Origin of the sequence: Sinomonas halotolerans, assembly GCF_039615075.1 — a bacterium.
Classification (GTDB): domain Bacteria; phylum Actinomycetota; class Actinomycetes; order Actinomycetales; family Micrococcaceae; genus Sinomonas; species Sinomonas halotolerans.
The window spans coordinates 176029-231061 of the sequence record NZ_JBDFRB010000004.1 but is presented as its reverse complement, the minus strand read 5'-3'; the positions used below and the strand labels follow the sequence as shown (position 1 = coordinate 231061).

60 protein-coding genes (2 of these 60 running past the window's edge) are annotated in these 55033 nt (G+C 68.4%); 21 read left to right on the top strand and 39 right to left on the bottom strand.

What is annotated here, in order from left to right; genetic code table 11:
- The 14 genes from ABCQ75_RS06765 to ABCQ75_RS06700 form a co-directional block, all read left to right on the top strand.
- On the top strand, window positions 1-863 hold the 3' portion of the coding sequence (locus ABCQ75_RS06765; protein ID WP_345884133.1) for a CpaE/TadZ family protein. It extends 331 nt beyond the left edge of the window; only the last 863 of its 1194 coding nucleotides appear in the window; its start codon lies off the left edge, out of view; its stop codon occupies window positions 861-863.
- Window positions 860-2494: a TadA family conjugal transfer-associated ATPase gene (locus ABCQ75_RS06760; protein ID WP_345884131.1), complete on the top strand. Its 1635-nt coding sequence runs from the start codon at window positions 860-862 to the stop codon at window positions 2492-2494. Before ABCQ75_RS06765 ends, ABCQ75_RS06760 begins: the two co-directional genes overlap by 4 nt.
- Before the next feature lies 1 nt (window position 2495).
- A complete protein-coding gene (locus ABCQ75_RS06755) occupies window positions 2496-3440 on the top strand; it encodes a type II secretion system F family protein (RefSeq protein WP_345884129.1) in 945 nt (314 codons plus the stop codon).
- A gap of 10 nt (window positions 3441-3450) precedes the next feature.
- On the top strand, window positions 3451-4332 hold the full coding sequence (locus tag ABCQ75_RS06750) for a type II secretion system F family protein (RefSeq protein WP_345884128.1): 882 nt from the start codon (window positions 3451-3453) through the stop codon (window positions 4330-4332).
- Window positions 4333-4716: 384 nt separating this feature from the next.
- Window positions 4717-4917 (top strand): Flp family type IVb pilin, encoded by a 201-nt coding sequence (locus ABCQ75_RS06745; protein ID WP_345884126.1) that lies wholly within the window; start codon window positions 4717-4719, stop codon window positions 4915-4917.
- Window positions 4918-5353: 436 nt separating this feature from the next.
- Window positions 5354-5557, top strand: coding sequence for a Flp family type IVb pilin (locus ABCQ75_RS06740; protein ID WP_345884125.1), 204 nt, complete (start codon window positions 5354-5356; stop codon window positions 5555-5557).
- A 138-nt stretch (window positions 5558-5695) separates the two neighbouring features.
- Window positions 5696-6064: a TadE/TadG family type IV pilus assembly protein gene (locus ABCQ75_RS06735; protein WP_345884123.1), complete on the top strand. Its 369-nt coding sequence runs from the start codon at window positions 5696-5698 to the stop codon at window positions 6062-6064.
- Window positions 6052-7098 carry a pilus assembly protein TadG-related protein gene (locus tag ABCQ75_RS06730; RefSeq protein ID WP_345884122.1) on the top strand — a complete coding sequence of 349 codons (1047 nt, stop codon included), beginning with the start codon at window positions 6052-6054 and terminating at the stop codon, window positions 7096-7098. The genes ABCQ75_RS06735 and ABCQ75_RS06730 overlap by 13 nt, the downstream gene beginning before the upstream one ends.
- 50 nt (window positions 7099-7148) lie before the next feature.
- On the top strand, window positions 7149-7877 hold the full coding sequence (cpaB, locus tag ABCQ75_RS06725; protein WP_345884120.1) for a Flp pilus assembly protein CpaB: 729 nt from the start codon (window positions 7149-7151) through the stop codon (window positions 7875-7877).
- Window positions 7877-9085, top strand: coding sequence for a CpaE/TadZ family protein (locus ABCQ75_RS06720; protein ID WP_345884118.1), 1209 nt, complete (start codon window positions 7877-7879; stop codon window positions 9083-9085). The genes cpaB and ABCQ75_RS06720 overlap by 1 nt, the downstream gene beginning before the upstream one ends.
- A complete protein-coding gene (locus ABCQ75_RS06715) occupies window positions 9082-10602 on the top strand; it encodes a TadA family conjugal transfer-associated ATPase (RefSeq protein ID WP_345884117.1) in 1521 nt (506 codons plus the stop codon). Before ABCQ75_RS06720 ends, ABCQ75_RS06715 begins: the two co-directional genes overlap by 4 nt.
- On the top strand, window positions 10602-11522 hold the full coding sequence (locus ABCQ75_RS06710) for a type II secretion system F family protein (RefSeq protein ID WP_345884115.1): 921 nt from the start codon (window positions 10602-10604) through the stop codon (window positions 11520-11522). The genes ABCQ75_RS06715 and ABCQ75_RS06710 overlap by 1 nt, the downstream gene beginning before the upstream one ends.
- A gap of 8 nt (window positions 11523-11530) precedes the next feature.
- The gene (locus ABCQ75_RS06705) at window positions 11531-12409 is read left to right on the top strand and encodes a type II secretion system F family protein (protein WP_345884114.1); all 879 of its coding nucleotides are present in this window, start codon (window positions 11531-11533) and stop codon (window positions 12407-12409) included.
- Window positions 12410-12437: 28 nt separating this feature from the next.
- Window positions 12438-12845: an Hpt domain-containing protein gene (locus tag ABCQ75_RS06700; protein ID WP_345884112.1), complete on the top strand. Its 408-nt coding sequence runs from the start codon at window positions 12438-12440 to the stop codon at window positions 12843-12845.
- Window positions 12846-12868: 23 nt separating this feature from the next.
- Here ABCQ75_RS06700 and ABCQ75_RS06695 read toward each other — a convergent pair whose 3' ends face one another.
- On the bottom strand, window positions 12869-13699 hold the full coding sequence (locus ABCQ75_RS06695; RefSeq protein ID WP_345884111.1) for a response regulator transcription factor: 831 nt from the start codon (window positions 13697-13699) through the stop codon (window positions 12869-12871).
- A gap of 135 nt (window positions 13700-13834) precedes the next feature.
- On the opposite strand from ABCQ75_RS06695, the gene ABCQ75_RS06690 reads away from it, so the two are divergent.
- A complete protein-coding gene (locus ABCQ75_RS06690; protein ID WP_345884109.1) occupies window positions 13835-15508 on the top strand; it encodes a sensor histidine kinase in 1674 nt (557 codons plus the stop codon).
- Here the strand turns inward: ABCQ75_RS06690 and ABCQ75_RS06685 are convergent.
- From ABCQ75_RS06685 to ABCQ75_RS06645, 9 genes are all read right to left on the bottom strand, one after another.
- Window positions 15505-16443, bottom strand: a complete 939-nt coding sequence (locus tag ABCQ75_RS06685) for a tRNA pseudouridine synthase A (protein ID WP_427916057.1) — start codon at window positions 16441-16443, stop codon at window positions 15505-15507. The genes ABCQ75_RS06690 and ABCQ75_RS06685 overlap by 4 nt on opposite strands.
- 33 nt (window positions 16444-16476) lie before the next feature.
- Entirely contained in the window at window positions 16477-17085 is a 609-nt protein-coding gene (gene rplQ / locus ABCQ75_RS06680) for a 50S ribosomal protein L17 (protein ID WP_345884107.1), read from the bottom strand.
- Window positions 17086-17142: 57 nt separating this feature from the next.
- Window positions 17143-18156 (bottom strand): DNA-directed RNA polymerase subunit alpha, encoded by a 1014-nt coding sequence (locus ABCQ75_RS06675; protein ID WP_345884105.1) that lies wholly within the window; start codon window positions 18154-18156, stop codon window positions 17143-17145.
- Between the two features lie 180 nt (window positions 18157-18336).
- Entirely contained in the window at window positions 18337-18741 is a 405-nt protein-coding gene (gene rpsK, locus ABCQ75_RS06670; protein ID WP_077491065.1) for a 30S ribosomal protein S11, read from the bottom strand.
- Window positions 18742-18783: 42 nt separating this feature from the next.
- Window positions 18784-19161 (bottom strand): 30S ribosomal protein S13, encoded by a 378-nt coding sequence (gene rpsM, locus ABCQ75_RS06665; protein WP_077491066.1) that lies wholly within the window; start codon window positions 19159-19161, stop codon window positions 18784-18786.
- 213 nt (window positions 19162-19374) lie between these two features.
- Window positions 19375-19488 (bottom strand): 50S ribosomal protein L36, encoded by a 114-nt coding sequence (rpmJ, locus tag ABCQ75_RS06660; RefSeq protein WP_011775570.1) that lies wholly within the window; start codon window positions 19486-19488, stop codon window positions 19375-19377.
- Window positions 19489-19557: 69 nt separating this feature from the next.
- Complete coding sequence (gene infA / locus ABCQ75_RS06655) at window positions 19558-19779, bottom strand: translation initiation factor IF-1 (RefSeq protein WP_011775571.1); 222 nt, start codon at window positions 19777-19779, stop codon at window positions 19558-19560.
- 340 nt (window positions 19780-20119) lie between these two features.
- Window positions 20120-20992 (bottom strand): type IV toxin-antitoxin system AbiEi family antitoxin domain-containing protein, encoded by an 873-nt coding sequence (locus ABCQ75_RS06650; protein WP_345884242.1) that lies wholly within the window; start codon window positions 20990-20992, stop codon window positions 20120-20122.
- A 313-nt stretch (window positions 20993-21305) separates the two neighbouring features.
- The gene (locus ABCQ75_RS06645; RefSeq protein WP_345884099.1) at window positions 21306-22490 is read right to left on the bottom strand and encodes a P1 family peptidase; all 1185 of its coding nucleotides are present in this window, start codon (window positions 22488-22490) and stop codon (window positions 21306-21308) included.
- Between the two features lie 265 nt (window positions 22491-22755).
- Here ABCQ75_RS06645 and ABCQ75_RS06640 point away from each other — a divergent pair, with 265 nt between their 5' ends.
- From ABCQ75_RS06640 to ABCQ75_RS06620, 5 genes are all read left to right on the top strand, one after another.
- Window positions 22756-23718 carry a carbohydrate ABC transporter permease gene (locus ABCQ75_RS06640; protein WP_345884097.1) on the top strand — a complete coding sequence of 321 codons (963 nt, stop codon included), beginning with the start codon at window positions 22756-22758 and terminating at the stop codon, window positions 23716-23718.
- Window positions 23715-24614: a carbohydrate ABC transporter permease gene (locus ABCQ75_RS06635; protein ID WP_345884095.1), complete on the top strand. Its 900-nt coding sequence runs from the start codon at window positions 23715-23717 to the stop codon at window positions 24612-24614. The genes ABCQ75_RS06640 and ABCQ75_RS06635 overlap by 4 nt, the downstream gene beginning before the upstream one ends.
- Window positions 24615-24782: 168 nt before the next feature.
- Complete coding sequence (locus ABCQ75_RS06630) at window positions 24783-26123, top strand: ABC transporter substrate-binding protein (RefSeq protein WP_345884094.1); 1341 nt, start codon at window positions 24783-24785, stop codon at window positions 26121-26123.
- A gap of 377 nt (window positions 26124-26500) precedes the next feature.
- Window positions 26501-27076 carry a DUF6318 family protein gene (locus ABCQ75_RS06625; protein WP_345884092.1) on the top strand — a complete coding sequence of 192 codons (576 nt, stop codon included), beginning with the start codon at window positions 26501-26503 and terminating at the stop codon, window positions 27074-27076.
- 278 nt (window positions 27077-27354) lie between these two features.
- The gene (locus ABCQ75_RS06620) at window positions 27355-27945 is read left to right on the top strand and encodes a PKD domain-containing protein (RefSeq protein ID WP_345884091.1); all 591 of its coding nucleotides are present in this window, start codon (window positions 27355-27357) and stop codon (window positions 27943-27945) included.
- Window positions 27946-27954: 9 nt separating this feature from the next.
- Here ABCQ75_RS06620 and map read toward each other — a convergent pair whose 3' ends face one another.
- From map to rpsJ, 23 genes are all read right to left on the bottom strand, one after another.
- Window positions 27955-28782 (bottom strand): type I methionyl aminopeptidase, encoded by an 828-nt coding sequence (gene map, locus ABCQ75_RS06615; RefSeq protein WP_345884089.1) that lies wholly within the window; start codon window positions 28780-28782, stop codon window positions 27955-27957.
- A gap of 97 nt (window positions 28783-28879) precedes the next feature.
- Window positions 28880-29461 (bottom strand): adenylate kinase, encoded by a 582-nt coding sequence (locus ABCQ75_RS06610; protein WP_345884087.1) that lies wholly within the window; start codon window positions 29459-29461, stop codon window positions 28880-28882.
- Window positions 29458-30774 carry a preprotein translocase subunit SecY gene (gene secY / locus ABCQ75_RS06605; protein WP_345884085.1) on the bottom strand — a complete coding sequence of 439 codons (1317 nt, stop codon included), beginning with the start codon at window positions 30772-30774 and terminating at the stop codon, window positions 29458-29460. The genes ABCQ75_RS06610 and secY overlap by 4 nt, the downstream gene beginning before the upstream one ends.
- A 231-nt stretch (window positions 30775-31005) precedes the next feature.
- Entirely contained in the window at window positions 31006-31482 is a 477-nt protein-coding gene (gene rplO, locus ABCQ75_RS06600; RefSeq protein WP_345884084.1) for a 50S ribosomal protein L15, read from the bottom strand.
- The gene (rpmD, locus tag ABCQ75_RS06595) at window positions 31482-31688 is read right to left on the bottom strand and encodes a 50S ribosomal protein L30 (RefSeq protein WP_345884083.1); all 207 of its coding nucleotides are present in this window, start codon (window positions 31686-31688) and stop codon (window positions 31482-31484) included. Before rpmD ends, rplO begins: the two co-directional genes overlap by 1 nt.
- 3 nt (window positions 31689-31691) lie before the next feature.
- Entirely contained in the window at window positions 31692-32357 is a 666-nt protein-coding gene (rpsE, locus tag ABCQ75_RS06590; protein WP_345884081.1) for a 30S ribosomal protein S5, read from the bottom strand.
- Window positions 32358-32392: 35 nt separating this feature from the next.
- Window positions 32393-32776: a 50S ribosomal protein L18 gene (rplR, locus tag ABCQ75_RS06585; RefSeq protein ID WP_345884078.1), complete on the bottom strand. Its 384-nt coding sequence runs from the start codon at window positions 32774-32776 to the stop codon at window positions 32393-32395.
- 2 nt (window positions 32777-32778) lie between these two features.
- On the bottom strand, window positions 32779-33315 hold the full coding sequence (rplF, locus tag ABCQ75_RS06580) for a 50S ribosomal protein L6 (RefSeq protein ID WP_345884076.1): 537 nt from the start codon (window positions 33313-33315) through the stop codon (window positions 32779-32781).
- Between the two features lie 19 nt (window positions 33316-33334).
- Window positions 33335-33733: a 30S ribosomal protein S8 gene (rpsH, locus tag ABCQ75_RS06575; protein ID WP_345884074.1), complete on the bottom strand. Its 399-nt coding sequence runs from the start codon at window positions 33731-33733 to the stop codon at window positions 33335-33337.
- A 75-nt stretch (window positions 33734-33808) separates the two neighbouring features.
- Window positions 33809-34387, bottom strand: coding sequence for a 50S ribosomal protein L5 (rplE, locus tag ABCQ75_RS06570; protein ID WP_345884072.1), 579 nt, complete (start codon window positions 34385-34387; stop codon window positions 33809-33811).
- Window positions 34387-34737, bottom strand: a complete 351-nt coding sequence (gene rplX, locus ABCQ75_RS06565) for a 50S ribosomal protein L24 (RefSeq protein WP_345884070.1) — start codon at window positions 34735-34737, stop codon at window positions 34387-34389. Before rplX ends, rplE begins: the two co-directional genes overlap by 1 nt.
- Before the next feature lie 3 nt (window positions 34738-34740).
- On the bottom strand, window positions 34741-35109 hold the full coding sequence (gene rplN / locus ABCQ75_RS06560) for a 50S ribosomal protein L14 (protein ID WP_003803789.1): 369 nt from the start codon (window positions 35107-35109) through the stop codon (window positions 34741-34743).
- Between the two features lie 610 nt (window positions 35110-35719).
- Window positions 35720-36001 (bottom strand): 30S ribosomal protein S17, encoded by a 282-nt coding sequence (gene rpsQ, locus ABCQ75_RS06555; protein ID WP_345884241.1) that lies wholly within the window; start codon window positions 35999-36001, stop codon window positions 35720-35722.
- A gap of 26 nt (window positions 36002-36027) precedes the next feature.
- Entirely contained in the window at window positions 36028-36351 is a 324-nt protein-coding gene (gene rpmC / locus ABCQ75_RS06550) for a 50S ribosomal protein L29 (protein ID WP_345884240.1), read from the bottom strand.
- A gap of 2 nt (window positions 36352-36353) precedes the next feature.
- Window positions 36354-36770, bottom strand: coding sequence for a 50S ribosomal protein L16 (rplP, locus tag ABCQ75_RS06545; protein ID WP_345884068.1), 417 nt, complete (start codon window positions 36768-36770; stop codon window positions 36354-36356).
- The gene (gene rpsC / locus ABCQ75_RS06540) at window positions 36771-37595 is read right to left on the bottom strand and encodes a 30S ribosomal protein S3 (protein WP_345884067.1); all 825 of its coding nucleotides are present in this window, start codon (window positions 37593-37595) and stop codon (window positions 36771-36773) included.
- Window positions 37596-37961, bottom strand: a complete 366-nt coding sequence (rplV, locus tag ABCQ75_RS06535; RefSeq protein WP_345884065.1) for a 50S ribosomal protein L22 — start codon at window positions 37959-37961, stop codon at window positions 37596-37598.
- A 56-nt stretch (window positions 37962-38017) separates the two neighbouring features.
- Window positions 38018-38299, bottom strand: coding sequence for a 30S ribosomal protein S19 (gene rpsS, locus ABCQ75_RS06530; protein WP_345884064.1), 282 nt, complete (start codon window positions 38297-38299; stop codon window positions 38018-38020).
- 12 nt (window positions 38300-38311) lie between these two features.
- A complete protein-coding gene (gene rplB / locus ABCQ75_RS06525; protein ID WP_345884062.1) occupies window positions 38312-39151 on the bottom strand; it encodes a 50S ribosomal protein L2 in 840 nt (279 codons plus the stop codon).
- A gap of 30 nt (window positions 39152-39181) precedes the next feature.
- On the bottom strand, window positions 39182-39484 hold the full coding sequence (gene rplW / locus ABCQ75_RS06520; protein ID WP_345884059.1) for a 50S ribosomal protein L23: 303 nt from the start codon (window positions 39482-39484) through the stop codon (window positions 39182-39184).
- Window positions 39481-40101: a 50S ribosomal protein L4 gene (rplD, locus tag ABCQ75_RS06515; protein WP_345884057.1), complete on the bottom strand. Its 621-nt coding sequence runs from the start codon at window positions 40099-40101 to the stop codon at window positions 39481-39483. Before rplD ends, rplW begins: the two co-directional genes overlap by 4 nt.
- Before the next feature lie 4 nt (window positions 40102-40105).
- Window positions 40106-40756, bottom strand: coding sequence for a 50S ribosomal protein L3 (gene rplC / locus ABCQ75_RS06510; RefSeq protein WP_345884055.1), 651 nt, complete (start codon window positions 40754-40756; stop codon window positions 40106-40108).
- A gap of 20 nt (window positions 40757-40776) precedes the next feature.
- Complete coding sequence (rpsJ, locus tag ABCQ75_RS06505) at window positions 40777-41085, bottom strand: 30S ribosomal protein S10 (RefSeq protein ID WP_043119398.1); 309 nt, start codon at window positions 41083-41085, stop codon at window positions 40777-40779.
- Window positions 41086-41513: 428 nt separating this feature from the next.
- On the opposite strand from rpsJ, the gene ABCQ75_RS06500 reads away from it, so the two are divergent.
- A complete protein-coding gene (locus tag ABCQ75_RS06500; RefSeq protein WP_345884051.1) occupies window positions 41514-43139 on the top strand; it encodes a GH1 family beta-glucosidase in 1626 nt (541 codons plus the stop codon).
- Between the two features lie 81 nt (window positions 43140-43220).
- Here the strand turns inward: ABCQ75_RS06500 and tuf are convergent, their stop codons facing one another.
- The 6 genes from tuf to rpoB all read right to left on the bottom strand — a co-directional run.
- A complete protein-coding gene (tuf, locus tag ABCQ75_RS06495) occupies window positions 43221-44411 on the bottom strand; it encodes an elongation factor Tu (protein ID WP_345884049.1) in 1191 nt (396 codons plus the stop codon).
- Between the two features lie 209 nt (window positions 44412-44620).
- A complete protein-coding gene (gene fusA, locus ABCQ75_RS06490; protein WP_345884046.1) occupies window positions 44621-46735 on the bottom strand; it encodes an elongation factor G in 2115 nt (704 codons plus the stop codon).
- A gap of 75 nt (window positions 46736-46810) precedes the next feature.
- Window positions 46811-47281: a 30S ribosomal protein S7 gene (gene rpsG, locus ABCQ75_RS06485; RefSeq protein WP_077490634.1), complete on the bottom strand. Its 471-nt coding sequence runs from the start codon at window positions 47279-47281 to the stop codon at window positions 46811-46813.
- Window positions 47281-47655, bottom strand: coding sequence for a 30S ribosomal protein S12 (gene rpsL, locus ABCQ75_RS06480; protein WP_345884043.1), 375 nt, complete (start codon window positions 47653-47655; stop codon window positions 47281-47283). The genes rpsG and rpsL overlap by 1 nt, the downstream gene beginning before the upstream one ends.
- A gap of 506 nt (window positions 47656-48161) precedes the next feature.
- Entirely contained in the window at window positions 48162-52061 is a 3900-nt protein-coding gene (locus tag ABCQ75_RS06475) for a DNA-directed RNA polymerase subunit beta' (protein ID WP_345884042.1), read from the bottom strand.
- Window positions 52062-52116: 55 nt separating this feature from the next.
- Window positions 52117-55033: the 3' portion of a DNA-directed RNA polymerase subunit beta gene (gene rpoB, locus ABCQ75_RS06470; protein ID WP_345884040.1), read on the bottom strand. 584 nt of this gene lie beyond the right edge of the window; only the last 2917 of its 3501 coding nucleotides appear in the window; the start codon falls outside the window, past its right edge; the stop codon is at window positions 52117-52119.

The window sequence follows — 55033 nt, the reverse complement described above, 5'->3', positions numbered from 1 at the left end:
CGGACGGCCTGCGCGAACGCCTCGAGGAGGCGCTCTCGGCGGCCGCCACGCGGCTCGCGGCCTCGCCCGTCCCGGAGTCGCCGCTCGAGACGGGGCGCGGCCGCGTCATCGCGGTCATGTCCCCCAAGGGCGGCGTGGGCAAGACGACCATCAGCACCAACCTCGCGGTCGGACTGGGCAGGATGGCCCCGCTCTCGGTGGTGATCGTGGACCTGGACCTCCAGTTCGGGGACGTGGCCACGGGCCTCACGCTCAAACCTGACAGGACCATCGTGGACGCTGTGAGCGGACCGATGGACCCCCTCTCGCTCAAGACGTACCTCGTGCACCACGCGAGCGGAGCGTACGCCCTGTGCGCGCCGACGAACCCGGCCGACGCGGACCGCGTCTCGGCAGCGAAGGTCTCCGACCTCATCAAGCACCTCGCGTCGGAATTCCAGTACATCGTGATCGACACGTCGCCTGGACTCGGCGAGCACGTCCTCGCGGTCCTCGACCATGCGACGGACGCCGTGTGGGTGTGCGGCATGGACATCCCGAGCGTGCGGGGGCTCAAGACCGGGGTGGAGATCCTGAGCGAGCTCCAGCTCCTGCCCGAGCACCGGCACGTGGTGCTGAACATGGCGGACAAGAGGTCCGGGATCACGGTCAAGGACGTCGAGGCGACCCTCGGCATCCCCGTGGACCTGGTCCTCCCCCGCTCCAAGAACCTTCCGCTCGCCACCAACCGCGGGGTCCCGGCGCTTGCCGACGGCCTGCGCGACCAGGCTGCCCGGGGGCTCTCCACGCTCGTGGAGCGCTTCAAGCCCCATTGGGAGCAGCGCGACCACAAGCAGCTCCACCGAAGGGCGGTGTTCCAGTGAGCCTCTTCGAAAGACTCCAGGCGACCCGGGCAGCGGAGGGCGTCACGGCCCCAGCTGCGTCGGCGAACGACGACGGCACGCACCTGCGGCGGCCAGCCCACTCGGCGTCGGGCACGTCCGGTCGGGATCCGTGGGGGGATCCCGACCGGGCGGACGCACCGGCCAGCGGGCACCCCGAGGGAACGGCCGGCCCGGCACCTGCCGCGGCGGCCGACGGGCCAGCTGGCGAGACTGGCGACGCGCCGGGCACTCCCTCGACCCTCTCCGTCCGTGTCGAGGCGAAGGCGGCCGCGGACGCCGAGGCGCGCAGTGCGGAACCGGCGATCGGGCTCCTCGGCCCCGTCAAGGCCACTCAAGCCCTGCGGGAGCTCAAGGAGAAGGTCACGGCCGAGCTCTACGAGAACGTGGGGAGTCGGATCGCGGACTCGACCCTGAGCGAGGAGGAGCTGCACGCCTACGTGCGCAGCGAACTGCGCACTGTCGTGAGCGAGCAGCAGGTGCCGCTGACCTCGAGCGAGAGGGACCGCCTCATCAACGGGGTCATGGACGATGTCTTGGGCCTGGGGCCCATCCAGCGGTACATCGACGACCCGAGCGTGACCGAGGTCATGGTCAATAGGGCCGACCAGGTGTACGTGGAGCGCAACGGCCAGCTGTTCGTCACCGAGACGGTGTTCGACTCCGAGGAGCAGCTCCGGCACGTGATCGAGCGAATTGTCTCCCGTGTGGGCCGGCGCATCGACGAGTCCTCACCGCTCGTGGACGCGCGCCTGGCGGACGGCTCGCGTGTCAACGCGATCATCCCGCCGCTGGCCGTCAACGGTGCGGCGCTGACGATCCGGAAGTTCTCCAAGGAGGCACTGAGCGTCGCGAAGCTCATCGAGCTCGGCTCGCTCACCCCGGACATGGCGGAGCTCCTTCAAGCGTGCGTGCAGGCGCGGTTGAACGTCATCGTCTCTGGCGGAACCGGAACGGGCAAGACCACGCTGCTCAACGTCCTGTCCTCGTTCATCCCCGCCTCCGAGCGGATCGTGACGATCGAGGACGCCGTGGAGCTCCAACTCCAACAGGAGCACGTGGTCCGGCTCGAGAGCCGCCCGCCCAACCTCGAGGGCGCGGGTGCCATCACCATCCGCGATCTCGTGAGGAACTCCCTCCGCATGCGGCCGGACCGCATCGTGGTCGGCGAGGTGCGCGGCGGGGAGACGCTGGACATGCTCCAGGCCATGAACACGGGCCACGACGGCTCACTGTCCACGGTCCACGCGAACACGCCCCGGGACGCCATAGCGCGCCTCGAGACCCTCGTGCTCATGGCCGGCATGGACCTGCCGCTGCGGGCCATCCGCGAGCAGGTCTCGTCCGCCGTCAACCTCATCGTGCACCTCACGCGCCTTCGGGACGGCACACGCCGGGTGACCCACGTGACCGAGGTCCAGGGCATGGAGGGCGAGGTGGTGACGCTCCAGGATGCGTTCGTGTTCGACTACAGCGCGGGAGTGGACGCCAGCGGCCGCTTCCTCGGCCGTCCCATCCCGACGGGCGTGCGGCCGCGGTTCACGGAGCGCTTCTCGGAACTGGGCATCCCGCTGAACCCCGCGCTGTTCGGCGCACATCTGGGGAGGGTGTGACATGGGCATCCAACTCCCTCTCCTCCTGGGCCTCCTCGCGGTCTACGCCGGCGCCGGCGTCCTCGTGGCGCTCGCCATCACGGGCCGGCGCACCGTGAGCAGCGACCGCAAGCGGCCGGCAGCCACCAAGGACGCGCCGTCGGCCTTGGGGAAGTTCGCCGACACGGCCGCGGGGGCTCTCACCAAGACCCTCAAGGGAAGAGACATCCGCCTGCTGTCCGCCAGCAGGTTCGAGCAGGCCGGTGTGCGGCTGCGGGCCGGGGACTTCCTCCTCCTGTGCGCCGCGGGGGCAGTCGCCGCCGGCTTCCTGGGCTTCGTGGTCGGCGGGATCGGCGCCGCGGTGCTGTTCGCCGTCCTCGTGGTGGTGGGCCTCCTCCTGTGGCTCAACCTCAAGGCCTCCCGTCGCCAGGCGAAGTTCGCCGAGCAGCTCCCGGACATGCTGCAGATGCTCTCGGGAAGCCTCCGCGCCGGGCACAGCCTCCTTCGTGCGGTGGATGCTGCCGCCGAGGAATGCGAGGCACCCATGTCCACGGAGCTGCGCCGCGTGGTCAACGAGACGAGGATCGGCCGGGACCTGACCGAGTCCTTCCTCGAATCCGCCTCTCGCATGAAGAGCCAAGACCTCACTTGGACCACCCAGGCCATCGAGGTCCAGCGCGAGGTGGGCGGCAACCTCGCCGAGGTCCTCGACAACGTGAACAACACCATCCGGTCCCGCGCGCAGCTGTCGCGGCAGGTGCGCGCGCTCGCGGCGGAAGGCAAGCTCTCCGCCATCATCCTCGTTGCGCTGCCGATCGGCCTGCTCGTCATCATCTCGGTCATCAACCCCACGTATGCGAGGACGTTCTACACGACCCTCCCGGGGTGGCTCATGCTCGGGGTCGTGTTCGTCCTGCTGGGAATCGGCTCGCTGTGGCTCAGCCGGCTCATCAAGCCGAAGTACTGAAGGAGTCATCATGCAACCCCTTCCCCTCGCGGCGGTCCTCATGGTGATGGCGCCGCTCACGTACCTGGTCTGGAGCTTCGTGGGGAGCGGCTGGGCCGCCCGCCGAGCCATCCAGCGCAATCTGGGCCTCAGCAAGGCTGGCACCCGGGAATCCGGAGCCACGCTCCAGGAGAGCCTGCACGGCCTGGCCCGCAAGGCCATGCCCACCGGCTATGCCGCGTGGCTGGACAGGAAGATCGCAGGCGCAGGTCGCCCCAAGGCCTGGCCGCTCGAGAAGGTCGTGGTGCTCAAGCCGCTCCTCGCCCTCGGCGGGATGGGTCTCGGGCTGATCGCCATGGCCGTCGGGCCCGCACCGGCCATGGTCCTGCTGACCGCTGGCTTCATGGCGCTCGGGTACTTCCTGCCGGACCTCCTGCTCATCAACACCGCGCAGAAGCGGCGAGAGGGCATCCAGCGGGCGCTGCCCAACATGCTGGACCAGATGCTCATCTCGGTCGAGGCTGGTGTGGGCTTCGAGTCCGCCATGTCCCGCGCTGCCCAGAGCGGCGTCGGCCCGCTCGCGGACGAGTTCACCCGGACGCTCCAGGACATCCAAGTAGGCCGCTCCCGCCGCGAGGCTTACCTCGACCTCGCCAAGCGCGCGGACGTCGCAGACCTGAACTCCTTCATGCGGGCCGTGGTCCAGGCGGACCAGTACGGCATCGCGATTGCGAACGTCATGCGCACCCAAGCCTCCGAGATGCGCCTCAAGCGCCGGCAGCGGGCCGAGGAGCACGCCATGAAGATCCCCGTCAAGGTGCTCTTCCCGCTCGTGCTGTTCATCTTCCCCTCGCTGTTCATCATCGTGCTGGGACCGGCCGCGCTGAGCATCGCGAAGGCGCTCTTCGGCTGACTCGGTGCGAAGGCGGATCCGCCTCCGCCGTTCCAGGCGCCACCACTCGCACCGCGCCGCTCAACTCGCACCAACTGCACTCGCACCCCTTGGACGGAGCCCCCTTCCCGGTACCCAGAACCGGCAAGGGGGCTCCTTGGCGTGCAGCCAGCCCGTGGAAGCGGCCCGAAAGAGTTTGCGCAGGAGTCAGCGGGGCGCAGGAAACGGCGCAGCGGAATGCAAGGAAAGCGCAAGGAAAGCGGCTCTCCGGCCATGTGTGCGAGGGTTGTGCGAGCTTAGCCGCAGATCGCTCTGGCGCCGGCGGCAGGGTCCGTAATGTCAATGGTGGAGCTGGCAGTCGGCCAGCCGACAACCACCAGAATCCCCCTCGCACAGGAGTCAGAAATGCTTTCCCTCATCGCAACCCTCCACGTCGCCGGCCTCAAGCTCAAGGAGCGCGTCCTCTCGGGCGAGAAGGGCGCCACGGCGGTCGAGTACGGCATCATGGTCGCCCTCATCGCCGTCGTGATCATCGTCGCCGTCACCGCGCTCGGCGGTCAGCTCAACACGCTCTTCACGAACGTCAAGACGAAGATCACCCTCTGACTGGAACGTCAGGCCACCTCGGGCCGGCGGCATCGTACGATGCCGCCGGCCCAAGCGTATCCGGCCATCACGGTGCAGCCAGCTGGCCCGGGGGCGCGTTGGGCCTCCAGGCCTTGCCGCCATCTGCCCGGGCGAGCGGCGCATGGATCTTCTGCGTGCTGCCGGCTGGGCCACCAGTGCCAACGGCCACTTCGCCGCATAGACGGTTCCCACCCGAAGGTCGAGCGTCACCGGGACGCCAGGAGACCCGACGAGCAGACCCCGCGGAGTGCAAGGAAAAGCGCAGGGAAAGCGGCTCTCCGGCCGCGGGTGCGAGGGTTGTGCGAGCTTAGCCCCAGATCACTCTGGCGGGGCCGCGAGCGTCCGTAATGTCGATGGTGGAGCTGGCAGTCGGCCAGCCGACAACCACCAGAATCCCCTCGCACAGGAGCCAGAAATGCTGTCCCTTATCGCAACCCTCCACACCGCCGGCCTCAAGCTCAAGGAGCGCGCCCTCTCGGGCGAGAAGGGCGCCACCGCCGTCGAGTACGGCATCATGGTCGCCCTCATCGCGGTCGTGATCATCGTCGCCGTGACCGCGCTCGGCGGCCAGCTCGACACCCTCTTCACGAACGTCAAGACCAAGGTCGCCGGCATGTGAGACCGCCCGCGGCTGCCTCCGAGCCGGCGGCCCTGCCGGCCCGGAGGCAGCCCCGGACTGACCGGCCCGTATCCGCGGGCCAACCCTCAGCACCACCCCCCACCGCCTTCCCATCCCATTCCCCCCGAGGAGGACCGATTGCGCACTGACCGCGAGCGCGGCGCTGCCGCCGTGGAGATGGCCATCATCCTCCCCGTCCTTGTCGCCCTCGTCATGGGAATCGTCGAGTTCGGCAGGGCCTTCAATGCCCAGCAGACGCTCACCTTCGCCGCCCGCGAAGGCGTCCGGGCCATGGCCCTCGAGAATGACGCCACGACCGCCCGCACGGCGGTCCGCAGCGCCGGGACCCCCCTGGGCACCATCCCGGACTCCTCCATCACCATCTCTCCCACCTCGTGCACGACCGGCACTCGGGTCACCGTCACGGTCGCCTACCAGCTCTCGACCACGGGCTTCTTCGGCCCGATCAACCTCTCCGGGAAGGGAGTCATGCTGTGCGGCGGCTGATCCAACGCCAGGCGCACGACGCCGGCAAGCACCACGAGCGCGGCGCCATCGCCGTCGTGACGGCGATCCTCATGACCGTGCTCATCGGCTTCGCTGCCCTTGCTGTCGACGGAGGCATCCTCTTCGCCGAGCGCGCGCAGCTCCAGAGCGGCGCGGACGCCGCCGCCATGGCCGTGGCACAGAAGTGCGCCCGCAACACCGCTGACCCCGACTGCCAGTCCACCTCTCCGGTGGCGCAGGAGCTCGCCAACAAGAACGCGGCGGACAATACGAGCCTCCTCTCGAGCCTCACCGTGGACACGGCGGCGCGCACCGTCCGCGTCGTCACCGGCGCCCAGGAGGCCGGCGTCCGCCCAGGCGCGGTGGCCCTCTACCTCGGCCGGATCTTCGGCGCCACGGACGCGGACGTCGCTGCGAAGGCGGGCGCCGCTTGGGGCAGCCCCAGCGCAGGGCGGACCGCCTTCCCCCTCGCCTTCTCCGTGTGCCAGATCCAGGGCTTCGTGGACGGCGGCATGCAGCTGCTCCAGGACCACGGCAAGAACCTCAATCCGGACTGCACCTACGGCCCCTCCGGCGCGGTGGTGGACGGCGGCTTCGGCTGGCTCGTCCAGGACGCCGGCCAGTGCGGCGGATACATCGATGTGGCCCTGAGCGAGGGCGGCAGCGACCCGGGCAACAGCGCCCCGGGCAACTGCTCGACTACCCTCACCAAATGGGCCAATGACCTCCAGGCGGGCAAGCAGGTCGTCGTCCTCCTCCCGGTCTTCACCTCCGTGACCGGCACAGGCAACACCGCCGTCTACTCGATCAAGGGCTTTGCGGCCTTCAAGGTGGCCGGCTGGAAGTTCTCCGGAGACTCGGGAGTGCCGAACACCTTCCGCAACCGCTCGCCTGACGTCCCGCTCTCGCTCGAATGCACCGGCGAATGCCGAGGCATCATCGGAAGCTTCATCACCTACATCTCCGTCGCAGACGGCTACAGGCTCGGCCCGGTCGACGGCTTCGGCACCCGAGTCGTCCGACTCAGCCGCTAGCCCCCAGCCATCGCTCTCCGCCCACACTCCGAACCCACCGAAGGAATGCCATGAAGTCCCGTCTCGTTGCCGGAGCCGCAGCGCTCGTCGCGGCCGTGATCGGCATCGTGCTCGTCCTCTCCTATGCCAGCGGCGCCGACAGCCGGGCCATGGCGGGCATGTCGCCCAAGGACGTGGTCGTCGTCGTCAAGGCCGTGCCCGCCGGCAGCCCCGCCGAGACCGTTGCGCAGTCCGTCGAGGTGCGGTCGCTCCCGGCCGACGCGGTGGCCCCGTCCGCACTGACGAGCCTCGACGGCACGGCCGGAAAGGTCGCCTCCGTGGCCCTCGAGCCCGGCGAGCAGCTGCTCTCGGAGCGGCTGGTCTCCCCCGAGTCCCTGGCCCAGCCGGGAACGGTCCCGGTGCCCAAGGGCCTCCAGGAGGTCTCCTTCCAGCTGGACCCGCAGCGCGCTGTGGGCGGACGCCTCGCCGCCGGCGACACCGTGGGTGTGTTCCTCTCCTTCGAGAAGGGCGCCGTCCCCGAGGGCGAGAGCACCAAGCACGCCCTCCATCGGGTCCTGCTCACCTCCGTGCAACGCGCCCCGCAGGCCGAGGCCGCAGAAGGACAGGACGCCGCGAGCGCGCTGCCAGGTGGTGCGCTCATCTTCACCGTGGCGGTGACGAGCGAGCAGGCCCAGAAGATCGTCTTCAGCGCCCAGTTCGGCACCATCTGGCTCAGCAAGGAGTCCAAGGACGCCGGCCCCGGTGCCGAGAACCCCATCGTGGTCAAGGAGGTGTACTGATGAGCCTGTTCGTCCTCGTCTCCCCTGACGCCGAGTTCGCCCAGCGCATGGGCACCGCCGTCGACGGCGGGCTCCCCGGCGCCCTGCAGGTCCTCGCGGACGACCTTCCAGCCGAGCCGGAGGAGCTCTTCGCGGCCCTCGGCGGAACGATGCCCGAGGTCCTGGTCTTCGGTCCCGGGATCTCCCTCGATGCGGCCCTGCGCTTCGCAACCGTCATGGACATCCGGTTCCCCGGCGTGACCATGCTCATGGCAGCTCCTGCCGACGCCGAGCTCGCGCTCGCCGCGATGCGCGCCGGCGTACGTGACGTGGTGGCCCCGGACATCGATCCCGAGCAGCTGCGGATCGTGCTCCAGCGCGGCGCCCAGGCTTCGGAGAGCCGTGTGCGCACCGCGGCGGCCAGCGAAGCCGGCGCAGACGGCGGTGCCCCCCGCGGACGTGTGATCGGCGTGTTCTCGCCCAAGGGCGGCGTGGGCAAGACGACCCTCGCCACCAACATCGCCGTGGGCCTGGCCAAGGCTGCTCCCCTGCGCGTCGTCGTGGTGGACCTGGACCTCCAGTTCGGGGACGTCGCCTCTGGCCTCGACCTCGAGCCCGAGCACACGATCACCGACGCCGTGACTCCGGCGGCGGCCCGTGACTCCCTCGTGCTCAAGGCCTTCCTGACCATGCACCCAGGCAGCTTCTACGCCCTGTGCGCGCCCCGGAATCCCGCAGAGGCGGACAGCATCGGCGCCGAGCAGGTGAGCCACCTCATCCGGCAGCTCGCCGAGCAGTTCGACTACGTGGTCCTGGACACCGCCCCGGGACTCGGCGAGCACACGCTCGCAGGCCTCGAGGCCTGCACCGACGCGGTCTGGGTCACGGGCATGGACGTCCCCGGCGTGCGAGGCCTTCGCTCGAGCCTCCAGATCCTCGCCCACCTGGGCCTCGTCCCCGAGTCGCGGCACCTCGTCCTGAACATGGCCGACCCCAAGGTCGGCCTGTCCGTCAAGGACATCGAGGTGACGCTCGGGCTTCCCGTGGACGTGAGCGTTCCCCGGTCCCGCACCGTTGCCTACTCCACCAACCGCGGCATCCCCGTCCTCCAGGCCCCGCGCCGGGGAGACAAGGCCGCCACGGCGCTCGGCCACGTGGTCGAATGCCTCACCCCTTCCGACAAGTCCCGCGCCGCACGGCGCTCACACCGACGGGTAGTCGTCTCATGAAGCTCTCCGAACGCCTCGCCTCTGCAGGAGCCCCAGCCGCTGGCGGTTCCGCGCCGAAGCCCACGCTCGTCGCCGTGCCAGCGGCAGCGCCGGCGTCGTCCGCTGCAGCACCGAAGGCCACCGCTGCGCCGGCGCCTGCCCCTGCCATGGCCCTCACCCCCAAGGCTGCGCCGACGGCGCCTGCACAGCAGGCCGCGGGCCCGGCCGGTGTGCCCCAGGACGCGCTCGCCGGGATCAAGCAGCGGGCCGCGAATGCGCTGTTCGAGCGCATGGGCGCGCGGTTCTCCGACCCCGGCGCGACCGAGCACGAGCTTCGCGCCGCCGCGCGCGAAGAGCTCGTCCAGGTGATCGACGGGGAGCAGGTCCCCCTCAGCTCGCCGGAGCGTGCGCGGCTCCTGAAGGACATCGAGGACGACGTGCTCGGTTTCGGGCCGCTGCAGCGCCTGCTCGACGACGAGACCGTCACCGAGATCATGGTCAACCGCCATGACCAGATCTACATCGAGCAGAAGGGCAAGCTCACCCTCTCCGAGCTCCGCTTCTCCTCGGAGGCGCAGCTGCGCACTGTCATCGAGCGGATCGTCTCCAAGGTGGGGCGCCGCATCGACGAGTCCTCCCCGCTGGTCGATGCGCGCCTCGAGGACGGTTCCCGCGTCAACGCGGTCATCCCGCCCCTCGCCGTCGGCGGCTCCTCGCTCACGATCCGGAAGTTCAGCAAGTCGCCGCTGACCGTCAAGAAGCTCATCGAGTTCGGCACGCTGACCCCGGACATGGCCGAGCTCCTCGAGGCGTGCGTCAAGGCGCACCTGAACATCATCGTCTCCGGCGGCACCGGCACCGGCAAGACGACGCTGCTCAACGTCCTCTCCTCCTTCATCCCCGGCGGCGAGCGCATCGTCACGATCGAGGACGCCGTGGAGCTCCAGATCCAGCAGGACCACGTGGTCCGGCTCGAGAGCCGCCCCTCGAACACCGAGGGCAAGGGCGAGGTCACCATCCGCGACCTGCTCAAGAACTCCCTCCGTATGCGGCCTGACCGCATCGTGGTCGGCGAGGTCCGCGGCGGCGAGTCGCTGGACATGCTCCAGGCCATGAACACCGGCCACGACGGCTCGCTCTCGACCGTGCACTCGAACTCGCCGCGTGACGCGATCGCGCGCCTCGAGACCCTGGTCCTCATGGCCGGCATGGACCTGCCACTCAAGGCCATCCGCGAGCAGATCGCCTCCGCCGTGCACCTGATCGTCCAGGTCTCGCGCCTGCGCGATGGCTCGCGCCGCATCACCCATGTGACCGAGGTGCAGGGCATGGAAGGGGACGTCGTGACACTCCAGGACGCCTTCGTGTTCGACTTCGCGGCGGGCGTGGATGCCAACGGCAGGTTCCTCGGCAAGCCCATCCCCACCGGCGTGCGCCCGCGGTTCCTCGAGCGGTTCGAGGACATGGGCATCCGGGTCCGTCCCAGCGTCTTCGGCTCCATGCCGGTGGGCTCGGGAGCAGGTGCACCGTGGAGCTGATGTACGGAGCCCTCCTCATGCTCGCAGCAGGCGTGGTCTTCGCCGTGCTCGCCGTCCGTCCTGGCCAGAGCAGCCTCCCGCTGGCCCGACGCCGGCCCGGCATTCCCCAGGGCACGCTCCTCTCCAGGACTGCCGCCGAGGCGACCGCGGCCCTCCAGGGCTGGTTCGCACGCCACAGCTTCCACCTTGTATCGCCGGAGAAGCTCGAACTCGCAGGGATGCGCAGCACGCAGGCGGAACTGACGATCATGGTCGGAGCCGGCGCCCTCGTCGGGATCGCGGTGGGCCTCGTCATGGGGAACCTCCTCCTCAGCCTGCTCCTCGCCGTCCTCGCGGCCGTCGCGCCCCGAGTCATGGCCACGGTGCGCATCCAGCGGCGCCGCAAGGCGTTCGGCCTGCAGCTCGACGCCCTGCTCGACCTGCTCTCCGGCAGCCTCCGGGCCGGGCACAGCATCCTGCGCGCCATCGATGCCGCTGCAGCCGAGAGTCCTCAGCCCACCGGCCAGGAGATGCGCCGTGTCGTCCGCGACAGTGCTCTCGGCCGTGACCTGCTCGAATCCCTCGAGGAGACTGCCGAGCGCATGGACAACGAGGACTTCGTGTGGGTGGCCCAGGCCATCCAGATCAACCGCCAGGTCGGCGGCAACCTCGCCGAGGTGCTCGACCAGGTGAACGAGACCATCCGCGAGCGCGCAGAGATCAAGGGCCACATCTCAGCTCTCGCAGCGGAGGGCAAGTTCTCCGCCTACATCCTCATGGCGCTGCCCATCGGCATCGTGGTCATGCTCATGGTCGTCAACCCGGGCTACATGACGGTCATGTTCACCAACCCCATCGGCTGGGCCATGATCGCCGCGTCCGTGATCCTCATGACCATCGGCGGCCTCTGGCTGCGCAAGCTCGTCAACATCAAGTTCTAGGAGACGCCATGATCCCCCTCGCAGCCGCGCTCCTCGTCGCCCTTCCCGCTGCCGCGGTGAGCTGGTCGCTCCTGGCCAACGACCGGGGCGCCGCCCGCGCCATCAGGGCGAATCTGACCCGTGGCCACGCCGCGGACCCCGCGGCGAGCGGCGGCCCCACGACCGTCCCGCTGTTCGAGCGCCTCGGCCGGCGATTCACGCCGGAGTCCTACATCCGCCGGCTCGACCGCATGCTCTCACTCGCCGGACGCCCCGCCTCCCTGCCCCTCGGGCGGGTCCTGGCCGCGAAGCCGGCGCTCGGCCTCGCCGGCCTCGCCTTCGGCCTGCTCATGTCAGGCAACCCGGCGCCGATCCTCAAGCTCATGGCGCTGTTCCTCGTGGTCTTCGGGTACTTCATCCCGGACCTGCTCCTCTACAGCAAGGGGACCGAGCGCCAGAAGGCCATCCAGCAGGAGCTTCCGAACATCATGGACCAGCTCCTCATCTCGGTCGAGGCGGGCCTGGGCTTCGAGGCAGCCCTCTCCCGTGCGGGGAGCACGGGCACCGGGGCGATGGCCGAGGAACTCGTGCGCACCCTCCAGGACATGCAGGTGGGCCGGAGCCGGCGCGACGCCTATCTCGGCCTGGCCGAGCGCACCACCGTCCCCGAGGTGCGCAGCTTCGTGCAGGCGGTCATCCAGGCGGACGAGTACGGCATCGCGATCGGCCGCGTGCTCCGCGTCCAGGCGAAGAGCCTCCGTCTGCGTCGCCGTCAGCGTGCGGAGCAGCAGGCCATGAAGCTCCCCGTCAAGGTCCTCTTCCCCCTGCTGTTCTTCATCTTCCCCGTGCTCTTCATTGCACTTCTCGGCCCTGCAGTTATCAACACAATTGCTATATTCTCGAAGTAGGTCTCGGATGCTTATCAAGGAGCCAATCATGCGCGCGTCCGAGGACACCAACGGACACAGCCCGGGCGGGCCGCTCGTCGACCCGACGGTCCTCAGCGAGCTCGCGGAGGACGTGGGGCCCCGCGCCGCGTCCTCCTTCGCGCAGGAATACGCGGTCATGTGGCCGCGACGGCGCAGTGCCCTCGCCCAAGCGGTGGCCAACGACGACGGCGAGGCGGCCATGGACGTCATCCTCAGCGTCCGCGTCTCCTCGGCAATGGTCGGCGCCCGCCGCCTCGAGGACCTCGCCGCAGGCCTCGAGAGCCGCCTCCGGGCGCACGGGGTCGCGGCGCTGCGGCCGTTCCTGGACGACGTGGAGCGGTGCGGGAACGAGACCGCGCGGGTCCTGGCCGGGCCCGAAGGCCATTCCGGGCCCCGCGGCCCGCGCCACCACTGAAGCGACCGGCAGGCAGCGCCGCGCTACTGGTCGTGCGCGCGGGCGGGCGCGATCCGGTACCCCACCCCGCGCACGGTGACGAGCCAGCGAGGCGCCCTCGGGTCGTCCTCGAGCTTGCGGCGCAGGTTGCCGATGTGGACCTCCACTGCACGCTCGTCCGCCTCGCTGATGTACGCGTCCACGCGGAAGCGGTCGCCGCGGGCCACCCGGACGAGATCAGAGCGGGAGACCACGCTGCCGCCAGCCTTGAGCAGCGCCCGGAGCAGGTCGAACTCGCTGCGCGTGAGCTCGAGCTCGGTGCCGTCCAGGCTTGCGGTGCGGGTAGCGGTGTCGACGACGAGCCCGCCGTGCCGGAGGACATGCGCCGGCGCGGGGTTGCCGGGCCTTCCGGCGCCACTGTGACCGGGCCCCGCGGCTGCGGGGGCTCCCGCGGCTGGGGTTCCCGCGGCGCCAGATGCAGCATCTGGGACACCTCCTGCTCCGCCGCGCGGGCGGCGCAGCATGGCCGCGAGCCGTGCGCGCAGCTCGCGGGGCCGGAACGGCTTGGTGATGTAGTCGTCGGCCCCGGACTGGAGGGCCAGGAGGGTGTCGGTCTCGTCCTCACGTGCAGTGAGCATCACCACATACGCGTCACTGGTCTGGCGGATCCGCCGGAGCACCTCGAACCCGTCGAAGTCCGGCAGGCCGAGGTCAAGGGTCACCACGACGGGGTGGCGATCACGCGCGAGCTCCACACCCTCGCGCCCCGTGGAGGCTGCCGCAACGGTGAAGCCGGCCTGCTCGAGGACGTCGCAGAGCAGCTGCCTGACGTCGTCGTCATCTTCGATGACAAGGGCTGTTCCCAGATCGTCCATTCGAGCCCTCCTGTCGACAATGTCGTCATTGCCGCCTACTTTGTATTTAGTATTACTACTCCTACTTTCCCATGGGGGGGAAGGCAAACGGGGAATACAGGGTGTAGACCTGAGCCGACTTGACGAAGGGGCAGCGTGACAGTCAGCGAACAGGCCATAGTCGGACGCGCTACACGGTACTTCCAGAGCCTGCGGCCGCGGGCCCGTGTCCTCCTCTCCCAGCTCCCCCTCACTGCCGGCGTCACGGCGATCTTCCTCGCCGGACCGAGCCTCCTCGACAATCCCGCCGCGCATCCCGGCTTCCAGATCGGGCTGTGGCTGCAGCTGGCCGCGCTCATCGCCTGCGTCGCGATCCCGTGGGAGCACTTCGACGCCCATGCGCCGCTGACGATCCCGTTGCTCGACCTCGTGTCCCTCTGGTTCCTGCGCAACGGGAGCGATGACCAGATCCTCGGTCTGGGGAACCTCGCGGTGTTCCCCGTCATCTGGCTCGCCGGGTCCACCCTCAGTGCCGCCTGGGTCCTTCCGCTGACCTTCTTCAGCGGGCTCGCGATCACCCTGCCCACGCTGCTCGACGGCGTGCCGGACCCCACGCCGAGCCAGTGGGCGACCACCATGCTGCTCCCCCTGCTCCTGCTCACGGTCGCCCTCGCCATCCGCACCGCCGGAGCGGGCCTGCGCAGCCAGGAGCGACAGGTCCGCGCCCAGCAGAAGCAGCTGCAGCGGCTCCTGGACACCGCGAGGGAGACAGAGCGTCTCGTCAACGCCATCCTCGACACCGTGGACGTCGGGATCGTCGCCGTCTCGCCCCAGGGCCGGCTCAGCCGCCTCAACGTGCGATTCCGCAGGATGCTGGCCGACGCCGGGCTGAGCCTCGACAGCGCGAGCGCCGCCCCGCCCTCGCTCCCGCTCCTGGACCGGGACGGGCGGACGCGCCTCCCGGAGAGCCGCCAGCCGCTGCGGCGCGCGGCCGAGGGCGGGAGCATCGACGGCGAAGTGGTGTGGATGGGGCACGAGGACTCCGCGAGGGCGCTGTCCGTCCGGGCGCGCCCTCTGGACGGCGGCGGCGCCGGCGGGGTCGTCACGTTCGGCGACGTCACCGGGCTCATGGAGGACGTCGAGGCCAAGGCCGAGCTCGTGCGCACGGTGGCGCATGAGTTCCGGACCCCGCTCACCTCCGTGCTCGGGCACCTCGAGCTCGCCCTCGAGGCCGAGGAGCTGCAGAGCGCAGTCCGCCGGCGGGTCACCATCGCCCATGGCAGTGCCGAACGGCTGCTCCGCGTCGCCTCGGACCTCCTCGCCTCCTCCGCCGAGGTCCTCCCCGTCCGCCCCGCCCCGACGGACCTCGCGCCGACCCTGCGCGAGCGCAGCGAGTCGGCGCAGCCCGCGGCCACCGCTGCGAGCATCACGATCAACGTCGACGTCCAGGAGCCGCTGCACGCCCACGCGGACGCCTTCCGCATCGGCCAGGCCGTCGACAACCTGCTCTCGAACGCCATCAAGTACTCGCCCGAGGGAGGCCGGGTGACGCTGAGCGCGCACTCCGAGGACGGCTGGGTGACCATCGGCGTGCGCGACACGGGCATGGGGATCCGCCCTGAAGACCTCCCCATGGTGTTCGAGCGGTTCTTCCGCAGTGACGTGGCACGCCGCGCCCACATCCCCGGCGTGGGCCTGGGCCTCGCGATCGTGCGCATGATCGCGGAACGGCACGGCGGCAGCCTCGCGTGCGAGAGCGAGCCCGACCGCGGCAGCCTCTTCACGCTGCGCATCCCCTCCGCCGCGCACCTTGGCGCCGGGGCCTCCTAGCCCGCGATCTCGTCCCGCAGCGCGCGCGTCTGCTCTGCCCGCGCGGCCATCTCCGCCGGGGAGGCCGGGTAGCCGACCTCCTCGAGCACAAGGGGGTGCGGCGGCGCGAGACGGGTCTTGGCATCGCGGACGCGGGCGAGCAGCCTCTCGTGCAGCCATTCGGTCCGCTCGAGCCCCTCGCCCACGCGCAGCGCGGATCCCACGAGCGCGCGCACCATGTTGTGGCAGAACGCGTCCGCCTTCACGTGCGCCACCACGACACCCTCGTGCGTCCGCTCGAACGAGAACTCCTGGAGCTCCCGCACGGTCGTGGAGCCCTCGCGGGGGCGGCAGAATGCGAGGAAGTCGGCGAGCCCCAGGAGCTGTGCGGCGGCACCGTTCATCCGGCCGACGTCGAGCGGCGCCCTGTGCCAGAGCGTGATCCCGCGCAGGAGCGGGTCCCAGTGCTCGGGCCGGTCCGCGATCCGGTAGGAGTACCGGCGCCACAGGGCGGAGAAGCGGGCGTCGAACCCCGCGGGAGGCACGACGGCGGAGCGCACCTCGAGCGCGCCCGTCGCTTCCCCGAGCACCCGGCTGAGCGCACCGCGGAGGCGACGGACGAGCACGGCCTCCGGCGCGTCGTCGGACCTCCGGGCGAGGGCCTCCCACTCGGCGGCCTCCAGGTCAGCGTGCACCACCTGGCCGCGCGCGTGGACGCCGGCGTCCGTCCTCCCGGCCACGACCACGCGCACGGGCCGGCGCACGATGAGGGCGAGCGCCTCCTCGAGCGCGCCCTGGGCCGTGCGGCGCCCCGGCTGGACCGCCCACCCGCTGAACGGCCCGCCGTCGTACGCCAGATCCAGCCGCACCCGCACGCCCGGCCGCGCAGCACCTTCCCCGGACGCGGGAAGGCCCCCGTTCCCAGAAGCGGGAACGGGGGCCTTCTCTGCGCTCATGCACCCCAGTCTAGTGGGGCGCATCCGCGGGCCTTACTTGGCGTCGTCGGCCTTCTCCTCGGCCGGAGCCTCGGCAGCGTCCTCAGTCGGAGCCTCGGCGGTCTCCGTCGCGGGAGCCTCCGCGGTCTCGACCTCAGCGGCCTCGGTCTCGACAGCCTCGGTCTGGGTCTCCTCGACCTCGGCCGGAGCCTCAGCAGCCGGAGCAGCCTTGGCGGCGCCCTTCTCAGCAGCCTTCTCGGCCTCCTTCACCACAGCCTGCTTCGCCGAGACCGGCTCGAGCACGAGCTCGATGACAGCCATGGGGGCGTTGTCGCCCTTGCGGTTGCCGATCTTGGTGATGCGGGTGTAGCCGCCGTTGCGCTCGGAGAGCTGCGGGGCGATCTCGGTGAAGAGCTCGTGGATGATGCCCTTGTTCGTGTTCGTGCGCGCCGAGATGGCGGCCTGGACACGGCGGCGCGAGGCGAGGTCGCCGCGCTTCGCGAACGTGATGAGGCGCTCGGCCACCGGGCGGAGGCGCTTGGCCTTCGTCACGGTGGTGGTGATGCGCTTGTGCTCGAACAGGGCAGCGGCAAGGTTGTTGAGCATGAGGCGCTCGTGCGCCGGGCCACCGCCCAGACGCGGACCCTTGGCGGGTGCAGGCATTTCTTATCTCCTCGTGTGGACCGTCACCGGCTAGGGGCCGGCAGCGGCAAAGTTGTCTTAGAGCTCGTCGTCGCCGTACGAGGCCTCGTCCTCGTCGCCCGCGGCAGCGCGCGCAGCGAGGGGATCGAACCCGACGGGCGAATCCTTGAGCGAGAGGCCCAGCTCCACGAGCTTGGCCTTGACCTCGTCGATCGACTTGGCACCGAAGTTCCTGATGTCCATCAGGTCCGCCTCGGACCGCGCCACGAGCTCACCCACGGTGTGGATGCCCTCGCGCTTGAGGCAGTTGTACGAGCGCACGGTGAGGTCCAGGTCCTCGATCGGCAGCGCCATGTCCGCGGCGAGAGCAGCGTCCGTCGGGGACGGGCCGATCTCGATGCCCTCGGCGGCGGTGTTCAGCTCGCGGGCGAGGCCGAACAGCTCCACCAGGGTGGTGCCGGCGGAGGCGACGGCGTCGCGCGGCTTGATGGCCGGCTTCGTCTCGACGTCGACGATGAGCTTGTCGAAGTCGGTGCGCTGCTCGACACGGGTGGCCTCCACGCGGAAGGTCACCTTGAGCACCGGCGAGTAGATCGAGTCGACCGGGATGCGGCCGATCTCCGCGTCCACGGACTTGTTCTGCGCCGCGGAGACGTAGCCGCGGCCTCGCTCGATGGTCAGCTCGAGCTCGAACTTGCCCTTGGCGTTCAGGGTGGCGATGTGCAGGTCCGGGTTGTGGATCTCCACACCGGCCGGCGGGGCGATGTCCGCCGCCGTCACGACGCCCGGGCCCTGCTTGCGCAGGTAGGCGACGACAGGCTCGTCCTGATCCGAGGAGATGGACAGGTTCTTGAGGTTGAGGATGATCTCGGTGACATCCTCCTTCACCCCCTGAACCGTGGTGAATTCGTGCAGCACGCCGTCAATCCGGATGCTGGTGACTGATGCCCCCGGGATCGAGGACAGCAGGGTGCGGCGCAGCGAGTTGCCCAAGGTGTACCCGAAGCCGGGCTCCAGCGGCTCGATCACGAAGCGGGAGCGGTTCTCGGATACGACTTCTTCAGACAGGGTGGGGCGCTGTGCAATGAGCACTAGGTTTTCCTTTCAGCGAGCATCCGCTATATGACGCAACACAGATGGATGGAAAAGGGTCTTAACCCAGTCATGAAGCCTGCTGGCCCGCCCGAGGGGCGTGCCCGGCGTCGTGCGCCCTTCCAGACGCACGACGCCGGGGTTCCGCCACGGGCGGGTCCAGCCGGCCCCGGCAACGAGTCAGACGCGGCGGCGCTTGGGCGGGCGGCAGCCGTTGTGGGCGCTCGGGGTCACGTCCTGGATGGAACCGACCTCGAGGCCCGCGGCCTGGAGTGCGCGGATGGCGGTCTCGCGGCCCGAGCCCGGACCCTTGACGAACACGTCGACCTTGCGGAGGCCGTGCTCCTGGGCGCGCTTCGCGGCGGACTCGGCGGCCTGCTGCGCGGCGTACGGGGTGGACTTGCGGGAGCCCTTGAAGCCGACCTCGCCGGCCGAGGCCCACGAGATCACAGCACCGGTCGGGTCCGTGATGGACACGATGGTGTTGTTGAAGGTGCTCTTGATGTGCGCCTGACCGAGCGCGATGTTCTTCTTGTCCTTGCGGCGCGGCTTGCGGACCGACGTCGCACGAGTCTTCGGGGGCATGTGCTATCTCCTACGTGAGGTTCTCGGGTGACGCGACCGCTATCAGCGGCCGGCCTTCTTCTTGCCGGCGACGGTGCGCTTCGGACCCTTGCGGGTACGAGCGTTGGTCTTGGTGCGCTGACCGCGGACCGGGAGGCCCTTGCGGTGGCGAAGACCCTCGTAGCTGCCGATCTCGACCTTGCGGCGGATGTCGGCGGCCACCTCGCGGCGGAGGTCACCCTCAACCTTGTAGTTGCCCTCGATGTAGTCGCGGAGCTGGACGAGCTCGGCGTCCGAGAGGTCCTTCACGCGGACGTCGGGGCTGATGCCCGTGGCAGCGAGCGTCTCCTTCGCACGGGTGCGACCCACGCCGTAGATGTAAGTGAGCGCGATTTCCAGCCGCTTTTCGCGGGGAATGTCAACGCCAGCGAGACGAGCCATAGTGGCGGTTCTCCTTGTGTACTCCGGAGGTCGTAGGCAGTACACCCGCACTCTCCTGTGCGGCCCCAGCCTCCGGGCCGGGGGTCAGCTGTCCGGGCCCTGAATCGTCCCAGCGCAGCTTGTGCTGCCTTTATCTAGTTATTGCGTGGGCGTTGCCGTGGCTGCCCGTTGCGGGGTCCCGTCCCGTCTGTTACGGGGTCCCGTCCCGGGAAATCAGCCCTGGCGCTGCTTGTGGCGCGGGTTCTCGCAGATCACCATGACCCGACCGTTGCGGCGGATCACCTTGCACTTGTCGCAGATCTGCTTGACGCTCGGCTTGACCTTCATGGGGCGTTCCTTTGCGTTTCGATAGCAGGTGGTCAGCATGTGCCGCCGGGCATGCCCGACGACGGCTGCTTACTTGTAGCGGTAGACGATCCGGCCGCGGGTCAGGTCGTACGGGCTGAGCTCCACCACCACGCGGTCCTCGGGGAGGATGCGGATGTAGTGCTGACGCATCTTCCCAGAGATGTGAGCGAGCACGACGTGCTTGTTCGTCAGCTCAACGCGGAACATCGCGTTGGGCAGCGCTTCAGTCACGACGCCCTCAATCTCGATGACACCGTCCTTCTTGGCCATAGCCTCCGCTAACTGTTGTGCCGCCGGGCGCACGGGGCCCCTGACGGACGTGTATGGTTGACGGCTGCTGCCCTCACACCCTCAAAAGGGCATGGATGGGCCGACAGCCAACAATCAACTGTACGCCACGTGGGGCGGGAAGTTAAATCCGCCCATGCTACACGTCGGGGTCAAGGCGTCCAGCTCCCGGTCCTTCGCCAGCTCTCCGCGGACAGCTTTCCCCACGAGCCGCGCCGACACGCCGGCGTGCAAAACGACACGCCGCAGGCAACGCCGTCGTGCGCCGCCTTGCTGGGGAAACGTGCGCGCTGGCCCGGCCGGCGCGGGCCCTGAGCCCGCCCTACCGCCCGCTGCCCTCTGCTGGCCGGATGTAGTGGTCCACGCGCTGGCGACGGTCCGGAAGGCCTCCGAGCGCGAGCCTCCGCGCCACTACCGCCCGCACCCTCTCTACCATCCACTCCGGCCGGTGCACCACATCCGCGTAGCCGAACCGCACCACCGCATAGCCCTGCGCCTGCGCCGCAAGGTCACGTTCGTAGTCCTTCTGGCGGGATTCGGGCCTCCGGTGCTCCTTGCCGTCGAGCTCGACGTCGACACAGTCCTCCACGATGTGGTCCATGGAGCCCACGCCGGCAACGGTCACCTGAGGGTCCACGCGGAAGCCGGCCCGCCGCAGGTGGACTCGCGCCACGGTCTCGATCAGCGAGTCCGCTCCCCTGTCGACCAGGTCAAGGATGGCGAGCGCGCGGCGACTGCCCGGCCCGCGGAGCAGCCCGCGAAGTTCGGCAACCGTCACCCTCTGCTGGAGGGCGGCAGACTCGACCATGACGAGCGCCTCGAGCTCCGGCAGGCACGCGAGCGCATGCATGAGAGTGTCCATGAGGGATGCAATGAACGCACCCTCTGGCTCCTTCCAGGTGCCGCGGTGGACCACGGCGTCTGCGGCCTTGAGCTTGCCGTCGGGGCGCAGCAGATGGAGTGCCTCGGGCTCCGCTAGCAGCCAGAGCCCGTGGGCCCGTGCCGCCGAGGCGCAGGTGAGCATCGAGTTCGTCTCCGCACAGCGCATGAGCAGCGGGTCAGCTCCAGCGAGGGCATAGATACCGGGCCGCACACGCTGGACCACGCCCTCGGCGACTGCCTTCTCCAGCATCCTGCGACCGACCCCCGCCGTGCGAAGCTGACCGGCTCGGGCCACTCCGCCGCATCGCCGCATTGCCTCGAGGAGTTCCAGCACCCTGCCATCGTGCGGGTCCGGGCGGCCGCCCGGGGGGACCCGGCAGCTGGATGTGGACAACTCGCGGGCGTTTTCTGGATGTGGAGGAGGATGGGGTCTTCTGGCGCCTCCCGGCGGCGGACAGCGTTCCCCAGAAAGAGGCGCACGACGGCGTCACCCGCCGGCGCGTCGCCGCGACTCGCCGTCGGGGTGCGGTGCTTCTGGGGAAACCTGCGCGCGGACCCCGGACTTGAGGGTCCAGCCTGGCACCTGCGGTGGTCCAGCGGCCTCAGAGCAGTTGATGCGCCAGCTGTCAGGGCAGGGGGAAGGGCAGCCAGGTCCCGGCTGGGGTGGTCACGGCGGTCGCGGATCGGACGCCGTCCAGGATGGCGAGGCGTGTGGCGTCGGCAGCCGCGATCTGGACGGCCATGAGGCCGGCGACGCGGGCGGCGTCGCTCGTGCGGTCGAGGTCCAGCCCGCCGGTCGACACGGCAAAGACCGTGTCCCCGTCCACGAGCGTGTGGCTCGGATCCAGTGCCCTCGCAAGCCCCGCGTGGGCGGCAGTCGCGAGGCGCCGGCACTCGGCCGGGCTCAGGGCCGCGTTCGTCGCGACGACGACAAGGGTCGTGTTGGCCCCTCCGGCAACCGCCCCCGGCGCCGAGGCTCCGGCGGCCGGGCCAGCGGCTCCCCCCGGTCCCGAGGCCCCCGCACGCGCGGCCCCAGCGCCGCCAGCGCCCGCGGCAGGTCCGGCCCCGCTCCCGCCACCGGGCCCCGGCGCGGCGGTCGCGGCCCCGGCAGCCTCGGGGACCTCCTCGGCGGCGGACCGTTCGGCAGCGTCCTGCCCCGCCTGCGTGGCCAGCGCGGGAGTTCCCGGCCCGACGACGGGCATCCCGGCCGCGTTCACCACCGCGAGCGCCCCGACCACGAGCCCCTCCGGCAGCTCCACCTCGGGCATCCCGGGCGGGACCGGGACTGGTCCCGCGGGGATCCGGACCGACGCCATTCCGATCCCTCCCTTGTACATGCCCCTGCCGAGCACCGCCCCGGCGCCGGCGCCCACACAGCCGCGGAGCCCGCCGTCGTGCGTGCCGCCCGGACCGGCAGCGGCAGCCGCGGCGAAGCCCATCGCGACGTCGGGACGGGCGGTGAAGTCGCCGCCGCGGCCCAGGTCGAAGATGACGGCCGCCGGCACAATCGGCACCACCCCGCCCGGCACGGCATACCCCTGGCCCTGCGATTCGAGCCAGAGCTGCACCCCCGTGGCCGCGGAGAGCCCGTACGCGCTCCCCCCGCACAGCGCCACGGCGTCCACGGTCTGGACGAGGGTGGAGGGGTCGAGCGCGTCGGTCTCCGCGGTGCCCGGTCCGCCGCCGCGGACGTCCACTCCGCCAGTGCTCCCCGGAGGGAGGACGACGGCGGTGACTCCCGTGAGCCAGCCGTCGCCGATGCGGTGGTCGTGGCCTACGAGCACGCCGGGGACATCGAGGAGGGATCCCATGCGGCTCATTCAACCACCGGCGCGGCGCACGGGACAGGGGGCCCGAGCGCCGCACTGGCACGCTCTGGCACACCAGCCGCGTGGCGCATCGCACAGCCTGGTGCGACGCGCCCCACACTCACCGGCGCCCGCGCGGAACGGGAAGTGAACTCTTCAGTAACCGGCCCGGAACATCGGCTGAAACCGCCCGCTCCCGGGGCAGGGGCGTGCTGCAGTAGTACGGGGCCCGTGCGGTCCCAGCACCTCCCCCCACGAAAGACCCCCTATGACTGATACCAGGCTGACTGACACCGGGCCGGCCGCAGCCCCGCCCGCCCCCAGCACACCGGCCCCAGTCCGCCGGCCGCGCATCAGCGCGCGGAGCCGCCGCGACTTCTGGGTGTTCCTGGCCCTGGCCCTGCCGAACCTCGTCCTCATCGCCGTCTTCACGTACCGGCCGCTGTTCGCGAACATCCAGTACTCGTTCCTCGACTGGACGCTCGGCTCGCCCACTGCCCGCCAGATCGGGCTCGAGAACTACGCCATGTTCTTCGGCAGCGAGGACGCGCCCCGCGTCCTCGGCACTACCGCCGTGTTCACCGTGTTCACGGTGGGCCTCTCGATGGTCCTGGGACTCGCGGTGGCGCTCGCGCTCAACGCCAAGGTGCCGGGGACCACGTTCGCGCGCTCGGCCGTGTTCGCTCCCTACGTCCTCTCGGGCGTGGGCGTGGGGCTCGTGTGGATGTTCATCTTCGACCCGGGCTACGGCCTGCTCGCGTGGGTCCTCCGCGGCTTGGGCGCCTCGAGCCCGGAGTGGTTCAACGACCCCCAGCTCGCCCTGGCCATGGTGATCATCGTGTACGTCTGGAAGAACCTCGGCTACTGCGCCGTGGTGTACCTCGCTGGGCTCCAGTCCCTGCCGAAGGACGTCATGGAGGCCGCCGCCCTCGACGGCGCGGGCCCCACCCGCCGCTTCCTGAGCATGGGGCTCCCCCTGCTCTCCCCCACCACGTTCTTCCTGCTCATCACCACGATCCTCTCGAGCCTCCAGGCGTTCGACCTCATCCGGATCATGACCCCGCTGGGCAACGGCACGTCCACCCTCATCTACGAGGCCTACCTCCAGGCGTTCGGCGCCTACAACCGCGCCGGGTACTCGGCCGCGATCTCGGTGGTCCTGTTCCTCATCCTGCTCGTCGTCACGGTCGTCCAGGTCCGCTACGTGGAGAAGAAGGTGCACTACTCATGAGCGCCCCCGCACCCCTCGAGGTGACCACCGCCCACGGCGGGCCGGTCCGCGAGCGCCCGTTCTCGGCGTCGAACCTCATGGCCACCGTGGCGGGCGGGTACCTGCCGCTGCTCGTCGCGACCCTGATCGTGGTCCTGCCGCTCGCGTGGATGGTGCTGAGCTCGTTCAAGACGCCGGGCGAGATCGTCACGACGGACCTGCGCCTCCTGCCGGAGTCCCTCACGCCGGAGAACTACCGCACGGCGATGACCACGGTGCCGTTCGGACAGTTCTTCCTCAACTCCGCGATCGTCACGGCTGTCGGGTCCACCATCAAGGTGGTGCTCGCGATCCTCACGGCGTACGCGCTCGTGTTCGTGCGGTTCCCGTTCAAGAACGTGATCTTCCTGCTCGTCCTCGTGGCGCTCATGGTGCCCTCGCAGGTCTCGATCCTGCCGAACTACATCCTCATCGCGGGGATGGGCGGGAAGAACACCCTGTGGGGCATCATCCTGCCGGGCCTCGGCACCGCGTTCGGGACGTTCCTGCTGCGCCAGCACTTCCTCACGCTGCCGGGGTCGATCCTCGAGGCCGCCGAGATCGACGGCGCGGGGCACTGGAAGCGGCTGTGGCAGATCGTGGTGCCGGTGTCGGTCCCCTCGATCGCGACCGTGGCGCTCGTGACCATCGTGTCCGAGTGGAACGAGTACATCTGGCCGCTCATCATCACCGACCGGCCCGAGGTCATGACCCTCCCGGTGGGCCTCACGCTCCTGCAGAACTCCGAGGGCGGCGGCGGCTCCTGGGGGATCCTCATGGCCGGCGCCGTCCTCGTCATCCTGCCCGTCCTCGTGGTGTTCGCGATGCTCCAGCGCTACATCGTCGCCGGACTCACGCAGGGCAGCGTCACCGGCTGATCCGGTGGCGCACGACGCCGGGCGCGCACCGCATGCGGCGACCCTGCCGCCCGCGGGGGTACTCCGGCGTCGTGCGCTGCCGAGAGCCTGCCCGTCCCCTCCGACGGGCCCACTCAATCTTCTTCCAACGCACCCATTTCCGTTCCACATCCACTGAAAGGCATCATCATGGCACTCACCCTTGACCGCCGGCTCTTCCTGGCCCTCGCCGGCGCCGGCACCGGCGCTGCAGCGCTGAGCGCGTGCGGCGGCCCGGACACTTCCGGCGCGAGCACGGGCGCCGCCGAGGATCTCGACTTCAAAGACGTCAAGCCGGCCGCGAGCATCGACTTCTGGTCGAGCCACCCGGGCAAGTCCCAGGACGTCGAGAAGGAGCTGATCGCGAAGTTCGAGGCCGCGAACCCGGGCATCAAGGTCAACCTCGTGACCGCGGGGTCGAGCTATGAGGAGATCGCGCAGAAGTTCCAGACCGCGCAGGCCGCGAAGTCCGGCCTGCCGGCCGTCGTGGTCCTCTCGGACGTGTGGTGGTTCCGCTACTTCATCAACGGCAGCATCATCCCGATGGACGCGCTCATCAAGCAGCTCGGGTTCGAGGTGGCGGACTACCGCGACTCGCTCGTGAAGGACTACCAGTACGACGGCAAGCAGTGGGCCATGCCTTACGGCCGCTCCACCCCGCTGTTCTACTACAACAAGGACCACTTCAAGGCCGCCGGCCTGCCGGACCGCGCGCCCAAGACCTGGGCGGAGTTCGCCGAGTGGGGCCCCAAGCTCCAGGCCGCCACGAAGGCGAAGTACGCGTACATGTACGGGCCTATGGCCGGCTATGCGGGCTGGACCCTCCAGAACAACCTGTGGGGCTGGGGCTCCGGCTGGAGCAACGGCTGGGACGTCACGTGCGACTCGCCCGAGGCGATCGAGGCCATCCAGTGGGTGCAGGACTCCGTGTACAAGGACAAGTGGGCCGGCGTCTCCTCGAAGGACCAGTCGGACGACTTCGCCGCCGGGATCGCCTCGGCGACCATCGCCTCCACGGGCTCGCTGGTCGGCACCCTCAAGACCGCGAAGTTCAACGTGGGCGTGGGCTTCCTGCCCGGCGGCCCGAAGTCCGAGTCCCCCGTGTGCCCGACGGGCGGTGCCGGCCTCGGCATCCCGGCCGGAATCTCCAAGGAGGAGCAGCTCGCGGCGGCCATGTTCATCAAGTTCGTGGGCGAGCCGGAGAACACGGCGGCCTTCTCGGCGGCCACCGGCTACATGCCGAACCGCAAGTCTGCCGACATGACGAAGGTGCTCGCGAAGACGCCGCAGATCCAGACCGCAATCGACCAGCTGGCCGTGACCCGGGTCCAGGACAACGCCCGCGTCTTCCTGCCCGGCGCGGACCAGGAGATCGCGAAGTCGATCTCGGCGATCGTGACGCAGAAGGCGGACGTCACGGCGACCATGGGCGGCCTCAAGAAGACCCTCGAGGGCCTCTACGAGCGCGACGTCAAGCCGAAGCTCGCCTGACCCTTTCGGGTACACATAAAACGCCCAATTCGCGTTCCGGGTACAGATAAAACCGCCCAGACGCGTCTCGGGTACAGATAATCAGCCCCAATTCGCGTTCCGGGTACACATAATCGCCCCGAGTTTGCATTTCGGGTACGCGCCGCTGAGTTCCTCGGCGGGCAGAAGCACGACGGCGTCGTCCGCCCTTCCGGCGGACGGCGCCGTCCGTGTCGGTCACCTCGCCGCCATCCTGTGGATAACCCAGAACAGCGGTGGTCACGGACCTATACACTCAGACTGATACGCCGCCGCGCTTCGCGGCTCCGCACCGACCTCGGGGGATGTCAATGCTGCCTCGCTCCACGCTCCGCACTGCCCTGTCAGCTTCCGTCCTTGTGGCTGCCCTGGCCCTGAGTGCCTGCGGCAGTTCCACCAAGCCCGAGGCGTCCGGCTCACCAAGCCCAAGCGCAACGGCCACCCCAACGCCCACCGTCGACGCACGGCCCACCCCGGCTTCCTCCAAGGGTCCGGCCCGCAACATCCCCAAGCCTGTCCTCCCCGAGGCCGCGAAGAAGAACACCGAAGCCGGGTTCAAGGCCTTCACCCAGTACTGGTTCGACACCGTCACCTACGCACTGGAGACGGGGGATTCACAGCCGCTGAAGAAAATCTCCAAGCCCGATTGTAAGATATGCAATGGATATATCGACCGGGCAGCCAAGATTTCAGCTGGCGCCGGTTGGGAAATTGCTCCCCAGTGGACGCTTCGAGGCTTCGTTGCGAATATGAAGCTCGACCCTCTTGGTCAGGCAGCCGCCCACTTTCTCTTGGAGGAGTCAGCATCCACGCGATTCGATAAGGACGGGAAGGTACTCAAGAGCTATAAGGCGTCCTCGAGCGAAGACCCGAGAGTCATCTACGCAGTGTTTGATGGTTCCGGCTGGAGGACCGCTCAAGCAGGCAACGCATGAGACGCCGTTCGGCGAGGGCTGCTCTTGTTGTGGCCGTGGTAACGCTACTCGGTGCCGACCCAGCCTCCGCAACTTCGGGTACGGCGTTCGGAGATGATTCGGTCGTAACCAACGGGACGAAAACCGGCTCCGTCACCTTCAAGTTTCCAGCCGTGGAAGGCGTGGCCGATGTCTATATCTATTCATATGGCCCAGCCTGCGCCGCAGACGTAGAGAATCTAAACCCGATTGTCTGCAAGATCCTGAACGACCAGTGCTCGGCCGAGCCGGGCGGCCGAATGGTCTATTGGGAGCGGCTCGACACGCGCAAGCCCAACGCCCAGTGGGAGCGCTTGGACCAGAGCTGTCTCTACCCCGGAAAGCCGCCACAGCGACCCGGCGATGTCGTCATTGCCGTCACCGAGAAGCAGCTGCGCGAACTCCCGATCGTGGCGCCGAAGCTCGGAACCCAGCCGGGCCGTCATACGCTCAAGGGCGCCGAGACGAACATCTACGCCGACCCGGCCGAGCAGTCCTTCTCCATCACCATCCTGGGGCGAAAGGTGGACATCAAGGTCACCCCGTCCGAGTACCGCTGGGACTACGGCGACGGCACCACCCTCGTCACTCGATACCCTGGTGGGCCCGTCCCCGAAGAGCGCTGGGGCGAGAAGACCGTCACGAGCCACATCTACACCGCAACCGGCGACTTCACCGTAGGCCTCACCACGGTCTTCACCGGCGAGTTCTCAGTCGACGGAGGCCCCTACCAGCCCATCGCCGGCACCGCCGAGATCCCCAGCGCGCCCCGAACTCTCAGCGTCTGGCGCTCCGAGGTCAAGCTCTACGCCGACAACTGCAACGTCAACCCAGAGGGCGCGGGCTGCTGAACCCCGGGCTCAGGCCGGAATCGGCACGGGCGTCACGCCGAGCGGCTCCAGCTCGGAGGCCCCGCCGTCGGGCGCCGTGAGCACCCAGATGCCGCCGGCGTGCCGGGCCACCGAGTGCTCCCACTGGGACGCGCGGGAGCCGTCCGTCGTCACGACGGTCCACTCGTCGTCGAGCACCTTGGTGTCGATGGATCCGCGGACGAGCATCGGCTCGATGGCGAGCGCCATCCCGGGCTTGATCTTCGCGCCGCGGTGGCCGGTGCGGTAGTTGAGGACGTCGGGCGCCATGTGCATCTGGGACCCGATGCCGTGGCCGACGTAGTCCTCGAGGATGCCCAGAGGCGCGCCGTCCTGGGCCGAGACGTAGTCATCGATCGCGTCGCCGATGTCGCCGATGTGCGTCGCGCGCGCGAAGGCGGCGATACCCCGCCACATCGCCTGCCGGGTCACCTCGGACAGCCGGACGTCCTCGGGGTCGCCCTCGCCCACGATCACGGTGCGAGCGGAGTCGGCGTGCCAGCCGCGCACCACGCATCCTCCGTCGATCGAGATGATGTCACCCTCGGCGAGCTTGCGCGGGCCGGGGATCCCGTGGACCACCTCGTCGTTCACGGACGCGCAGATGTGCTTGGGGTAGCCGTGGTAGCCGAGGAAGTTGTACTGGGCGCCGGCTTCATCGACGACGGCGGCGAACGCGGCGTCGATGTCATCGGTCGTCACGCCCGGGGCCGCCGCGGCAACGGCGGCGTCGAGCGCGGCGCTCAGGAGCACACCGGCCTCGGCCATGGTGCGCAGCTGCGCGTTGCTCTTGAACTCGATCTTCCGCTGCCCGATCACGGACGCCCTTCCTTCCCCTCAGCCCTCATTGCAGTGGCGAGGCGCCGCCCCCGGGACTGAACCCGCGGACGGCGCCTCACGTCGTCGTGCCTGCCGCCTACGCCGCAGCCCCGTCATTCTTGATCGCGCTCAGCACGCGGTCCGTGACCTCGTCGATGGCGCCGATGCCGTCGACGCGGGTGAGCGCGCCGCGCTCCTCGTACTTGCCGACCACAGCCTCGGTCTGCGTGTGGTACAGCTCGAGGCGGTGACGGATCACGTCCTCAGTGTCGTCGCTGCGGCCGGTCTCCTTCGCCCGGTTCAGCAGACGGGCCACAAGCTCCTCGTCGTCCGCCGTGAGCTGCAGGACCACATCGAGGGAGAGCCCATTCTCCGCGAGGATCCCGTCGAGGTACTCGACCTGCGCCACGGTGCGCGGGTAGCCGTCGAGGAGGAAGCCGTTCGCCACGTCGTCCTGCGCGAGGCGGTCGCGCACCATGTCGTTCGTCACCGAGTCCGGAACGAAGTCGCCTGCATCCATGTACTTCTTCGCCTCAAGGCCGAGGGGCGTCTGCTCCTTGACGTTGTAGCGGAAGATGTCGCCGGTGGAGATCGCGACGATGCCGAGGCGGTCCGAGATCCGTTCGGCCTGGGTTCCCTTGCCGGAACCGGGCGGGCCAATGAGCAGCATTCTCGTCATCGCAGTAGTCCTTCGTAGTGTCGCTGTTGGAGCTGCGCATCGATCTGCTTGACCGTCTCAAGCCCCACACCCACCATGATGAGGATCGACGTACCGCCGAACGGGAAGTTCTGGTTCGCGTTCACGAGCACGAGGGCGATGAGCGGGATCAGAGCCACAATGCCGAGGTAGATCGCACCCGGCAGGGTGATGCGCGAAAGTACGTACTGCAGGTAGTCCGCAGTGGGCTTCCCGGCACGGATGCCGGGGATGAAGCCCCCGTACTTCTTCATGTTGTCGGAGACCTCTTCAGGGTTGAAGGTGATCGCGACATAGAAGTATGTGAAGAAGATGATCATCACGAGGTACGCCACCATGTAGGCCGGGTGGTCGCCTCGCGTGAGGTTGTTGTTGATCCACTCGACCCAGCCCGGGATCGGCGAGCCGTCCGACGGGGTGTTGAACTGCGCCACGAGCGCGGGCAGGTACAGCATCGACGAGGCGAAGATGACCGGGATGACACCGGCCATGTTGACCTTGATCGGGATGTACGTGCTGGTACCGCCCACGGTTCGGCGGCCGATCATGCGCTTCGCGTACTGCACCGGCACGCGGCGCTGCGACTGCTCCACGAAGATCACGAGCGCGGTCGTCACGAGGCCGATGGCGAGGACCAGGAAGAACGTGCCCGGCCCCTTCGACGTCCAGATGGCGCCGAGCGCCGTCGGGAACGCCGCCACGATCGAGGTGAAGATCAGCAGCGACATGCCGTTGCCGATCCCCTTCTCGGTGACGAGCTCGCCGAGCCACATGATGAGGCCTGTGCCCGCCGTCAGCGTGATGACCACGAGCAGGGTCGCGATGATGCTCTCGTCCGGGATGATCGGCAGCTGGCAGTTCGGGAACAGCTGCCCCGAGCGCACGAGCGAGACCAGAGTGGTCGCGTTGAGCAGGCCGAGGGCGATCGTCAGGTAGCGCGTGTACTGCGTGAGCTTGCTCTGCCCCGACGCGCCCTCCTCGTAGAGCTGCTGGAACCGCGGAATCACCACGCGCAGGAGCTGCACGATGATCGACGCCGTGATGTACGGCATGATCCCCAGCGCGAACACGGAGACCTGCAGGAGGGCGCCGCCGCTGAAGAGGTTCATCATCTGGTAGATGCCCTGGTGCTCGCCCGTCACCGACGGATCGAGGCACATGCGCACGTTGGCGTAGTTGACCCCCGGCGCGGGGATGAAGGCGCCCAGGCGGAAGATGGTGATGATGCCCAGCGTGAACAGCAGCTTGCGCCGCAGGTCGGGCGTCCGGAAAGCCCGGCCGATCGCAGAAAGCACGCTTCTCCTCCCCTATCAAGGGATGTACGGTCAAGAGCCCCGCGGCATGGGTGGCCGGAACGAGGCTGGGGTCCAGCTCAGCAGTCTACCGGCAGGGAACCCGTTGCGATAATCAACTCCCGCTGCGCGCCCGTCGCGCCTTGAGCGCGGAAGGCCCCTGCCGCCGTCGTGCTGGTGCACGACGCCGGCAGGGGCCTCATTCTCACGGCGTCAGGCCGCGCTCCGGTTCCGTCAGAGGACGGTGGTGGAGCCGCCTGCTGCGGCGATCTTCTCCGCGGCGGACGCCGAGAAGGCGTGGGCGGTGACATCGACCTTGACGGTGATGTCGCCGGAGCCCAGAACCTTCACCGGCTCGTTCTTGCGGACAGCGCCCTTGGCGACGAGGGCCTCGACCGAGACCTCGCCACCCTCCGGGAACAGCTCGGAGAGCTTGTCCAGGTTGACCACCTGGTACTCGACCCGGAACGGGTTCTTGAAGCCGCGCAGCTTCGGCAGGCGCATGTGCAGCGGGAGCTGCCCGCCTGCGAAGCCGGCCTTGACCTGGTAGCGGGCCTTCGTGCCCTTGGTGCCGCGACCGGCGGTCTTGCCCTTGGACGCCTCACCGCGACCCACACGGGTCTTCGCGGTCTTGGCGCCAGCGGCCGGACGCAGGTGGTGGACCTTGAGCGCCGTCGACTTCTCGGAGCCCTTGTTCTCGTTCTCTGCCATTACTTCGCCTCCTCAACCTTCACGAGGTGCGGAACCGTGTTGAGCATGCCGACCGTCACAGCGTCAGCCTTGCGGGTGACCGTGTGGCCGATCCGCTTCAGGCCGAGCGAACGGAGCGTGTCGCGGTGGTTCTGCTTGGCGCCGATGACGCCCTTGATCTGCGTGATCTCCAACGTGGCGTCGGAGGGAGCCAGGTTCTTCGCCATGACTCATGCACCTGCCTTCTGGTTCTGGAGGTTGCGCACCAGAGCAGCCGGGGCCACCTCGTCCAGGGCCTTGCCACGGCGGGCGGCCACGGCCTGCGGCTCCTCGAGGTTCTTGAGCGCCTCCACCGTCGCGTGGACGATGTTGATGGCGTTCGAGGACCCGAGGGACTTCGACAGGACGTCGTGGATGCCGACGCACTCGAGCACGGCGCGGACCGGACCACCGGCGATCACACCGGTACCCGGGGCAGCCGGGCGCAGCATGACGACGCCAGCGGCGGCCTCACCCTGCACCAGGTGCGGGACGGTGGTGCCGACGCGCGGGACGCGGAAGAAGGACTTCTTGGCCTCCTCGACACCCTTCGCGATCGCCGCGGGGACCTCCTTGGCCTTGCCGTAGCCGACGCCGACCATGCCGTTGCCGTCACCCACCACCACGAGGGCGGTGAAGCTGAAGCGACGGCCGCCCTTGACGACCTTGGCAACGCGGTTGATGGTCACCACGCGCTCGATGAACTGGCTCTTCTCGGCGTCGCGGCTGTCGCGGCCACCACGGCCACCACGGTCGCCGCGGCCCTGGCCACGACCCTCGCCACGGCGGCCGCCGCGGCGGTCCTCGTTGGCGGGAGCGGACTCAGCCGAAGCCTCGGGTGCATTCTGCTCGGTCACGTTAACCTTCTCTGCGTTCACTGCGTTCTCTGCGCTCACAGGGTCAGCCCACCTTCACGTGCGCCGTCCGCGATCGCAGCCACGCGGCCGTGATACTTGTTGCCACCGCGGTCGAACACGACGGCCTCGATGCCGGCAGCCTTGGCACGCTCGGCGACGAGCTCGCCCACGCGCTTGGCCTTGGCGGTCTTGTCGCCGTCGAACGCGCGCAGGTCGGCCTCGAGGGTCGACGCCGACGCGAGGGTGATGCCCTTGCTGTCGTCGACGACCTGGACGAAGACGTGACGCGACGAGCGGTTCACGACCAGGCGGGGACGCTCGGCAGAGCCGACGATCCGCTTCCGGAGGCGGAAGTGGCGACGAGCCCGAGCCTGCTGCTTGGACTTGGCCACGCGCTTCTTGTTGATGCCCAGACCCATGGTTACTTACCAGCCTTTCCGACCTTGCGGCGGACAACCTCGCCGGCGTAGCGGATGCCCTTGCCCTTGTACGGGTCGGGCTTGCGCAGCTTCCGGATGTTGGCCGCGACCTCACCGACCTGCTGCTTGTCGATGCCGGCGACCGTGAACTTGGTCGGGCCCTCGACCGTGAACGTGATGCCCGTGGGGGCAGTGATGTTCACCGGGTGCGAGAAGCCGAGCGCGAACTCGAGGTCCGAGCCCTTCGCCTGCACGCGGTAACCGGTGCCCACGATCTCGAGCTTCTTCTCGTAGCCCTTCGTGACGCCCTCGATCATGTTCGAGATGAGCGTGCGGGTCAGGCCGTGGAGCGAGCGCGAGATGCGCTCGTCGTTGGGGCGCGTCACCGAGATGGTGGCGTCCTCGATGGCAACCTCGATCGGGCTGGCCACAGTGTGGGTCAGCTCGCCCTTGGCGCCCTTCACGGTCACCACGGAGCCGTCGACCTTGACCTCGACGCCGGCGGGGACGGTGATGGGGAGACGTCCAATGCGGGACATATCTTCTTCCTTCCTTCCCTTACCAGACGTACGCGAGGACTTCGCCGCCCACGCCCTTCTTGGCGGCCTGACGGTCGGTCAGGAGCCCAGAAGAGGTAGACAGGATGGCGATGCCGAGGCCGCCCAGGACGTGCGGGAGGTTCGTGGACTTCGCGTACACGCGGAGGCCCGGCTTGGAGATGCGGCGGACACCGGCGATCGAACGCTCGCGGTTCGGGCCGAACTTGAGGTCCAGGGTCAGCTTCTTGCCGACCTCGGCGTCCTCTTCCTTGTAGCCGGCGATGTAGCCCTCGGCCTTCAGGATGTCTGCCACGCGGACCTTGAGCTTCGACGACGGCATGGTCACCGAGTCGTGGTAGGCCGCGTTGGCGTTGCGCAGACGCGTGAGCATGTCTGCGACGGGATCAGTCATAGTCATGTGGGCTCGTGCCCTTCCTCATGACGGTTTCCCTCCCGGCCCGTGGGGCGCGGGGTGGACCTGTCACGTAGTGATTCAGTCTTCGTTCTTGAACGGGAAGCCGAGGTGCTTCAGGAGCGCACGGCCTTCGGCGTCGGTCTTCGCGGTCGTGACGACCGTGATGTCCATGCCACGGAGGCGGTCGATCTTGTCCTGATCGATCTCGTGGAACATGACCTGCTCGGTGAGGCCGAACGTGTAGTTGCCGTTGCCGTCGAACTGCTTGCCCGAGAGGCCGCGGAAGTCGCGGATACGGGGCAGCGCGAGCGTCACCAGGCGGTCCACGAACTCCCACATGCGGTCGCCGCGGAGCGTTGCGAAGGCGCCGATCGGCATGCCCTCACGCAGCTTGAACTGGGCGATCGACTTGCGGGCCTTGGTGACCTGCGGCTTCTGGCCCGTGATGAGGGTCAGGTCGCGCACAGCGCCCTCGATGAGCTTCGAGTCCTTCGCGGCGTCACCGACGCCCATGTTCACGACAACCTTGACCAGGCGCGGGACCTGGTTGACGTTCTCGTAGTTGAACTCGCCCTGAAGGGCGGTCTTGATGCTCTCGGCGTACTTCGTCTTGAGACGCGGCACGACCTTGACCGGAGTCTGAACAGTCTCAGTCATCAGATGTCCTTCCCGGTGGCCTTGGAGTAGCGGATGCGGACGGTCTTCGTGACGCCGTCCTTCTCCACGGTCTCGAGGCGGAAGCCGACGCGGGTCGGCTTCTTGGTCTCGGGGTCCACGAGGGCCACGTTCGAGACGTGGATCGGGGCCTCGACCTGCTCGATGCCGCCGGTCTGGGTGCCACGCTGGGTCTGGCCGGCCTTGACGTGCTTGGTGACCCGGTTGATGCCCTCGACGAGAACGCGGTTCTCCTCCGGGAACACCTTCAGGACCTTGCCCTGCTTGCCCTTCGACTCCTTGGAGCCGGTGATGACCTGGACCAGGTCGCCCTTCTTGATCTTTGCGCCCATGGGTCAGAGCACCTCCGGAGCCAGCGAGACGATCTTCATGAACTTCTTGTCGCGCAGCTCGCGGCCCACCGGGCCGAAGATGCGGGTACCACGGGGGTCGCCGTCGTTCTTGAGGATGACTGCCGCGTTCTCATCGAACTTGATGTAGGAGCCGTCCGCGCGGCGGCGCTCCTTCTTGGTACGGACGATGACGGCCTTGACCACATCGCCCTTCTTGACGTTGCCGCCAGGGATCGCGTCCTTGACGGTGGCGACGATGACGTCGCCGATGCCTGCGTAGCGGCGACCGGATCCACCGAGAACGCGGATGGTCAGGATTTCCTTCGCACCCGTGTTGTCGGCGACCTTGAGCCGCGACTCCTGCTGAATCACTTCTACTCCTTACGTCTCGCTGGTTCTCGGGCCGCGGTGCTGCTGCGGCACGAGCCTTGCGGAACGGTTGATGGGGCGTCTCTCGATCCGCCTGGATGTGGCCAGAGTCGGACCTGAACCTCCGTGCCGCGCGCATGTGACCCCCTACTGCCCGAGAGCAGCGCCGGGGCGCTCCCCTTCGGCAGAAGGGCATTATGCGGTGGCACGAAAAGTTCACGAGGTGTTTGACGGCATGGCAGAGCCACCCGTACAAGCTCAATATCGTATCACGGCCCCGGCGTCCACCCCGCATCAGCCCGACGCCCCCACCCCCACCGTCTCGGGTACACATCAGTACGCGATTCGGCCGTCTCGGGTACGCACGACGCCGGCCGCTCGCCGCCCCGGGGCGGCCTCCCGCCGTCGGCCGTACCCGAAACGCCGCTACGGGGGCCATACCTGTACCCGAGACGGGGAAGGTGCCGACGCGCGCGTACCCGGAACGCCGATACGCGCGCCCGATCTGTACCCGAGACGATGGGCGGGGAAGGCGGAAGGCCCGCCCCCTGCTGGGGACGGGCCTTCCGGGCGGGCGCTGGGCCCTGATCGCGGGATCCGCAAGGGGCCAGGGTTACTTGGCCTTCTCGAGGATCTCGACGAGGCGCCACCGCTTGGTGGCGGACAGCGGACGGGTCTCCGCGATGAGAACGAGGTCGCCGATGCCGGCGGTGTTGTTCTCGTCGTGGGCCTTGCGCTTCTCGGTGCGGCGGATGACCTTGCCGTACAGCGAGTGCTTCACGCGGTCCTCGACCTCGACGACGATCGTCTTGTCCATCTTGTCGGACACGACGTAGCCGCGGGCGGTCTTGCGGTAACCACGATCGTGGTGGGCAGAGGCAGCGTTCTCCGCCACAGTGTTCTCCTGGTTTTCCTGCTCGCTCACTTGGCGTCCTCCTCGGCCTTCTCAGCCTTGGCGGCCTTCTTCTCGGCCTTCTTCTCAGCCTTCTTCTCGTCCTTGGCCTCGACGACCGCGGGGGTCGCCTCGGCGCGGATGCCGAGCTCGCGCTCGCGCAGGACGGTGTAGATGCGAGCGATGTCCTTCTTCACGGCGCGCAGGCGGCCGTGGTTCTCGAGCTGGCCGGTGGCCGACTGGAAGCGCAGGTTGAACAGCTCTTCCTTGGCCTTCTTGAGCTCATCGAACAGGTGCTCGTTGTCCAGCTCATCGAGCTTGGAAGCGGTCAGGTCCTTCGAACCGACTGCCATTCTCATTCACCACCTTCGCGGCGCACGATGCGCGCCTTCAACGGGAGCTTGTGGATGGCAAGGCGGAGGGCCTCGCGCGCCACCTCTTCGTTCACACCGGAGAGCTCGAAGAGCACACGGCCCGGCTTGACGTTGGCGACCCACCACTCCGGCGAACCCTTACCGGAACCCATGCGGGTCTCGGCAGGCTTCTTGGTCAGCGGACGGTCCGGGTAGATGTTGATCCACACCTTGCCGCCACGCTTGATGTGACGGGTCATGGCGATACGAGCGGACTCGATCTGGCGGTTGGTCACGTACGCCGGGGAGAGGGCCTGGATGCCGAACTCGCCGAAGGTGACCTTGGTGCCACCGGTCGCAGCGCCGGCACGGCCGGGGTGGTGCTGCTTGCGGTGCTTCACACGACGCGGGATAAGCATTTAAGCCTCTCCTCCTTCTGCTGCCGGAGCAGCGGCCTCGGCGGCCGGGGCCTCAGCCTGGGCGGCCGGGGCCTGGCGGTCGCCAGACGGACGACGACGGCGCTCGCCACCGGGGCGGCCCGGACGGTCGCCTCGGTCGCCACGGCCGCGGGACGGAGCGGCAGCAGCCTGGGCCGCGAGCTCCTTGGAGGTCACATCGCCCTTGTAGATCCAGACCTTCACACCGATGCGGCCGAAGGTGGTCTTGGCCTCGTAGAAGCCGTAGTCGATGTTCGCGCGGAGCGTGTGCAGCGGCACGCGACCCTCGCGGTAGAACTCCGAGCGGGACATCTCGGCGCCGCCGAGACGGCCCGAGCAGGCCACGCGGATGCCCTTGGCACCGGCGCGCTGCGCCGACTGCATGGCCTTCTTCATGGCGCGGCGGAACGCGACGCGGCTCGAGAGCTGCTCCGCGATGCCCTGGGCGACGAGCTGTGCCTCGATCTCGGGGTTCTTGACCTCGAGGATGTTCAGCTGGACCTGCTTGCCGGTGAGCTTCTCGAGCTCGCCGCGGATGCGGTCCGCCTCGGCGCCACGGCGGCCGATCACGATGCCCGGACGGGCCGTGTGGATGTCCACGCGGACGCGGTCGCGGGTGCGCTCGATCTCGACCTTGGCGATGCCGGCGCGCTCCATGCCCGTGGTCATGAGCTGGCGGATCTTGACGTCCTCACGGACGAAGTCCTTGTAGCGCTGACCGGGCTTGTTGCTGTCGGCAAACCAGTGCGAGACGTGGTCGGTGGTGATGCCGAGTCGGAACCCGTGGGGGTTGACCTTCTGTCCCATTTACCGGGCCTCCTCGTTCTCGGGCGTCGCGACGACCACGGTGATGTGGCTGGTGCGCTTGTTGATGCGGTACGCGCGGCCCTGGGCACGCGGCTGGAACCGCTTCATGGTCGGACCCTCGTCGACGAACGCCTCGCTGATGTAGAGGTCGCTCTCGTCGAACGCGACACCGTCGCGGTCGGCGAGGACACGGGCGTTGGCCATCGCGGACGCGAGCACCTTGTACACCGGCTCCGAAGCCGCCTGCTGGGCGAACTTCAGGATCGCCAGCGCCTCATTCGCCTGCTTGCCACGAACAAGGTTGACGACGCGCCGGGCCTTCATCGGCGTTACGCGGATGTGGCGCGCAATTGCCTTGGCTTCCATTGCTTTCCTTCTCTTTCTCAGAGCTCAGCGCTGCTGGGCCTGCCTTGCGGCAGGGGTCAGCGGCGCTTGCCCTTCTTGTCGTCCTTCACGTGGCCGCGGAAAGTCCGCGTCGGGGCGAATTCGCCGAGCTTGTGCCCGACCATCGACTCGGTGACGAAGACCGGGACGTGCTTGCGTCCGTCGTGCACGGCGATCGTGTGCCCGAGCATGTCGGGGACGATCATCGAGCGGCGGGACCAAGTCTTGATGACGTTCTTGGTGCCCTTCTCGTTTTCCTTGGCGACCTTCACGAAGAGGTGCTGGTCAACGAAGGGACCCTTCTTCAGGCTGCGTGGCATGTGTCCAGGCTCCTATCGCTTGTTCTTGCCAGTACGACGACGACGGACAATGAGCTTGTCGCTCGCCTTGTTCGGGCGGCGGGTGCGGCCCTCGGGCTTGCCGTTGGGGTTGACGGGGTGACGACCACCGGACGTCTTGCCCTCACCACCACCGTGCGGGTGGTCAACCGGGTTCATCGCGACACCGCGGACGGTCGGGCGGACGCCCTTCCAGCGCATGCGGCCGGCCTTGCCCCAGTTGATGTTGGACTGCTCGGCGTTGCCGACCTCGCCGACCGTGGCGCGGCAGCGCACGTCGACGTTGCGGACCTCGCCCGAGGGCAGGCGCAGCTGGGCGAACTTGCCCTCGCGGGCCACGAGCTGGACCGAGGCACCGGCCGAGCGGGCCATCTTCGCGCCGCCACCGGGGCGGAGCTCGACGGCGTGGATGACCGTACCGACCGGGATGTTCCGGAGCGGGAGGTTGTTGCCGGGCTTGATGTCGGCGTCCGGGCCGGACTCGACGATGTCGCCCTGGGAGAGCTTGTTCGGCGCGATGATGTAGCGCTTCGTGCCGTCCACGTAGTGCAGGAGCGCGATGCGCGCCGTGCGGTTCGGGTCGTACTCGATGTGCGCGACCTTGGCGTCGACGCCGTCCTTGTCGTGGCGACGGAAGTCGATCAGACGGTACTGGCGCTTGTGGCCACCACCCTTGTGACGGGTGGTGATCTTGCCGCTGTTGTTGCGGCCGCCCTTCTTGGGGAGCGGACGAACCAGGGACTTCTCCGGGGTCGAACGCGTGATCTCTGCGAAGTCGGCCACGCTCGAGCCACGGCGGCCCGGCGTAGTCGGCTTGTAGTTACGGATTGCCATTTACCTGTTCCTCGTTAAAGTGGTCTCCGCTCAGGCGAGCGGACCGCCGAAGATGTCGATCGCGCCGTCCTTGAGGGTGACAATCGCACGCTTGGTGCTCTTGCGCTGCCCCCACCCGAACTTGGTGCGCTTGCGCTTGCCGGCACGGTTGATGGTGTTGATCGAGTCCACCTTGACCGAGAAGATCTTCTCGATCGCCAGCTTGATCTCGGTCTTGTTCGAGCGCGGGTCCACGAGGAACGTGTACTTGCCCTCGTCGATCAGGCCGTAGCTCTTCTCGGAGACGACCGGCGCGAGGATGACGTCGCGCGGGTCCTTGTAGGTGCTGCTCACTTGGAGCCCTCCTCGGTCTGGGTCTTCGCCGCGACGAACGCATCGAAGGCGGCCTTCGTGAAGACCACGTCGTCGGAGACGAGCACGTCGTACGTGTTGAGCTGGTCCGCGTACAGCGCGTGCACCTCGGTGAGGTTGCGCACCGAGAGGGCGCCGAGCTCGTCAGCGCGGTCGAGCACGACCAGCACGTTCTTGCGCTCGGTCACGGAGCGAAGCACCTCGATGGCGCCCTTCGTGTTCGGCTTCTCGCCGGAGACGAGGGACTCCACGACGTGGATGCGGCCGTTGCGGGCGCGGTCCGAGAGCGCACCGCGGAGGGCGGCGGCCTTCATCTTCTTGGGGGTGCGCTGGCTGTAGTCGCGCGGGGTCGGCCCGTGGACGACGCCACCACCGGTCATGTGCGGGGCGCGGATCGAACCCTGGCGGGCGCGGCCGGTGCCCTTCTGCTTGAACGGCTTGCGGCCGGCGCCGGAGACCTCGCCGCGGCCCTTGACCTTGTGCGTGCCCTGGCGGGCAGCGGCAAGCTGGGCGACGACGACCTGGTGCAGCAGCGGCACGTTGGTCTGGACGTCGAAGATCTCGGCGGGGAGATCGACCTTGACAGTTGCGTTAGCCATGGGTTCAGGCTCCCTTCACGGCGGTGCGGACGAGGACGACCGAGCCGCGGGCACCCGGCAGGGCACCCTTGATGAGGAGCAGCGACTTCTCGGCGTCCACGGCGTGGACGGTGAGGTTCATGGTGGTCTGGCGCACGTTGCCCATGCGACCGGCCATGCGGAGGCCCTTGAAGACGCGGCCCGGGGTGGCGCAGGCACCGATGGAACCGGGCTTGCGGTGGTTCTTGTGGGCACCGTGGGAGGCACCGACGCCGGAGAAGCCGTGACGCTTCATGACACCGGCGAAGCCCTTGCCCTTGGTGGTGCCGACGACATCGATCTTCTGGCCGGCCTCGAAGAGCTCGACCGAGAGCTCCTGGCCGAGGCCGTAGGAGTCGGCGTCGGCGGTGCGGACCTCGACGAGGTGGCGGCGGGGGGTCACGCCTGCCTTCTCGAAGTGGCCGGAGAGCGGCTTGTTGACCTTGCGCGGGTCAATCTGGCCGTAGCCGATCTGGACCGCGGCGTAGCCATCGGTCTCGGCGTTGCGCAGCTGGGTGACGACGTTGGAGTCGGCCTTAACGACAGTGACGGGGATGAGCTTGTTGTTCTCGTCCCAGACCTGGGTCATGCCGAGCTTCGTGCCCAGCAGGCCCTTCACATTGCGGGTAGCGGTCATAGTTCTCTCAGCACCTCCCTCTAGAGCTTGATTTCGATGTTGACGTCAGCCGGCAGGTCGAGACGCATGAGCGAGTCGACGGCCTTCGGCGTCGGGTCGATGATGTCGATCAGCCGCTTGTGGGTGCGCATCTCGAAGTGCTCCCGGCTGTCCTTGTACTTGTGCGGAGAACGGATGACGCAGTAAACGTTCTTCTCCGTCGGCAGCGGCACGGGGCCGACCACCGTTGCGCCTGCGCGCGTGACCGTCTCAACGATCTTCCGAGCCGAAGTGTCGATGACCTCGTGGTCGTACGACTTCAGCCGGATGCGGATCTTCTGTCCCGCCATATCGCCTGACTCGCTTTCGTCTGTCTAGCACTGCACTGTTCGGTTTCAGCTGCTCGTGGCTGCCGAGGCATTCAAGGTCGTGACCACCACTGGCCGCGCGGGCTGAATCCGGGTTCCCGGGTTCCTCAGCCAGCCGGCCTCTCCGACCCCCGCGGTCGGGCGTGTCGTGATTTTCGCACGCACGTACCCGTAGCTATTCTGCGGAAGTGGGTCATATTTGGGCTTCAGCCTGGACCCTGCACCCGGCATTATCCGGATCGGGACGCGAAGAAGCGCTTGAACAACTCATCTAGTCTGCCAGACATCCACGCCAAGCGCCAATCGGCCACGGCTGCGGCTGCGGCTGCGGCTGCGGCTGCGGCTGCGGGCCAGCCTGCTTCCCGGCCAGTCCCATTGCCCTCGCCCGCGCAGCTGAGGATCATGGTCCCATGTCCGCGGAACCGCAGCACGGCACAGGCGCCGACGATCCAGCACCCCCTCCCGGGACAGCGCCCGAGGACGGTGCCCCCGCCCAGGTGCCGCTCGGACTGGCCGTTCCCCCAGACGAGCGCCCGCCCGGAGAGCCCCCCGTGGAGGGCGAGGAGCCCGCCCCGGTCCCCTCCGCCGTCGACCGTCTCGCAGCCCGCATCCCGCCCGGCTTCGTGCTGGGAGTGGCGACGGCCGCCTTCCAGATCGAGGGCGCGCTCGCCGAGGACGGGCGCGGGCCCAGCGGCTGGGACGCCTTCACCGCGAAGCCGGGCGCGATCGCGCACGGCCACACCGCCGAGACCGCGTGCGACCACTACCACCGCTCCGGCGCGGACCTGCGCCTGGCCGCGGAGCTCGGCGTCGACTCCTACCGCTTCTCCATCGCCTGGCCGCGCGTCCAGCCGGACGGGCGCGGCGCGTGGAACGAGAAGGGGTGGGACTTCTACGACCGGCTCGTGGACACGATGCTCGAGCAGGGCCTCTCCCCCATGGCGACCCTCTACCACTGGGACACACCCCTGCCGCTCGAGCAGGACGGCGGGTGGCTCAGCCGCGAGACCGCCCAGAGGTTCGGCGAGTACTCCGCCGAGGCCGCCCGCAGGCTCGGGGACCGCGTGGACCGCTGGGTCACGCTCAACGAGCCGGTCTCGGTGACCCTCAACGGCTACGCTGTGGGCATCCACGCGCCGGGAAAGCAGATGCTGTTCGACGCGATGCCCGCAGTCCACCACCAGCTCCTGGCCCACGGCCTCGCCGTCCAGGCCGTCCGCGCGGCGGGGGCGAAGGGCGAGATCGGCATCACGAACATGCACGCGCCCGTGCACCCCGCGGGCATGAACCTGCTCGACTGGGTCCACGCCCGCGTGGTGGACCTCATGGTCAACCGCCTCTACGCCGACCCGGTCCTCCTGGGACGCTACCCCAAGCCGCCGTTCCTCGCGCGCAAGTTCTTCCACGCGCTCAGGGACCCGCGGCCCGAGGACCTCGCCACGATCCACCAGCCGCTCGACTTCTACGGCGTCAACTACTACTACCCGGCCCGGATCCGCTCCGGGCCGGGCCCGACCCCGGATGGGGTCAAGCCGACGAAGGCGATGAAGAACATCCCGTTCCACCTCGCAGACTTCCCCGAGTACGCGAGCACCGGCTTCGGCTGGCCCATCTCCCCCGAGCACTGCGGTGTGGTGCTCGGCGAACTCCGCAGGCGCTACGGGGACGCGCTCCCTCCGGTCTTCATCACGGAGAGCGGCGCAAGCTTCCCCGAGCCCGCCCAGTCGGACGGCCTGCTGTACGACGACGAGCGGATCGAATACCTCGCCGGCCACCTCGAGGCGGCGCTCGCCGCGGTGGAGGACGGAGGACCCGCCGCCGGGGTTGACCTCAGGGGCTGGTACGTCTGGACCCTCATGGACAACTTCGAGTGGGCTGCCGGCTACACGCAGCGGTTCGGGCTGGTCCACGTGGACTTCGAGACCCAGGAGCGCTCCCCCAAGGCCTCGTACTACTGGCTCCGCCGGCTCGCGCAGGGCCGGGCGCGGCGTGAAGAGCCAGCTGCTGCCCAGACACCGGACCCCACGCAGGCATAGGGCTGCAGACAGAGGAAGACCCCGCCGCGGATGCGACGGGGTCTTCCCCAGATCAGCCCGAAGGCTGCAGTCCTTCAGAGACTACTTGATGATCTTGGTGACGCGGCCCGAGCCAACGGTGCGGCCACCCTCACGGATGGCGAAGCCGAGGCCCTCCTCCATAGCGATCGGCTGGATGAGCGCAACGGTCATCTCAGTGTTGTCGCCGGGCATGACCATCTCGGTGCCCTCGGGGAGGGTGATGACGCCGGTCACGTCCGTGGTACGGAAGTAGAACTGCGGGCGGTAGTTCGAGTAGAACGGGTTGTGACGCCCACCCTCGTCCTTGGAGAGGATGTAGACGTTCGCCTCGAAGTCGGTGTGGGGGGTGATCGAGCCCGGCTTGACGACAACCTGGCCGCGCTCCACGTCCTCGCGCTTGATGCCGCGGAGGAGGAGGCCACAGTTCTCGCCGGCCCATGCCTCGTCGAGCTGCTTGTGGAACATCTCGATACCGGTGACCGTGGTCTTCTGGACCGGGCGGATACCGACGATCTCGACCTCGGAGTTGATCGCGAGGGTTCCGCGCTCGGCGCGGCCCGTCACGACCGTGCCACGGCCGGTGATGGTGAAGACGTCCTCGATCGGCATGAGGAACGGCTTGTCGCGGTCACGGACCGGGTCCGGGACGTTCTCGTCCACAGCCTCCATGAGCTCCTCGACGGACTTGACCCACTGGGGGTCGCCCTCGAGGGCCTTGAGGCCCGAGACGCGGATGACCGGGGCGTTGTCGCCGTCGAAGCCCTGCGAGGAGAGGAGCTCGCGCACCTCCATCTCGACGAGGTCCAGAAGCTCCTCGTCCTCGACCATGTCGGCCTTGTTGAGGGCGACGAGGAGGTAGGGAACGCCAACCTGGCGCGCGAGCAGAACGTGCTCGCGGGTCTGGGCCATCGGGCCGTCGGTGGCGGCAACCACGAGGATGGCGCCGTCCATCTGCGCCGCACCCGTGATCATGTTCTTGATGTAGTCAGCGTGACCCGGAGCATCGACGTGGGCGTAGTGACGCTTCTCCGTCTGGTACTCGATGTGCGCGATGTTGATCGTGATACCGCGCTGGCGCTCCTCGGGAGCCGAGTCGATCTGCGCGAAGTCGCGCTGCTCGTTGAGATCCGGGTACTTGTCGGCAAGCACCTTCGAGATGGCAGCAGTCAGCGTCGTCTTACCGTGGTCAACGTGACCGATGGTGCCGATGTTGACGTGCGGCTTAGTCCGCTCGAACTTTGCCTTCGCCACAGGTTCCTCCTAGAACGTTTTCAGAAGACTGCTTCCAGCCGCGCTTGTCGCAACTGAAACTCTCGCAAGTCTACTGGGGGCTTTGTCTTTCATGAAATCACGCGGGAGATGGGCCCCCGCGCGGAGGGCGACCCCCCGCCGTCGTGCGCGCTGTGCTGCGCAACTGCTGCGCTGTGGCGCGCACGACGGCGGGGAGCCGCGGTCCAGAACTACTCGCCGCGCGACTTCTGGATGATCTCGTCGGCGACAGCCTTCGGGACCTCGGAGTAGCTGTCGAACTGCATCGAGTAGACAGCACGGCCCTGGGTCTTCGAGCGCAGGTCGCCGATGTAGCCGAACATCTCGGACAGCGGCACGAGGGCGCGGATGACCTTGACGCCGACAGCGTCCTCCATGGCCTGGATCTGGCCACGGCGGCTGTTGAGGTCGCCGATCACGTCGCCCATGTACTCCTCGGGCGTGCGGACCTCGACGGCCATGAGCGGCTCGAGGATGACAGGGTTGGCGCGGCGTGCACCCTCCTTGAACACCTGCGAACCGGCGATCTTGAACGCCATCTCCGAGGAGTCGACGTCGTGGTAGGCACCGTCGATGAGCGACGCCTTGACGCCGACCATCGGGTAGCCCGCCAGGATGCCGAACTGCATGGCGTCCTGGATGCCGGCGTCCACGCTCGGGATGTACTCGCGCGGGACGCGGCCACCGGTGACGGCGTTCACGAACTCGTAGAACGTGCCCTCGGCGGTGTCGAGGGGCTCGAAGGTGACCTGCACCTTGGCGAACTGGCCAGAACCACCAGTCTGCTTCTTGTGCGTGAAGTCGACCTTCTCGACCTTCTTCTTGATGGTCTCGCGGTACGCCACCTGCGGCTTGCCCACGTTGGCCTCGACCTTGAACTCGCGGCGCATGCGGTCCACGAGGATGTCGAGGTGGAGCTCGCCCATGCCGCCGATCTCGGTCTGGCCGGTCTCCTCGTTGAGGGAGACGGTGAACGTCGGGTCCTCAGCGGAGAGCTTCTGGATGGCGGTGGAGAGCTTCTCCTGGTCGCCCTTGGTCTTCGGCTCGATGGCGACGAAGATCACGGGCTCCGGGAAGGTCATCGACTCGAGGACGATCGGGTTGCTGACGTCGCAGAGCGTGTCGCCCGTCGTGGTGTCCTTGAGGCCGATCACGGCGTAGATGTGGCCCGCCGAGACCTCGTCGACCGGGTTCTCCTTGTTGGCGTGCATCTGGAAGAGCTTGCCCAGACGCTCCTTCTTGCCCTTCGTGGAGTTCAGGACCTGGAGACCGGAGGTCGCCTTGCCCGAGTACACGCGGATGAAGTTGAGCTGGCCGAAGAACGGGTGCGCCGCGATCTTGAACGCGAGGGCCGAGAACGGCTCGTCGGCGCTCGGCTTGCGGGTCATCTCGACCGACTCGTCCTTCGGGTCGTGGCCGATCATGGCGGGCACGTCGAGGGGCGAGGGGAGGAAGTCGATGACAGCGTCGAGCATCGGCTGCACACCGCGGTTCTTGAACGCGGAGCCACAGAAGACCGGGTAGATCTCCGAGTTGACCGTGAGCTTGCGGATGCCGGCCTTGAGCTCGTCGATCGTGAGCTCTTCGCCCTCGAGGTACTTCTCCATGAGCTCCTCGGACGCCTCGGCGGCGGCCTCGACGAGCTGGGCGCGGTACTCCTCGGCCTTCTCCTGGAGGTCGGCCGGGATCTCGCGGGTCTCGTACGCAGCACCCATGGTCACGTCGCCCTTGGCGTCGCCCGGCCACACGAAGGCCTTCATGGAGAGCAGGTCGACGACGCCGACGAAGTCGTTCTCGGCACCGATCGGGAGCTGCATGACGAGCGGCTTGGCACCGAGGCGCTTCACGATCGTGTCGACCGTGAAGTAGAAGTCGGCACCGAGCTTGTCCATCTTGTTGACGAAGCAGATGCGCGGGACGTTGTACTTGTCCGCCTGGCGCCACACCGTCTCGGACTGCGGCTCGACGCCTTCCTTGCCGTCGAAGACGGCAACGGCACCGTCGAGCACGCGCAGGGAGCGCTCGACCTCGACCGTGAAGTCCACGTGGCCGGGGGTGTCGATGATGTTGATCTGGTTCTTGTTCCAGAAGCAGGTCACGGCCGCGGACGTGATGGTGATGCCGCGCTCCTTCTCCTGCTCCATCCAGTCGGTCGTCGAGGCACCGTCGTGCGTCTCGCCGATCTTGTGGTTCACGCCCGTGTAGAAGAGGATGCGCTCGGTCGTGGTGGTCTTGCCGGCATCGATGTGCGCCATGATGCCGATATTGCGGACCTTGCTGAGGTCGGTAAGCACGTCCAGTGCCACGGTGTCTCCCTGTTTGTCCCTAATTGGCTGCACATTCGCCGCCGGCTCGCGAGGAGCCGGCGGCGAATCCTGGTCTTACCAGCGGTAGTGGGCGAAGGCCTTGTTCGACTCGGCCATCTTGTGAGTGTCCTCGCGGCGCTTCACAGCGGCACCGAGGCCGTTCGAGGCGTCGAGGATCTCGTTCTGGAGACGCTCGGTCATCGTCTTCTCGCGGCGGGCCTTCGAGTAGCCGACGAGCCAGCGGAGGGCGAGCGCCGTGGCGCGGCCCGGCTTGACCTCGACCGGCACCTGGTAGGTCGCGCCACCGACACGGCGGGAACGGACCTCGAGGGTCGGGCGGACGTTGTCCATGGCCTTCTTGAGCGCGGCGACGGGGTCTCCGCCCGTCTTCTGGCGGGCACCCTCGAGGGCGCCGTAGACGATGCGCTCTGCCGTGGACTTCTTGCCGTCCACGAGGACCTTGTTGATGAGCTGCGTCACGAGCGGCGAGCCGTAGACCGGGTCGACGACGAGCGGACGCTTGGGGGCAGGACCCTTGCGAGGCATTACTTCTTCTCCTTCTTCGCGCCGTAGCGGCTGCGGGCCTGCTGGCGGTTCTTGACACCCTGGGTGTCGAGTGCACCGCGGACGATCTTGTAGCGGACACCCGGAAGGTCCTTCACACGGCCGCCGCGAACGAGCACGATGGAGTGCTCCTGGAGGTTGTGGCCGACGCCCGGGATGTACGCCGTGACCTCGACGCCACCGGTGAGGCGGACACGGGCGACCTTGCGGAGCGCGGAGTTCGGCTTCTTCGGGGTCGTCGTGTACACACGGGTGCACACGCCGCGGCGCATGGGGTTGCCCTTGAGGGCAGGAGCCTTGGTCTTGGAGACCTTCGGCGCGCGGCCCTTGCGGACCAGCTGCTGAATAGTAGGCACTTTCGTGTTCTCCGTACTTCGTTGAACTGTTCGCCCACGCCACCCTCGCGGGTTCGGCGGACGCTGTCGGTTGCTTCGCACTCGCTGCGGCAACCGACCGTAGGCGTGCAAAAGTGTGGCATTCGTTGCGCACCAACCCCGCAACCCGGAAACAGGCCCCGTCCTCACCGCTGCGCACCGATCGGTGCTTGCACTCGGCTGCGACGGCCTTCATCCACTGCCACACAGAAACAATCGAAGAAAGCCTACCACGATGCGGCTCCATCCCTTAAACCGGACCGCAGCGCCCCGATCCGGCCAGCCCATCTCGGCGGTCAAGGCCCCCGCCTCGGCGGTCCAAACCCCCACCTCGGCGGTCCAAACCCCCACCTCGGCGGGGCGGGGGCAGGCAGGACGCCGAACGGCCGGCGCCCCCTGCGAAAGGGGACGCCGGCCGTCAGTGGAGCGTGCCGCCGTCGTGCTTCAGGCCTGGGCCTCACGCCGACCGCAGCGGACGCGCAGACCGATCAGCGGAAGTCGCCGCCGAGGTCGTAGTCGTCCAGCGGGATCGCGTGGAACTCCTGGACGCCGTCGCCGTTCAGCGGGTCGTACGCGAAGTCGCTGAACGCACTCGGGCCGGTGAAGAGCGTCGCCTTGGCCTCCTCCGTCGGCTCGACATTGACCTCCGTGTAGCGCGGGAGGCCAGTGCCGGCCGGGATGAGCTTGCCGATGATGACGTTCTCCTTGAGGCCCAGCAGCGGGTCGCTCTTGGCCTCCATCGCGGCCTGCGTGAGGACACGCGTGGTCTCCTGGAACGACGCGGCCGACAGCCAGGACTCCGTGGCGAGCGACGCCTTGGTGATGCCCATGAGCTCGGGACGGCCGGAGGCCGGCTTCTTGCCCTCGGACACCACGCGGCGGTTCTCGTCGCGGTAGCGGCGCGACTCGGCCAGCTCGCCCGGGAGCAGGTCCGTGTCGCCGGACTCGATGACCGTGATACGGCGCAGCATCTGGCGGACGATCACCTCCACGTGCTTGTCGTGGATGCCGATGCCCTGGCTGCGGTACACGCCCTGGACCTCGTCGACGAGGAACTTCTGCGCCTCGCGCGGGCCCTGGATGCGCAGGACCTGCTTCGGGTCGACCGGGCCGTTGAGCAGGCGCTGGCCCACCTCGACACGGTCGCCGTCCTCGACCAGGAGCCGGGCACGGCGCGAGACCGGGTACGCGATCTCCTCCGAGCCGTCGTCCGGGGTCAGGACGAGGCGCAGCTGCTTCTCGGTGTCCTCGATCGTGATGCGGCCGGCCGCCTCGGCGATCGGGGCCACACCCTTGGGGGTGCGGGCCTCGAAGAGCTCCTGGATACGGGGAAGACCCTGCGTGATGTCCTCGCCGCCGGACGCGGACACGGCACCACCGGTGTGGAAGGTACGCATGGTCAGCTGCGTGCCCGGCTCACCGATCGACTGGGCCGCGATGATGCCGACGGCCTCGCCGATGTCCACGAGCTTGCCCGAGGCGAGCGAACGGCCGTAGCACTTGGCGCAGGTGCCGACGGCGGACTCGCACGTGAGCACGGAGCGGACGCGGATCTCGGTGATCCCGGCCTCCACGAGCCCGTTGATGAGCACGTCGCCCAGGTCGGCGCCGGCCTCGGCGAGCACGTTGCCCTCGGGGCCGACGACGTCGACCGCCAGGGTGCGCGTGTACGCCGTGTTCTCGACGTTCTCCTCGCGGACGAGCTCGCCGTTGTGGTCCGGCACCGCGATGGTGACGACGAGGCCTCGCTCGGTCTCGCAGTCCTCCTCGCGCACGATCACGTCCTGCGACACATCCACCAGACGACGGGTCAGGTAGCCCGAGTTGGCGGTACGGAGAGCGGTGTCGGCGAGGCCCTTGCGGGCACCGTGCGTCGCGATGAAGTACTCGAGCACCGAGAGGCCCTCACGGTACGAGGACTTGATCGGACGCGGGATGATCTCGCCCTTCGGGTTGGCCACGAGGCCGCGGATGCCCGCGATCTGGCGGACCTGCATCCAGTTGCCTCGGGCACCGGAGGAGACCATGCGGTTGATGGTGTTCATCTTCGGCATGGAATCGCGCATGACCGACGCGATCTCCGTGGTCGCCTTGTCCCAGATCTCGATGAGCTCGGAGCGGCGCTCCTCGTCGTCGATCAGACCCTTGTCGTACTGGCTCTGGATCTTCGCCGCACGCTCCTCGTAGCCGGCCAGGATCTCCGGCTTGGCCTCGGGCACCGCGATGTCCGAGACGGCGACTGTGACACCCGAGCGAGTGGCCCAGTAGAAGCCTGCGTCCTTGAGGTTGTCCAGCGTGGCCGCCGTGACGACCTTCGGGTAGCGCTCCGCGAGGTCGTTGACGATCTTGGAGAGCTGGCCCTTGTCCGCGACGGCCTCGACCCACGGGTAGTCCTCGGGCAGGGTCTCGTTGAAGAGCACCTGGCCGAGCGAGGTCTCGACGAGAGCCGGCTGGCCGGCCTCCCACCCTTCGGGGGCGGGACGCTCTGCCGAGGGGACGAAGCCGTCGAGGCGGATCCGGATCTTCGCGTTGAGGTGGAGCTCACGGGCGTCGTGCGCCATGATCGCCTCGGCCACCGACGAGAACACACGGCCCTCGCCTGCGGCACCCTCGCGCTTGGTCGTCAGGTGGTACAGGCCGATGATCATGTCCTGCGAGGGCAGGGTCACCGGACGGCCGTCCGACGGCTTGAGGATGTTGTTCGAGGAGAGCATGAGGATGCGCGCCTCGGCCTGTGCCTCCGGGCTCAGCGGCAGGTGCACAGCCATCTGGTCACCGTCGAAGTCAGCGTTGAACGCCGCGCAGACGAGCGGGTGGAGCTGGATGGCCTTGCCCTCGACGAGCTGCGGCTCGAAGGCCTGGATGCCGAGGCGGTGGAGGGTGGGTGCACGGTTGAGCAGCACCGGGTGTTCGGTGATGATCTCCTCGAGCACGTCCCACACCTGCGGGCGGTAGCGCTCCACCATCCGCTTGGCGCTCTTGATGTTCTGCGCGTGGTTGAGGTCAACGAGCCGCTTCATGACGAACGGCTTGAACAGCTCGAGGGCCATCTGCTTGGGCAGGCCGCACTGGTGCAGCTTGAGCTGCGGGCCGACGACGATGACCGAACGGCCCGAGTAGTCGACGCGCTTGCCGAGCAGGTTCTGGCGGAACCGGCCCTGCTTGCCCTTGAGCATGTCCGAGAGCGACTTGAGCGGGCGGTTGCCCGGACCCGTCACGGGACGGCCGCGGCGGCCGTTGTCGAACAGCGAGTCCACAGCCTCCTGGAGCATGCGCTTCTCGTTGTTGACGATGATCTCCGGCGCACCGAGGTCAAGCAGGCGCTTGAGGCGGTTGTTGCGGTTGATCACACGGCGGTACAGGTCGTTGAGGTCGGAGGTCGCGAAGCGGCCACCGTCCAGCTGCACCATCGGGCGCAGCTCCGGCGGGATCACCGGGACGGCGTCGAGGACCATGCCCTGCGGCTTGTTGTCCGTGGTGAGGAACGCGCTGACCACCTTGAGGCGCTTGAGCGCCCGGGTCTTCCGCTGGCCCTTGCCGTTCTGGATGATGTCGCGGAGGAGCTCCGCCTCACCCTCGAGGTCGAAGGACTCGAGGCGCTTCTGGATCGCCTCGGCGCCCATCGAACCCTCGAAGTACATGCCGTACTTGTCGCGCAGCTCGCGGTAGAGCGCCTCGTCGCCCTCGAGGTCGGCGACCTTGAGGTTCTTGAAGCGGTCCCAGACGGCCTCCATGCGCTCGATGTCGGCATCCGCGCGCTTGCGGATGGTCGCCATCGTCTTGTCGGCGAGGTCGCGGGCCTTCTTCTTGTCCGCGGCCTTGGCGCCCTCGGCCTCGAGCTTGCCGAGGTCGTCCTCGAGGTCACGGGCGACCGCGGCGATGTCGGCGTCGCGGGTGTCCACGAGGCGCTTGCGCTCGAGGTCGTGCTCGGCCTGGAGGTTCGGCAGCTGCTCGTGGCGGCGCTCCTCGTCGACCTTCGTGATCATGTACGCGGCGAAGTAGATGACCTTCTCGAGGTCCTTCGGCGCGAGGTCGAGGAGGTACCCGAGGCGCGAGGGAACGCCCTTGAAGTACCAGATGTGCGTCACGGGCGCGGCGAGCTCGATGTGGCCCATGCGCTCGCGGCGGACCTTGGCACGGGTCACCTCGACGCCGCAGCGCTCGCAGATGATGCCCTTGAAGCGCACGCGCTTGTACTTGCCGCAGTAGCACTCCCAGTCACGGGACGGGCCGAAGATCTTCTCGCAGAAGAGGCCGTCCTTCTCGGGCTTGAGCGTGCGGTAGTTGATGGTTTCCGGCTTCTTGACCTCGCCGTGCGACCAGGTGCGGATGTCTTCCGCGGTCGCGAGGCCGATCTGCATGAGGCCGAAGGAGGATTCGCTGGACAATGTGGTCCCTTATCTCTCGTGTCTCTAAGTCGTTCGTGCCGGTGCGGCGAAAGGGTCAGACCTCTTCGACGGAGCTGGGCTCGTCGCGGGAGAGGTCGATGCCCAGTTCCTCCGCAGCGGTGAAGACCGCATCGTCGGCGTCGCGCATCTCGATCGTCGTGCCGTCCGCGGAGAGGACCTCCACGTTCAGGCAGAGCGACTGCATTTCCTTGATGAGGACCTTGAAGGACTCGGGGACGCCCGGCTCGGGGATGTTCTCCCCCTTGACGATCGCCTCGTACACCTTCACGCGGCCGTGGATGTCGTCCGACTTGATCGTGAGGAGCTCCTGGAGCGTGTACGCCGCGCCATAGGCCTCGAGCGCCCACACCTCCATCTCGCCGAAGCGCTGGCCACCGAACTGCGCCTTACCACCGAGCGGCTGCTGGGTGATCATCGAGTACGGACCGGTCGAGCGGGCGTGGATCTTGTCGTCCACGAGGTGGTGGAGCTTCAGGATGTACATGTAGCCCACGGAGATGGGGTCCGGGAACGGCTCGCCGGAGCGGCCGTCGAACAGCTGCGCCTTGCCCGAGGAGTCGATGAGGCGGTCGCCGTCGCGGGTGACGTTCGTCGAGTCGAGCAGACCGGCGATCTCCTCCTCGCGCGCACCGTCGAACACCGGGGTGGCGAGGGTCTGGTTCGGACCGACCTCGCGCGGCATGTTCGGCAGGGCCTTCATCCACTCCGGATCGCCCTCGACCTTCCAGCCGGTCTTCGCGACCCAGCCGAGGTGCGTCTCGAGGACCTGGCCGACGTTCATTCGGCCCGGGACACCCAGCGGGTTCAGGACCACGTCCACCGGGGTTCCGTCGGCGAGGAACGGCATGTCCTCGACAGGCAGGATCTTGGAGATGACGCCCTTGTTGCCGTGGCGGCCGGCGAGCTTGTCGCCGTCGGTGATCTTGCGCTTGGCGGCCACGTAGACGCGCACGAGCTGGTTCACGCCCGGGGGCAGCTCGTCGTCGTTGTCGCGGTCGAACACGCGCACGCCGATCACCGTGCCGGACTCGCCGTGCGGGACCTTCAGGGACGTGTCGCGGACCTCGCGGGACTTCTCGCCGAAGATCGCGCGCAGGAGGCGCTCCTCCGGGGTCAGCTCGGTCTCGCCCTTCGGGGTGACCTTGCCGACGAGGATGTCGCCAGCCTCGACCTCGGCGCCGATGTGGATGATGCCGCGCTCGTCGAGCTGGGAGAGCACCTCCTCCGAGACGTTCGGGATGTCACGCGTGATCTCCTCGGCGCCCAGCTTCGTGTCGCGCGCATCGATCTCGTGCTCCTCGATGTGGATCGAGGACAGGACGTCCTCGGACACGAGCCGCTGCGAGAGGATGATGGCGTCCTCGAAGTTGTGGCCCTCCCAGGACATGAACGCGACCAGGAGGTTCTTGCCGAGGGCGAGCTCGCCCTGGTCCGTCGCGGGGCCGTCGGCGATGATGCCGCCGACCTCGAGGCGGGCACCCTCGTCCACGAGCACGCGGTGGTTGTAGCAGTTGCCCTGGTTCGAGCGGGCGAACTTCCCGATCGGGTAGTTCGTCTCCGTGCCGTCGTCGTTGAGGACGACGACGAGGTCCGCCGAGACCTCGGTGACGACGCCGGCCTTCCTGGCCACGACGACGTCGCCCGCGTCCACAGCAGCGGCGCGCTCCATGCCGGTGCCCACCACGGGCGCCTCGGAGCGGACCAGCGGGACCGCCTGGCGCTGCATGTTGGCACCCATGAGGGCCCGGTTGGCGTCATCGTGCTCGAGGAACGGGATGAGCGCGGTCGCGACCGACACCATCTGGCGCGGGGAGACGTCCATGTACTCGACCTCGCCGGCCGGGATCAGGACGGGCTCGCCGCCACCGCCGCGCTGGCGGACGAGGACCATGTCCTCGGCGAAGGAGCCGTCCTCGTTCAGCGGCGAGTTGGCCTGGGCGATCTGGACCTCGGCCTCGTCATCCGCCGTGAGGTAGTCGACCTCGTCCGACACGACGCCGCCCGACACCTTGCGGTACGGGGTCTCGATGAAGCCGAACGGGTTGATGCGGCCGTAGGACGCGAGCGAGCCGATGAGGCCGATGTTCGGGCCTTCAGGGGTCTCGATGGGGCACATGCGGCCGTAGTGCGACGGGTGGACGTCACGGACCTCCATGCCCGCGCGGTCGCGGGAGAGGCCGCCGGGGCCGAGCGCCGAGAGTCGGCGCTTGTGGGTCAGGCCCGAGAGCGGGTTGTTCTGGTCCATGAACTGCGAGAGCTGGGAGGTTCCGAAGAACTCCTTGATCGCAGCGACGACCGGGCGGATGTTGATGAGGGTCTGCGGGGTGATCGCCTCGACGTCCTGAGTCGTCATACGCTCGCGGACCACGCGCTCCATGCGGGACAGGCCCGTGCGGACCTGGTTCTCGATGAGCTCGCCGACGGCGCGGATGCGGCGGTTGCCGAAGTGGTCGATGTCGTCGACCTCGACGCGGATCTCGGTCTCCTGGCCGTCGCGAACGCCCTTGATGGTCTTCTCGCCGGCGTGCAGCGCGACGAGGAACTTGATCATCTGGACGATGTCCGCGATGTGCAGGACCGATGCGTCCCGATCGCCGAGGGACTTGTCGATGCCGAGCTTCCGGTTGATCTTGTACCGGCCGACCTTCGCGAGGTCGTAGCGCTTGACGTTGAAGTAGAGGTTGTCCAGGAGGGACTGTGCGGCCTCGACCGTGGGCGGCTCGCCCGGGCGGAGCTTGCGGTAGATGTCGAGGAGCGCGTCCTCGCGCGTCTCAGTCGTGTCCTTCTCGAGCGTCGCACGCATCGAGTCGTACTCGCCGAACTCCTCGAGGATCTGGCCCTCGGTCCAGCCGAGTGCCTTGAGCAGGACGGTCACCGACTGCTTGCGCTTGCGGTCGAGGCGGACGCCGACCTGGTCGCGCTTGTCGATCTCGAGCTCGAACCAGGCGCCG

What these genes read in the sequence shown, in the direction of transcription:
- ABCQ75_RS06755 (WP_345884129.1), top strand. Translation starts at nt 2,496, where the DNA reads ATGGGCATCCAACTCCCTCTCCTCCTGGGCCTCCTCGCGGTCTACGCC.
- ABCQ75_RS06750 (WP_345884128.1), top strand. Translation starts at nt 3,451, where the DNA reads ATGCAACCCCTTCCCCTCGCGGCGGTCCTCATGGTGATGGCGCCGCTC.
- ABCQ75_RS06745 (WP_345884126.1), top strand. Translation starts at nt 4,717, where the DNA reads ATGCTTTCCCTCATCGCAACCCTCCACGTCGCCGGCCTCAAGCTCAAG.
- ABCQ75_RS06740 (WP_345884125.1), top strand. Translation starts at nt 5,354, where the DNA reads ATGCTGTCCCTTATCGCAACCCTCCACACCGCCGGCCTCAAGCTCAAG.
- cpaB (WP_345884120.1), top strand. Translation starts at nt 7,149, where the DNA reads ATGAAGTCCCGTCTCGTTGCCGGAGCCGCAGCGCTCGTCGCGGCCGTG.
- ABCQ75_RS06720 (WP_345884118.1), top strand. Translation starts at nt 7,877, where the DNA reads ATGAGCCTGTTCGTCCTCGTCTCCCCTGACGCCGAGTTCGCCCAGCGC.
- ABCQ75_RS06715 (WP_345884117.1), top strand. Translation starts at nt 9,082, where the DNA reads ATGAAGCTCTCCGAACGCCTCGCCTCTGCAGGAGCCCCAGCCGCTGGC.
- ABCQ75_RS06710 (WP_345884115.1), top strand. Translation starts at nt 10,602, where the DNA reads ATGTACGGAGCCCTCCTCATGCTCGCAGCAGGCGTGGTCTTCGCCGTG.
- ABCQ75_RS06705 (WP_345884114.1), top strand. Translation starts at nt 11,531, where the DNA reads ATGATCCCCCTCGCAGCCGCGCTCCTCGTCGCCCTTCCCGCTGCCGCG.
- ABCQ75_RS06700 (WP_345884112.1), top strand. Translation starts at nt 12,438, where the DNA reads ATGCGCGCGTCCGAGGACACCAACGGACACAGCCCGGGCGGGCCGCTC.
- ABCQ75_RS06695 (WP_345884111.1), bottom strand. Translation starts at nt 13,699, where the DNA reads ATGGACGATCTGGGAACAGCCCTTGTCATCGAAGATGACGACGACGTC.
- ABCQ75_RS06685 (WP_427916057.1), bottom strand. Translation starts at nt 16,443, where the DNA reads ATGAGCGCAGAGAAGGCCCCCGTTCCCGCTTCTGGGAACGGGGGCCTT.
- rplQ (WP_345884107.1), bottom strand. Translation starts at nt 17,085, where the DNA reads ATGCCTGCACCCGCCAAGGGTCCGCGTCTGGGCGGTGGCCCGGCGCAC.
- rpsK (WP_077491065.1), bottom strand. Translation starts at nt 18,741, where the DNA reads ATGCCCCCGAAGACTCGTGCGACGTCGGTCCGCAAGCCGCGCCGCAAG.
- rpsM (WP_077491066.1), bottom strand. Translation starts at nt 19,161, where the DNA reads ATGGCTCGTCTCGCTGGCGTTGACATTCCCCGCGAAAAGCGGCTGGAA.
- rpmJ (WP_011775570.1), bottom strand. Translation starts at nt 19,488, where the DNA reads ATGAAGGTCAAGCCGAGCGTCAAGCAGATCTGCGACAAGTGCAAGGTG.
- infA (WP_011775571.1), bottom strand. Translation starts at nt 19,779, where the DNA reads ATGGCCAAGAAGGACGGTGTCATCGAGATTGAGGGCGTCGTGACTGAA.
- ABCQ75_RS06650 (WP_345884242.1), bottom strand. Translation starts at nt 20,992, where the DNA reads ATGCGGCGATGCGGCGGAGTGGCCCGAGCCGGTCAGCTTCGCACGGCG.
- ABCQ75_RS06645 (WP_345884099.1), bottom strand. Translation starts at nt 22,490, where the DNA reads ATGGGATCCCTCCTCGATGTCCCCGGCGTGCTCGTAGGCCACGACCAC.
- ABCQ75_RS06640 (WP_345884097.1), top strand. Translation starts at nt 22,756, where the DNA reads ATGACTGATACCAGGCTGACTGACACCGGGCCGGCCGCAGCCCCGCCC.
- ABCQ75_RS06635 (WP_345884095.1), top strand. Translation starts at nt 23,715, where the DNA reads ATGAGCGCCCCCGCACCCCTCGAGGTGACCACCGCCCACGGCGGGCCG.
- ABCQ75_RS06630 (WP_345884094.1), top strand. Translation starts at nt 24,783, where the DNA reads ATGGCACTCACCCTTGACCGCCGGCTCTTCCTGGCCCTCGCCGGCGCC.
- ABCQ75_RS06620 (WP_345884091.1), top strand. Translation starts at nt 27,355, where the DNA reads ATGGTCTATTGGGAGCGGCTCGACACGCGCAAGCCCAACGCCCAGTGG.
- ABCQ75_RS06610 (WP_345884087.1), bottom strand. Translation starts at nt 29,461, where the DNA reads ATGACGAGAATGCTGCTCATTGGCCCGCCCGGTTCCGGCAAGGGAACC.
- rplO (WP_345884084.1), bottom strand. Translation starts at nt 31,482, where the DNA reads ATGGCAGAGAACGAGAACAAGGGCTCCGAGAAGTCGACGGCGCTCAAG.
- rpmD (WP_345884083.1), bottom strand. Translation starts at nt 31,688, where the DNA reads ATGGCGAAGAACCTGGCTCCCTCCGACGCCACGTTGGAGATCACGCAG.
- rplR (WP_345884078.1), bottom strand. Translation starts at nt 32,776, where the DNA reads ATGGGTCTGGGCATCAACAAGAAGCGCGTGGCCAAGTCCAAGCAGCAG.
- rplF (WP_345884076.1), bottom strand. Translation starts at nt 33,315, where the DNA reads ATGTCCCGCATTGGACGTCTCCCCATCACCGTCCCCGCCGGCGTCGAG.
- rpsH (WP_345884074.1), bottom strand. Translation starts at nt 33,733, where the DNA reads ATGACTATGACTGATCCCGTCGCAGACATGCTCACGCGTCTGCGCAAC.
- rplE (WP_345884072.1), bottom strand. Translation starts at nt 34,387, where the DNA reads ATGACTGAGACTGTTCAGACTCCGGTCAAGGTCGTGCCGCGTCTCAAG.
- rplX (WP_345884070.1), bottom strand. Translation starts at nt 34,737, where the DNA reads ATGGGCGCAAAGATCAAGAAGGGCGACCTGGTCCAGGTCATCACCGGC.
- rpmC (WP_345884240.1), bottom strand. Translation starts at nt 36,351, where the DNA reads ATGGCAGTCGGTTCGAAGGACCTGACCGCTTCCAAGCTCGATGAGCTG.
- rplP (WP_345884068.1), bottom strand. Translation starts at nt 36,770, where the DNA reads ATGCTTATCCCGCGTCGTGTGAAGCACCGCAAGCAGCACCACCCCGGC.
- rpsC (WP_345884067.1), bottom strand. Translation starts at nt 37,595, where the DNA reads ATGGGACAGAAGGTCAACCCCCACGGGTTCCGACTCGGCATCACCACC.
- rplV (WP_345884065.1), bottom strand. Translation starts at nt 37,961, where the DNA reads ATGGAAGCCAAGGCAATTGCGCGCCACATCCGCGTAACGCCGATGAAG.
- rpsS (WP_345884064.1), bottom strand. Translation starts at nt 38,299, where the DNA reads ATGCCACGCAGCCTGAAGAAGGGTCCCTTCGTTGACCAGCACCTCTTC.
- rplB (WP_345884062.1), bottom strand. Translation starts at nt 39,151, where the DNA reads ATGGCAATCCGTAACTACAAGCCGACTACGCCGGGCCGCCGTGGCTCG.
- rplD (WP_345884057.1), bottom strand. Translation starts at nt 40,101, where the DNA reads ATGGCTAACGCAACTGTCAAGGTCGATCTCCCCGCCGAGATCTTCGAC.
- rplC (WP_345884055.1), bottom strand. Translation starts at nt 40,756, where the DNA reads ATGACCGCTACCCGCAATGTGAAGGGCCTGCTGGGCACGAAGCTCGGC.
- rpsJ (WP_043119398.1), bottom strand. Translation starts at nt 41,085, where the DNA reads ATGGCGGGACAGAAGATCCGCATCCGGCTGAAGTCGTACGACCACGAG.
- ABCQ75_RS06500 (WP_345884051.1), top strand. Translation starts at nt 41,514, where the DNA reads ATGTCCGCGGAACCGCAGCACGGCACAGGCGCCGACGATCCAGCACCC.
- rpsG (WP_077490634.1), bottom strand. Translation starts at nt 47,281, where the DNA reads ATGCCTCGCAAGGGTCCTGCCCCCAAGCGTCCGCTCGTCGTCGACCCG.